Below are 45906 nucleotides of genomic sequence, written 5' to 3' on the forward strand. Positions count from 1 at the left end.
TAGCTCCTTCAGCAACTGCTCCAGTACAAGTAGATGTTGATCCGAATCGTCGTATCGTTGCAATGCCATCTGTACGTAAATTTGCACGTGAGCAAAATGTTGATATTCGCCTGGTTGCAGGAACGGGTAAAAACAATCGTATTGTCAAGGCAGATATTCTAGCATTCCAAAACGGTGGACAAGCACAAGTTGAAGCACCAGTTGTTGCTGATGAAATCGAGCAAACAGACAATGCTACACAAGCAACAGCGGCTCCAGCTCCGGTCTATCTTGAAGGCGATTTCCCAGAAACGCGTGAAAAGATGTCAGGAATTAGAAAAGCGATTGCTAAAGCAATGGTCCATTCAAAACAAACTGCGCCACACGTTACGTTAATTGACGAAGTGGATGTGACAGAACTTGTTGCACACCGCAAAAAGTTTAAGGACATTGCGGCTGAAAGAGATATCAAGCTGACATATTTACCATATGTTGTGAAAGCTCTAGTCTCTACATTACGTGAATTCCCAGCGTTGAACACGTCGCTAGATGATGCAACGCAGGAAATTATTCAAAAACATTATTACAATATCGGAATTGCGGCAGATACAGACCGTGGACTTCTCGTTCCTGTTGTTAAGCACGCAGACCGTAAATCAATCTTTGCGATTTCCGACGAAATTAATAGCCTTGCAGTGAAAGCGCGTGACGGTAAATTGTCAGCTACGGAAATGAAAGGCGCATCATGCTCTATTACGAATATCGGCTCTGCAGGAGGCCAATGGTTTACGCCAATTATCAACCATCCTGAGGTAGCAATTTTGGGTATCGGTCGCATTGCAGAAAAACCTGTCGTAAAAAATGGTGAAATTGTAGCGGCACCTATGTTAGCATTGTCATTGGTGTTTGATCACCGAGTGATTGATGGTGCAACAGGTCAACAAGCGTTGAATCATCTGAAGAAATTGCTTAGCAATCCAGAATTATTATTAATGGAGGCGTAAACAAATGGTAGTAGGAGATTTTCCAATCGAAGTTGACACACTTGTCGTAGGATCGGGCCCTGGAGGCTATGTCGCTGCAATTCGCGCTGCGCAATTGGGTCAAAAAGTAACAATCGTTGAAAAAGAAACAATTGGTGGCGTGTGCTTGAACGTTGGGTGTATCCCTTCAAAAGCATTGATTTCTGTTGGACACCGTTATGTCAGTGCAAAAGGTTCCGATTCAATGGGAATCACAGTATCTGACGTGAAACTTGACTTCACAAAAGCTCAGGCTTTCAAAGATAGCGTTGTTAAAAAGTTGACTGGCGGAGTCGAAGGACTTCTAAAAGGCAACAAAGTTGATACAGTTTATGGTGAAGCATATTTCGTAGATAGTAATACAGTTCGTGTTATTACTGAAGATGCAGCACAAACATACAAATTTAAAAATGCAATTATCGCAACAGGTGCACGTCCAGTTGAAATTCCAACGTTTAAATATACAAAACGTGTTATTAACTCAACAGGTGCTTTAAACTTGCAGGAGGTACCGGGTAAACTTGTCGTTATCGGCGGTGGTTATATCGGAACTGAGCTTGGATCTTCCTATGCTAACCTTGGTTCTGAAGTAACGATTATCGAAGGTGGCAATGATATTCTTGCAGGCTTTGAAAAACAAATGACGCAAATTGTTAAAAAAGGCTTGAAAAACAAAGGTGTAAACATCGTTGTTAAAGCTTCAGCAAAAGGCGTTGAAGAGACAGAAACAGGTGTAACAGTTACTTACGAGGTTGGCGGAGAAGAGAAGAAAGTCGAAGCTGACTATGTACTAGTAACAGTAGGTCGTCGTCCAAATACGGATGAAATCGGTCTTGAAGAAATGGGTATTAAATTCCATGACCGTGGTATTATCGAAGTGGATAATCAATGCCGTACAAATATTCCAAACATCTATGCAATCGGTGATATCGTACCAGGACCACAATTAGCGCACAAAGCTTCTTATGAGGCAAAAGTTGCTGCTGAGGCAATCTCTGGTGAAAAATCACAAGTAGATTATTTGGCAATTCCAGCTGTATGCTTCACGGATCCTGAATTGGCAACTGTAGGCTTGAATGAGCAACAGGCAAAAGACGAAGGATATGAAGTTGTAGCAGGAAAATTCCCGTTTGCAGCGAATGGTCGTGCACTTGCGCTTGATGCAACTGAAGGCTTCGTTAAGCTTGTATCACGTAAAGAAGATGGACTACTTCTTGGTGCACAAATTGTTGGGGAAAATGCTTCAGATATGATTTCTGAGCTTGGCCTTGCAATTGAAGCAGGTATGACACTTGAAGATGTCGCAATGACAATTCACGCACACCCAACATTGGGAGAAATCTCAATGGAAGCGGCAGAAGTCGCATTGGGCAGACCTGTTCATATGCTTGTGAAATAAGTTATTTTTAGACCGTCTACAGGGTAGCAAGATTGCCTTGTGGGCGGTTTTTTGTAATGGATTTGGCTACTTTAGTGGGTATAATGGTTATTATGGGGGTGTTTGATACATGGAATGGCAAACGAGAGTGACGGAGCTGCTTGGTATTCAGTATCCCATCATTCAAGGGGGGCTCGCTTACTTAGCGTATGCGGAACTAGCTACTGCTGTATCAGAGGCGGGTGGACTTGGGCAGATTACGGCGATGAGTTTGGACTCGCCAGATGCATTACGGGCTGAAATTCGTAAAGTGCAGGCAATGACTAATAAGCCGTTTGGTGTGAATTTTGCAATTGGGCAGCAAGGCCGTCCATACGCGCATATGGTGGAGGCTGCACTTGAAGAAGGTGTTAAAGTGATGTCTGTGACAGGCGGTAATCCTGCGCCGTTTTTTGATCAGCTTGCAAATACCGACGTACAGACACTTGTACTCGTTGCTGCAAAGCGGCAAGCGCAGAAAGCGGAAGAGTTAGGTGCGGATGCTGTCATGGTCGTTGGACAGGAAGGTGGCGGGCATCTAGGGCGTGATGATATCGGTACGATGGTACTTGTGCCGCAAGTGGTCGATACTGTTTCAATTCCGGTTATTGCTTCAGGAGGAATTGGAGATGGCCGCGGTTGGATGGCTGCGCATGCACTGGGCGCGGAGGGTATTGAGATGGGCACGCGCTTCATCGCGACTAAGGAGTGTGTACATGCTTCTCAAGCCTATAAGGATGCGTTGCTAGCTAGTAGTGAGGTGGATACGACAGTCATCAAGCGGACGCTTGGCGCTCCTGCACGTGCATTGACAGGTAATTGGACAGGAAAGATTCTTGAAATGGAAGCGCAACAAGTTAATTACGACGCGTTGAAAGATTTTATTAGTGGGGAAGCGAATCGGCGTTTTATTCATGAAGGGGATGTCGAGAATGGTTTTGGATGGGCGGGGCAAGTGACGGGATTGATTGATGATGTTCCGTCTGTGGCACAATTATTTGAACGGATGGTAAAAGAAGCGAAGATGATTCGGTCTAGCTGGAATTTCGGAAGATGAAAGGTGGAAATATAAATGGATTATAATTATCCGATTAGGCATGAGTGGTCAACTGCGGAAATGATTACAGTTGTGGCGTTTTATGAGGCAGTAGAAAAAGCTTATGAATCAGGTATTTTGAAAGAACAGCTGATGGATGCTTATCGTGGATTTAAAAAAGTAGTCCCTTCTATGGCGGAAGAAAAAACGCTTGATAAGGAGTTTGAAGAGGTGAGTGGCTATGTTAGTTACCGTGTCGTGAAAGCAGCTAAAGATGCTGCGAATGGCGATATGATAAGAGGAGCGCGGCGTTAAGCTGCACTCCTTTTATTTTTGGCACTGGATGCCTCCCTATTTTCTCCCGATCACAACATCGTAAACAGGAAGAAGGTGATCGAAAGTTTCTTCCGCAAATCCCATAAATTCATCTGTCGACATGCTTGACGCATCTTCGCGCGATAGATGACATCCGACGAGGAACTCCGCTTTTTTGACGGTTTGCAATCGGTCCAGTAGTGCTAGTACGCCCTCTGAACCTGTTACATCAATGCTGATAGCGTCAGGCCTCATATGATCACCGGATACAATATAGTTTGCTGGCAATGAAGTAAGGACGTCTAGTTGGTCACCAAGACGTTCTGCAATCCCTTTTTTGTCGGGATTTTCATAAATGACAGCCAAAATAATGAAAAGATGCGTGCCCCATAAACCGATTTGAAAATGTGGCAATGCTTTGTATCCACGTTTTGCAGGTGCAAATGCTACCCAACTGTCTCTTGGTGGATTAACCGTTCTCCTTGCGTGTTTCGCAACATGCGAGAAAAATTCATCTGTTCCATATGCAGAAAGGCGATCTGCAAAATGTCTGCCAAGCGTTGTAAACTTTGGTTGGATTTTATTTTGAAGGGCTTCCATTCTTTTCTCCAGCCCGTCGATTGAAAATACATCAAAATCATCTTTTACCCAAAAATGGTTGCTCATTGTCATTCCCCCAAATCAATTACGCCCCGGCGTAATTGCGTAGGGATTTTGAATTGTGCATGAGGTCAGCGCGGGGGAAGGATTGAACTACATCCTTCCTTGTTGCGAATCGAACTGCAAATGGTTCGATGTGCCTTAATTTCTGTTCTTTTTACAGAAATTAAGGCACATTATTTGGCGTCGCGCACTAATACAGCCATCTCTGGCTCCTTTCAAAATCCCTGACATCCGCCGGAGGCTTAACTTGAATCGACGTGGAGTTAAAAACTCCCTGCCGATTCAAGTTGCATATTCACGTTTATCTTAACAGAAAACGGGGAACAATCTTATATAACAAGGCTTATAACTATTGCAAAACCAAACTGCGGCATATTGTAATTATAACTAACGGAAAATTTGGACTATATTCAGAAAAAGGGGTGTTGATTATGAAACAAGTCGTCCACGTCATTCGAAAAGCGGATATAGAGAAAGAATATGTCAAGCTACTTAACCTTGAACTGGATTATGAGCTGGCAACGTTATTTGATGCTCTAGAACAAAATGATGCTAAACAGAAAATGAAAAGTAAGCATAGACTCATGGAGCTTCATCATGAGTTGGAAATCCTAAATGGCTTTTTATAATTGTCATTGGTTGACCAGAAAGGCATCCTATCACATCCTTCAGAAACGAAGAATGTGTAATGGGATGTCTTTTTCGTTATACTAGATATAAAAGAAACTGATAATGGGGAGAGATGGTACCATGAACTGGGGACAAATTGATCGTTATGCTAAATCGTTGATTAAGGAAGCGGGTCATAAAATACGCATTTCTTTTGCCAAACATATTGAAATTGATTCAAAAGCCGATGTCAATGATCTTGTTACAAATATTGATCGAGAGGTAGAACAATTTTTCATCAGTAGGATTAAGAGTGATTTTCCAGACCATAAAATTTTAGGGGAAGAAGGGTTTGGTGACGACATTCAATCGTTGGAGGGCGTTATTTGGATGCTAGATCCAATTGATGGGACGATGAATTTTGTACATCAAAAACGCAACTTCGCGATTTCCCTTGGTATATATACAGATGGAATCGGTATGCTGGGCTACATATACGATGTCATGAGGGATGACTTGTATAGTGCGGCAAAAGGAGAGGGGGCTTATTTGAATGATGAGCGGCTGCCACAGCTAGAAATAACGCCTCTTGAGCAAGCTATCATTGGCATTAGCGCAAGTTGGGTAGCTCCTAATCGTCATGTTGAAAATGAAAAAATCATTGAGCTTGTCCAACGATGTAGGGGAACAAGATCGTATGGGTCGGCAGCGATTGAACTGGCTTATGTTTCAGCAGGTCGAATTGATGCTTATATATCGATGCGCTTATCGCCTTGGGATATTGCAGGGGGCATGGTAATTGCACAGGAGGTTGGCGCAGTTACAACCAATATGGCAGGGCAAGCACCCCACTTACTTGGGCAAGAACCCTTCATCGTCGCAAGACCAGGACTGCATCATGATATCCTTACCAACTATATTCAGCTGAAGGTATAGAAAAAGAACCATCCAAGTCGAGAAACTGGAGAGTCCTTTTTCAAATACAAATTAGAGAACGCCTTGCTCGCGCATTCTTTTTTTTGTTTTAAATCCATTGCCCATAATCATGATTAGTGCAAGGATAGCAAGTAGTGCGAAGGGTATGCTACGCATAGCAACTGCGATACCGATTGAACACATGGAAGCGATTGCGGCGATGGAATAAAAGACGAAAATCCATTTGATGTTCTTCAAAAAAATCCCTCTATCCGTATAAAATGTTTTTCTATTGTGTCATCATGTGTTATGATAACACAGTTAATCAGCCGAAAAAAGAATAATGGAGTGAAATCATGACTAAAACACGCAATGATTTACGTAACATAGCAATTATCGCCCACGTCGATCACGGAAAAACGACATTGGTCGACCAACTTTTGAAGCAATCGGGTATCTTCCGTTCAAACGAACAAGTAGATGACCGTGCCATGGACTCAAATGAAATTGAACGCGAACGTGGGATTACAATCCTTGCCAAAAATACAGCAATTGAATACAAAGATACAAAAATTAATATTTTGGATACACCAGGTCACGCTGACTTCGGCGGTGAAGTGGAACGGATTCTAAAAATGGTTGACGGCGTTATTCTTGTTGTCGATTCATATGAAGGCTGTATGCCACAAACGCGTTTTGTTCTTAAAAAAGCGCTTGAAGAAAACATTAAGCCAATCGTCGTTGTTAACAAAATCGACCGCGAATTCGCACGTCCAGAAGAAGTTGTAGATGAAGTGCTTGAGTTATTTATTGAGCTTGATGCTAATGATGAGCAACTGGACTTCCCGGTTGTTTATGCATCTGGTTTCAACGGAACAGCAAGCTTAGATCCAAACCCAGCTTCACAAGAAGATACGCTACGTGTGCTGTATGATGCAATCATCGAGCATATCCCAGCGCCAATTGACAATAGTGAAGAACCATTACAATTCCAAGTATCGCTTTTAGACTACAGTGACTATGTTGGACGTATTGGTATTGGACGCATTTTCCGCGGTACGATGAAAGTGGGTCAACAAGTTTCTGTATTGAAACGTGATGGTTCAGTGAAAAACTTCCGTGTAACAAAAATGTCTGGGTTCCTTGGTTTGAAACGAATAGATATTGAAGAAGCCAAAGCAGGCGATTTGATCGCGGTATCTGGTATGGAAAATATCGACGTTGGTGAAACGATTTGTCCGGTAGATCATCCAGAGGCCCTGCCTGAACTATTTATTGACGAGCCAACGCTCCAAATGACATTCCTAGTCAACAACAGTCCATTTGCAGGAAAAGAAGGTAAATGGGTAACATCAAGAAAAATTGAAGAACGCCTTGAAGCACAATTACAAACAGATGTATCTCTTCGTGTAGATCCAACTGATTCACCAGATGCGTGGACAGTTTCAGGACGCGGTGAGCTTCACTTGTCTATTCTGATTGAAAATATGCGCCGTGAAGGATTCGAGCTACAAGTTTCGAAACCATCTGTTATCGTAAAAGAGATCGACGGTATTCGTTCAGAACCAGTTGAACGTGTGCAAATCGATATTCCAGAAGAGCATACGGGTTCAATCATCGAATCGATGGGTGAGCGTAAAGGTGAAATGATCGACATGGTTAACAACGGAAACGGACAAGTTCGTCTTACTTTCAATGTACCTGCCCGTGGATTGATTGGTTATTCAACTGAATTCTTGACATTGACTAGAGGGTACGGAATTTTGAATCACACATTCGATTCTTACCAACCGATGACAAAAGGAAAAGTTGGAGGACGTAGAAATGGTGTTCTTGTCTCTATGGAGAACGGAACAGCTACGCCGTACAGTATCATGCAGCTAGAAGACCGTGGTACGATGTTCGTTGCTGCTGGAACTGATATCTATGCAGGAATGGTCGTGGGTGAAAATACACGCGAAAACGATTTGACAATCAACTTAACAAAAGCTAAACAAGCGACAAACGTCCGTTCGGCTACGAAAGATCAAACTGTTACGGTGAAAAAACCGCGTATTATGTCACTTGAAGAAGCATTACAATACTTGGATGATGATGAGTATTGCGAAATCACACCCGTTTCAATCCGACTTCGTAAGAAGATTCTTGATAAAAACGAGCGTGAGCGTGTTCAGAAGAAGAAAAGTAATTAAAGAAGTGTATAGAAAGGACTGTGTTGAATGAGTGTTGGGGAAACTGAACTCGTAATGGGGCGGATGTCGGGTATTGCAAGGTTTATTTATGAAGTGATGCCATCTGACAAGGCAGCTGGTTACGTGCTTTTAGCCCTCGTCTTCATCATGTCGGCAATTGTTTATAAACTTGGATTCGCTAAGAAACTACCGCTATTAAAAAATATAATGATCTATATATTTTTGTTCATTGGTTGTTTAGTGTTGACGTTTCTTGCATTATTCCTTCCAATCGTGGAAGGACTTATCGTGGCGGGTCTTATTTTGATTATCTACCGAGTTCGCAGAATGAATGAACATAAAAAAGAAGACTCAGTCGCTTAGGCGATTGAGTCTTCTTTTTTATCGATTACGCCTTGGTATGATTTAGAAATTCTTTTCAATAGGGTGCGAACTGCGTCGGAAAACAAAGCTTCCAGTCGCAATCCGGGCGATTGTTTTATCCGTAATTCGATTATTACATTGTTCGCACATATACGTATGAATGGGACGGTTTCTCAGTGTTTTTGCAAGAGGCGCATCGTCTGGGAGTTGTCCAACTTCATCGCAAATGACACATTTAACACGCATTGGAAGTCCTCCTTTAGTCGATTCTAATCGCGATAATATCACGAATCGGCGCGTCGGTATTTGAACCATCTTTTAACAGTACGTGCACGAGGCCATCATTGATGAGTGGCTTGCCATCCTCGCTAAATTTGAAAATGAATTGTTCTGCTTGTTCGATTGGGAATGAATGTACCGAGCCATCTTTGATTTCAAAAGAAATCGTAGTAGCATCGGCAGCGGGCTCGGCAATTTTTAAAAAATGACTGAAGAGAATGCCATAAGTGCCCGTTAACACTTTTGTTTTTTCGAATTTTTTTTCAGTTTTCAAGGTAGGGGGGAAAGTAGCACCCTCCATAATTTCGCGAGACCAGTGCTTGCCCATTTCTTTTTTATATTCTTCGAGGTCATCTTTTTCAACATGACTTTCAGTAAAAAACGTTTTCAAGTCAATCCGACGATCATCAAAAATCCAAACGCCTGGATCGAGTGTTATAGAATACCTCACATTACCTTTAATCGGAATTATTGCTTCCAAGTTCATATCCTCCTAATATTCAATTGCGCTCTGGCGTAATTGCATCCGGATTTTGAATCGAGCGAACTCTAGTAATACTTTCAAAATCCATGACATCCGCAGGCCGACAGGAAGTCGGTCATGTAGTGGGGAAGGATTGAACTGCATCCTTCCTTGTTGCCACAGGACGTGGCGTACTTAGCATGCCTTCCACTTTATCTGCATTCAGATAAACAATCTTTTCCCTTTAGTATAACGCTTTACAGTCCATTGGAAAAGGATTTCCCACTTGATGTGTAACAATAAAGGGGAAACACTTGCATTTTATCGTTCCAAAAGATACAATTTATTCATAATAACCATTAAGAAATAAAAGGTTGATGGGGGAGTCCTCATGGAAATAGACTTACAAGAAACTTATCAAGAAAAGGCATTGAAGCAACTTCAAGCCGATGCTGATAAGATTGCACAGCTGATAAAAGTGCAAATGGACCACTTGACTATGCCGCAATGCCCGCTTTACGAAGAAGTGTTGGATACACAAATGTATGGCTTAGCCCGTGAAATTGATTTTGCTGTAAAATTGGGTCTGATTGATCGTCAGGGCGGGAATGAAATCCTTTCTTTACTAGAGAAGGAAATGACAATCTTGCACGAACTATATACGAGAAAATAAGCCAAAAACTCAAACTGACAAAAAGGTTTGAGTTTTTTGTTTAATGATAATGAGGTTTTTCTGATGAAAACATATGCGAAACGAATTTTAAAAAACTTTGATTTCCCACTTTTTTTTGCCTATCTAGTGCTGTGTCTGTTTGGTTTAGTTGCCATATACAGCGCTAGTATGGTGTGGGCAGTGAATAAATATGACTATGAGCCGGATCACTTTTATGTTGGGCAGAAGCGAAATCTAGCCATTGCTATACCGGCGTTTTTACTGGCCTCCTTTTTTCCATATAAAAATTACAAGAGAAAAGGATTAATGGCTTTAGCTTTGATTGTCATGTTTATGCTTCTCGTCCTTGTTCATTTTATTGGATTTGGAGGAGATGTAGGTGCACAAAGTTGGATTAATTTGCCAGTCGGAAATATCCAACCGTCTGAAGTGGCGAAACTAGTTATCATTGTCTATTTTGCAAGTGTTTTTGCTAAAAAATATGAAGCTGGGACAATTGACAACCTCAACCAAGCAATTGTGCCACCTGTTATTATTCTGGCCTTAGCAGTGGGATCAATAATGATGGAGACAGATATTGGGGCATCACTTATCATCATAGCGGCTGCCTTGTCTGTACTAGCAGCCAGTGGGATTAAAATTCGTACCTTTTTAAAAATGATTGGAATCGTTTCTGTAGCCCTTATTCCGGTAGCCATCGGTTTGTATTTCGCATGGGATAGTATTATGACGGCTAGTCGAAAAGGCCGTTTACTTGCATATTTGAACCCATTTGATTATGCCTTAGGTTCAGGGTTTCAGGTTTCCAATGGTTATATAGCCATCGGGACAGGGGGCCTCAAAGGGCTAGGACTTGGGAATTCCATTCAAAAGATGGGGTATTTACCTGAACCCCATACCGATGTCATCATGGCGGTCATTTCTGAGGAATGGGGATTGTTTGGTGCTGTGATTGTTATTGGGGGACTGGGTTTCATTGTAATGAGAGCTTTATCGATTGCGTTAAGGGCTAAAGACCCGCATGCTAGGATGCTAGCTGCCGGAATGGGTAGTATTATTGGAATTCAAACATTTGTGAATTTGGGCGGTCTGACGGGCTTGATACCGCTTACAGGGGTTACCTTGCCGTTTATTAGCTATGGCGGAACTTCAATTATTCTGTTATCTTTAGCTTTAGGAATATTGATGAATGTCTCAATGTTCGTTAAATATGAAAATACAAATAGAAAAGGAAGTGCCTTGTGATGGAAAAGATTAAGAAAATCCTAGTTGCCAACCGCGGAGAAATTGCTATCCGTATTTTCCGTGCTTGTACCGAGTTGAAAATACCGACAGTAGGGATTTATTCAACAGAAGACAGTGGGTCATTCCATCGATACAAGGCAGATGAGTCTTATCTTGTAGGAAAAGGGAAAAAGCCGATAGATGCATACCTCGACATAGAGGGAATTATTGCGCTAGCTAAAGACTCCGGCGCAAATGCTGTACATCCTGGTTATGGATTCCTCGCTGAAAATGTAGAGTTTGCAAGACGTCTTGAAGAAGAAGGAATTATCTTTATCGGACCAACGTCCAAGCATCTTGATATGTTTGGTGACAAAGTGAAGGCAAGGGAGCAGGCTATTGAAGCCGGAATACCAGTTATTCCAGGTACAGACGGCCCCGTAACTTCTGTCGAAGAGGTTGTAGCTTTTGGGGAGACGAATGGCTATCCAATTATTATCAAGGCATCTCTTGGCGGCGGCGGACGTGGCATGCGTATTGTCAATGCGGCTGAAGAAGTGGTTGAAGCTTATGAACGCGCCAGATCAGAGGCGAAATCAGCATTTGGTTCTGACGAAGTATACGTTGAGAAATACGTTTTTCAACCAAAACATATCGAAGTACAAATACTTGGAGATACATACGGCAATGTCGTCCATCTGTACGAACGAGACTGTTCGATTCAACGTCGTCATCAGAAAGTCGTGGAAATTGCACCATCCATTTCACTTGAAGATGGCTTGCGGGAACAGATTTGCGATGCTGCCGTAAAATTAGCGAAGAATGTAGGGTATATTAATGCGGGAACTATAGAATTCCTCGTAGCTGATGGCCGCTTTTATTTCATCGAAGTAAATCCTCGTATTCAAGTTGAACATACGATTACGGAAATGGTTACAGGTATTGACATTGTCCACGCACAAATTCATATTGCGGATGGAAAAAATCTTCACGAAGGTGAAACGAGTATTCCGGAACAAGACAAGATTCCTTTGTTCGGCTATGCCATCCAATCTCGTGTCACGACAGAAGACCCATTGAACGACTTTATGCCTGATACTGGTAAGTTAATGGTCTATCGTTCTGGTGGAGGGTTTGGCGTTCGACTGGATGCTGGTAATGGATTCCAAGGAGCTGTAATTACGCCATATTATGATTCATTGTTAGTGAAAGTATCTACATGGGGTATGACTTTCCGTGAGGCTGCCGCTAAAATGGACAGAAATTTGCAGGAATTCAGGATTCGAGGCATTAAGACGAATATTCCATTCCTTGAAAATGTAGTGAAACATAATAACTTCTTAACAGGGAATTATAATACGAGTTTTATTGATTCAACGCCTGAACTGTTCTTGTTCCCGAACCGCAAAGACCGTGGAACAAAAATGCTGAATTATATTGGGAATGTAACGATTAACGGTTTTCCTGGAATTGGTAAAACATCGAAGCCAGTATTCCATCCGGTTAGAAAACCATCCGTCGACTTGTTAACTGCGCCAACGCCAGGAACAAAACAAATCTTGGACGAACACGGGGCAGAAGGACTTGTCAAATGGATCAAAGAACAAGATGATGTCTTATTGACAGATACAACATTCCGAGATGCACACCAATCGTTATTGGCGACTCGTGTACGAACGTCTGATATTACGGCCATTGCTTCGGAGTCGGCAAGATTAATGCCAGATCTGTTTTCGTATGAAATGTGGGGCGGCGCAACATTCGATGTTTCTTATCGTTTCTTGAAAGAGAGTCCGTGGGACAGGTTGTTGAAACTACGTGAACAAATTCCGAATGTGCTGTTCCAAATGCTATTCCGCGGTGCTAATGCTGTGGGTTACACGAACTACCCTGATAATGTTATCCGTGAGTTTGTTAAAAAGTCAGCGGAAGCAGGAATTGACGTATTCCGAATTTTCGATAGCTTGAACTGGATCAAAGGAATGGAAGTTGCCATTGATGCGACACGCGATGCGGGGAAAGTTGCGGAAGCAGCAATCTGTTACGCGGGAGATATTTTAGATGATTCACGGGCGAAATACACGGTTAATTATTATAAAGAGATGGCTAAACAACTAGAATCAGCTGGTGCGCATATTTTGGCGATTAAAGATATGGCAGGCCTGTTGAAACCAGAAGCTGCTTACCGACTTATTTCTGAACTGAAAGATACAGTCGATTTGCCGATCCACCTGCATTCACATGATACAAGTGGCAATGGTATTTATATGTATGCGAAAGCGATTGAGGCGGGTGTGGATATCGTCGATACGGCACTTGGTTCAATGGCGGGTCTAACTTCCCAGCCATCAGCAAGCTCCTTGCATTATGCGCTACAAGGCAGTAAGCGTAGTGTACGTGCTAATGTGAAGTCGCTGGAAGGTCTATCTTATTATTGGGAAGATGTACGGAAGTATTACCAACACTTTGAAAGTGGCATGATGAGCCCGCATTCGGAAATTTATGTACATGAAATGCCGGGTGGTCAGTATTCAAACCTACAACAACAGGCGAAAGCGGTAGGCTTGGGCGAACGTTGGGAAGAAGTCAAGGACATGTATTCTCGTGTTAATCTATTATTTGGGGATGTTGTGAAAGTAACGCCTTCGTCCAAAGTAGTTGGCGATATGGCCTTGTTTATGGTTCAGAATGATCTGGATGAACATACAGTCCTCGTTCGTGGGAAAACAATTGATTTCCCAGAATCAGTTATTGAATTTTTTGAAGGGTATATTGGACAACCTTATGGTGGATTCCCAGAAGAACTTCAAAAAGTCATCTTGAAAGAGCGTGAAGCGATTACTGTACGCCCTGGCGAACTACTGGAAGATGTTGATTTTGTGCAATTAAGGGATGAACTGAATGGCAAGTTAGGACGTCCAGTGACGAGCCACGAAGTACTTTCTTATGCACTGTATCCAAAAGTATTCGAGGAGTATAGCCAAACGAATAATCAGTTTGGTGATGTATCTGTAATCGATACACCTGAATTCCTGTATGGAATGCGACTTGGTGAAGAAATTGAAGTAGAGATTGAAAAAGGTAAAACATTGATGGTTAAGCTGGTGTCAATCGGTGAGCCACAATCGGATGCTACAAGGGTACTGTATTTTGAGATGAATGGCCAGCCGCGTGAAGTCATTATTGAAGACCTAAGCGTGGAGTCTGTTTCTATTCGCAAACAGAAGGCAGATCCTGCAAATGAGGCACATATTTCTGCGACGATGCCAGGAACAGTTCTAAAAGTAGCCGTTTCCAAAGGAGCCAAAGTGAAGAAGGGTGAGCACCTTCTCATCACTGAAGCTATGAAAATGGAAACAACGATTCAAGCGCCATTCGATGGCACGGTCAAAGATATTTATGTATCGGCCGGTGAATCAATTGCGACGGGCGATTTGCTAATTGAGTTGGAACATTAATAAATAACGAAAACCCTTGGAGCAAAAATTCCAAGGGCTTTTTGTTTATGGAGAGAGATAAGAAGGGTAGACAATAAAAAAGACTGCCTCTGAAAAGAAGGCAGCCCCATAAAATTATTTGCGTATTCTACTTCTTGAAACAAGTAGAATCATATACGTTAGCAAGCCAAATAATAATGTGATGAACAGTGAATGTAGCAAAGCAATATAAAGATTTAGCTTTGTTAGAACTACAAGCATACCTGTTGTTGCTTGAGTAGCAACAAGGATGAATGCAATGATCCAACCCCAATAGATAACACGCTGGTCTTTATAATTTCGGATAGCATGTATCATGATGATGGCGAGCCAGATAACGATAATTGCTGCAGCTACGCGGTGACCCATCTGTACCCACTCATACATGTTGCTTGGGAGTTCAAAAGAACCGTTGCGGCAAAGCGGCCAGTCCATACAAACAAGTCCGGAATCAGTATGGCGAACGAGTGCACCTGTATAGACGACAATGTAGGAATAAACTGAAACACCGATTGTATGCCATTTCAATCTCTTGCCTATGCGTAACTGATCTGCATCAAATTTCTGATCTACTTCAAAGATAAGAAGTGTTAATAACAGGACTGAGGCAAAAGAAATTAGTGAAATACCAAAGTGCAGCGCAAGGATGAAATCACCTTGTCCCCATAATACTTGGGCAGCTCCAATTAATGCTTGTAATACAAGAAAGAACACGGCCATAGAGGCTAAAAATTTTGTTTCACGAATATGTCCCATTGCCTTCCAAGACCAGACGGCTAATATGACAATAAATATACCGACGGACCCAGTGACGAGCCGATGTGAAAATTCAATGAGCACTTCAGCAGTAATTTCATCAGGAATCAGTTGTCCATTACAACCGGGCCAATGTCTACCGCACCCCATACCGCTATCGGTTTTTGTTACAAGAGCTCCACCAAGAAGGATTAATAACATACCAATTGTTGAAGCGACTGCAAACCATTTCAAATACTTATGATATCGCAAAAATAAGACACCTTCTTTATAATTGTTGGCCATCGTGTAAAAGGCACCTGCTTTTCTGATGATAACGAAAAGAGAGAGGAAAGACAATGACAAGCAATTAAAAATAGGTCGGTAGTCACCGTTTTCACAAATTGTTCATAAATAAGACGTTTTTACTTCACAAAAGGTATGTAGAAATGATTTACTATATATAGAGTATAGGAATACTTATGTAGATATTTGTGGAAGTAAGGTGAGAATCGGTTTTTGCTATGGAAAATGTACCTTAGTTTCGATATAGTTAGTTTTAGCAGTATTCACTAACACCTTTGAAAGGAGGGGAATTATGTCGAACGAACGAACAATTTCTACAGCCACTGATTCGACAATTGGAACGACATCAGTACTGAAAGATTTTCTAGCACTCATTAAAATCGGAATTGTCAATTCCAATATGATAACGACATTTACTGGGTTATTTTTAGCTTTCCAATTCACGGGTAGAAACTTTCTTCATCATATAGATTTACTGGTATTTGCCCTTGGAGGATCGGGATTGATTATTGCCGGTTCTGCCGCACTCAACAACTTGATTGATCGTGATATTGATCCAATCATGTCCAGAACGAAGGCTAGACCGACAGTTACTGGACGATTTAAGGCGCCTGCTGTGTGGACACTTGCCTTCACATTTATCGTTGCAGGTGAAATATTGTTGTATGCCGCATCACCAGCAGCTGCTTTTTGGGGGCTTGCAGGTATCTTCAGTTATGTTGTACTCTATTCGATGTGGTCGAAGCGTAGATACGTCAGTAACACCATTGTAGGAAGTATTTCAGGAGCTATTCCACCGCTAATCGGTTGGGCTGCTGTTGAACCAGCTCTAGGTGCAGGTGCATGGGCGTTATTTCTCATTATGTTCATTTGGCAACCGCCGCATTTTTATGCACTTGCGATGCGTCGGACAGAAGAGTACCGTGCAGCGAACATTCCGATGTTGCCTGTTGTAAAAGGTTTTGCAAGAACTAAAAAATCGATGTTGGTTTGGGTACTATTATTATTTCCGCTACCGTTTCTTCTTACGGAGCTTGGGATTGGTTTCCTAATACTTGCAACTGTATTGAACATCGGATGGCTCTATCTAGCACTAAGAGGGTTTAAAGCGAAAGAAGATTTAAAATGGGCGACGGCTATGTTCATCTATTCGCTAAATTACATGACCATCCTTTTTGTTGCGATGATTATTTTCTCGATTTTTGTCTAATACATTCGGAATTCTTTCTTTTGACAGGAATTCATATAGAGAGGTCAATAGTCCTCAAAGCAGAAAAACATTTTTTAGAAAGAGAGGTATCATTAAGCTATGATGAAAGGACTCAAAAAGTGGCGTCTCTTTTCTCTATTGGCAGCTCTTACCGTGTTCCTGGCAGGGTGTGGTCAAGAAGAGCTATCTACGCTTCTTCCGGCTGGTCAAGTCGGACAGGATCAATTTAATTTGTTGATGTTATCATCGGCAATCATGTTATTGGTAATCATTGTAGTTGTAATCATCTATGTCATTGCAATAGTCCGTTTTAGACGTTCAAAACTAGGTGAAGAACATATTCCTGAACAAGTTGAAGGGAGTCATACATTAGAATTAGTTTGGACGATTATTCCAATTCTTCTTATCCTACTTCTTGCTGTCCCAACAGTTTATTACACATATAAACTAGGTGATGTAGCAGCAATGGGGTCTGTAGATGAAGATGGGAATGCAGAAAATCTAGTTGTTGATGTAACGGCAAAACTTTACTGGTGGGAATTTGAATACCCAGATCTAGGAATCGTCACTGCACAGGAGCTTGTTGTGCCAATGGACGAAAAAGTATACTTTAACCTACTTGCTGCAGACGTGAAGCACTCATTCTGGATTCCGGCAGTTGGTGGAAAACTTGATACGAACGTTGAAAACGTTAATAAATTTTATTTAACATTTGAAAAAGATTCACAGAACCTAAAAGATGGCGTGTTCTACGGTAAATGTGCTGAGCTTTGTGGCCCTTCACATGCGCTGATGGACTTCAAAGTAAAAACAATGCCACGCGCCGACTTTGACAAGTGGGTAATTGCTATGCAAGCAACTGATAAACGTGTTGCGGATGCAGCTACTAGTCAAGGAGAACAACTATTCCAACAAAGCAGCTGTATTGGCTGTCACGCAACATCAGCTGTTGGTGAAACGGGAGCACAGGGACCTAACTTAGCGTCATTTGGTGACCGTAACCGCGTTGCTGGATTTATGGATCATGACAAAGAAAGCTTGAAAGAGTGGATTGTTGATCCACAGAAATACAAGCCTGGTAATAAGATGCCAGCATCTACTCACTTTACTGATCAAGAACTTGATGCTCTTGCTGAGTACTTGATGGGACTTTCAGTTGAAAAATAATTGCTAACATGATTTTGAAGGGGAGGTAAATAAATTGAGTTCAGTTGCTCAAAAAAGAGGTTTTGGCGCAACGTTGTGGGACTGGATGACGACAGTCGACCATAAGAAGATTGGTATCCTTTATCTCCTAGGTGGAGGATTCTTCTTCGTAATGGGCGGTATAGAAGCGATGATCATTCGGATCCAGCTTTTAAAGCCAAACAACGATTTTGTCAGTGCTGGTCTTTTTAACGAAATTATAACCATGCACGGAACGACAATGATTTTCCTTGCGGCCATGCCGATATTATTCGGATTTATGAATGCCATCATGCCACTCCAAATCGGAGCGCGTGACGTAGCTTTCCCATTCCTAAACTCATTAGGGTTTTGGATGTTCTTCTTCGGGGGCGTGTTCTTAAACGTATCTTGGTTATTCGGCCAAGTGCCTGATGCAGGTTGGACTTCTTATGCTTCACTGTCTATCGCATCTGAAGGACATGGTATCGATTTTTATGCAATAGGTCTTCAAATTGCCGGTGGAGGTACGTTAATGGGGGGAATTAACTTCCTTGTTACCATCATTAACATGCGTGCTCCGGGGATGACGTACATGCGTATGCCACTCTTTACATGGACTACGTTCGTAGCATCAGCGATGATTCTTTTCGCTTTCCCACCTCTTACAATCGGACTTTTCTTCCTGACATTCGATAGAATGTTTGGAGGTAACTTCTTTGATCATACGATGGGCGGAAACACGATTATCTGGGAGCATATTTTCTGGATATTCGGACACCCTGAAGTATATATTCTGATTTTACCGGCTTTCGGTATTTTCTCGGAGATCTTCTCGATCTTCTCACGTAAGCGTTTATTCGGTTATTCATCGATGGTATTCGCGACGGTGTTAATCGGATTCCTAGGGTTCATGGTTTGGGCTCACCATATGTTTACAGTGGGTCTTGGGCCAACAGCAAACGCAATTTTCGCAGTAGCAACAATGGCAATCGCTGTTCCGACTGGGGTTAAAATCTTTAACTGGTTACTGACAATTTGGGGCGGTAGTATTACTGTTACAACGCCAATGCTCTATGCACTTGGTTTTATACCATCATTCGTAATGGGTGGGGTAACAGGTGTTATGCAAGGTGCTGCGCCACTTGACTACCAATTACATGACTCGTACTTCATCGTAGCCCACTTCCACTACGTTATTGTTGGTGGGGTTGTGCTAGCTATTTTAGCGGCTGTACATCTATGGTGGCCAAAAATGTTCGGTACGATGTTGGATGAAAAATTAGGTAAAGTAACATTCTGGTTCTTCTTCATTGGCTTCCATATGACTTTCTTAATTCAACACTGGTTAGGATTCTGGGGAATGCCACGTCGTGTGTGGACATACATGGACGGTCAAGGCTGGAACTCAGCTAACTTGATCAGTTCTGTGGGTGCATTATTCATGGCGATTGGTGTCATCGTTCTTGTGCTTAACATTATTAAGACATCTGTTAAAAATGAGCGTGTTGGAAATGACCCATGGGGTGACGGTCGTACACTTGAATGGGCAATTTCATCACCACCACCTTTCTATAACTTTGCACAAACGCCGCTTGTACGTGGGCTTGATACGTTCTGGATTGAAAAACAAGAAGGAAATGCATCTGGACTTACACCAGCTGAACCTGTAATGGATATTCATATGCCACACGGTTCAATCATTCCATTCTTTATGACTGTGGGGATGTTCATCGCAGGATTTGGTGCGATGTTCCGTCTAGATTACTCATGGGGTCTACCACTTCTAATCTTCGGTCTTCTATGGACGTTCATAGCAATGTCACTTCGTTCTGTGAAGGACGACTTGGGTTACTATGTGAAGAAGGAAGACATTCTTAAGGATTTAAAACGTAAAGGGGGTCAAAACTAATGGATTTGAACAAAAAATTCACCCCTGAGACGTGGCCGGAAAATCCGGAAAAAGCAACTTTGGAAGCGAAGAATAAGTTTGTTGGTTTCTGGCTCTTCCTTGGTGGAGAGACTGTTCTATTCGCTACACTCTTTGCAACATATCTTGCATTGAAAAACAAAGGACCAAGTGGTTTTGAATTTACGACGCAAGGACTTTTTGAATTACCACTTGTATTAGTCATGACGATGCTTCTTCTTACATCTTCTTTGACAAGTGTTTATGCAATGTATCACTTGAAAAACTATGACTTCAAGAAAATGCAGCTATGGCTTGCCATTACCGCATTACTTGGACTTGGTTTCCTAATGCTTGAAGTGTATGAGTTTGTGCATTATGTTAGTCTTGGATTCACTTACGACAACAGTGCATTCAGTTCCTCGTTCTATACGCTTGTCGGGACTCACGGTTTCCACGTAGCCATCGGACTTGTCTGGATAACGCTACTTATTTTCCGTAACGCGAAGCGTGGTTTGAACTTGTATAACGCGCCGAAGTATTATACTTTTTCGCTGTACTGGCACTTTATTGACGTTGTTTGGGTATTCATCTTCACTGTAGTCTATTTGATGGGAGTGATAGGTTAATATGGCAGACATTCAAGTTTACAAAAAATCACCAGCTGAATTTGAGTTAGGACAGAGACGTGCAAAAAGCGCGATGCGTAATCAAATAATGATGTTCTCGCTTATGATTTTCTTGACGCTTATCTCGTTCACAATGGTTACTGCATACCAAGCAGATGTTGCAGGATTCTCGAAATTCTTCGTTATTCCAGCACTTCTACTGTTTGCGGTTGTCCAAATCGCTTTACAATTGTATTACTTCATGCATATGAATGAAAAAGGACATGGCATTCCTCAAATGTTTTTATACACGGGGCTAATGCTTGGACTTCTCATTCCGTTGACTTTTGTCACAATCGTATGGTGGTAAGCAACAGACGCAAGAGCCTGTAGAGATTTTATCTTCTACAGGCTTTTCCTGTTTTTTTAAAATTTTTTTAGCTGAAGCCATAAGATCAATTGAGAAGGCGTCCCTTAGTACTTTTCTAATAAAATGTCATAGTTCATTCATTGAGTTACGGTGTTATTCGTTTTATAATGAAGATAGACTTTATTGAAGGAGCGATGGCAATGATGCCTTTGAGCATATTTGGATTCCAAGCATTATGGAGTCCGTTATTTTTACTATTCATCGTACTTGGTATTGCATTATATTTATTACTTACGATAAAGATGCGTCATCGATTTGAAGGCTCAGAGCAGCTTACTCGGAATCAGCTAGTATTATTTTTAATTTCAATGGTATTACTTTATATTGTGAAAGGCTCACCTGTCGATTTAATGGGACATATCCTATTTACAATGCATATGGTGCAAATGGCACTACTATTACTGTTAGTTGCTCCATTATTCATTATGGGAATTCCTAACTGGATGTGGAAGAAAGTTTTTGATATTAAAAAACTGGCTCGTGTTCTTGATGTTTTTACAAAACCAGTAATTAGTATTATGTTATTTGTAGGTATGTTTTCGGTTTATCACATTCCTATTATTTTGGATAATGTAAAATTAAGTGCGCCATTACACACTATTTTTACCATTACGTTATTTATCGCGGCAATGTTATTTTGGTGGCCAGTTGTTAATACATTGAAGGGGCAACCACAACTTCATGGATTGAAAAAAATTGGCTATATTATTTTAAGTGCAATTTTAATCACTCCAGCCTGTTCACTAATCATCTTTGTGGACGTACCTGTTTATGAAACGTATCAAAGTGGAGAAGCATGGCTGAAAGCAATGGCACTTTGTGTGCCTGCTGGTACGCTAGCAGGGCTTTCTGGATTAGGTATTTCAGGTCCAGAGATGTTTACGAATATGTCTACATTGGCTGACCAACAACTAGGTGGAATTCTTATGAAGGTGATACAAGAAATCATTTATGTTGGTGTCCTCGGTAAAATTTTTATAAAGTGGTATAGAGATGAGCAAGAAAATGCAGATGAAATTACACAGAATGCTCTACTAGAGCGACAAAGATTGACGATGCATGAACACTAAGTACGTGTAAGAAAAGGGGAACGTAGCGAATGACTGTGCCATTATTGCCTACAATTAGTACATTATTGATTGTTCTATCTGCTATTTTTGTAGCAATTGGATGGAATCTTATCCGAAAAAAGAACATAGAAGCGCATAAGAAAATGATGTTTGCCGCGGCAGCTTCGGCCATTCTTTTTTTGATTATCTATTTGTCAAGAAGCATTTTTGTCGGTAATACGGCATTCGGTGGTCCGGATCATTTGAAAGTGTATTATATGACTTTTCTTATTTTCCATATCTGTCTTGCGACGACAGGTGCAGTACTAGGAGGAATAACAATCCACTCGGGGTTGAAGAATAACTTGGCTAAACACCGAAAAATCGGTCCCGTAGCAAGTGTTATTTGGTTTTTTACAGCGATTACGGGCGTTGCCGTCTATTTGCTTCTTTATGTTTTCTACAAGGGTGGAGAGACGACGTCGGTCTTCAGAGCAATCTTTGGGATTTAAAAAAACACGCAGTCACGTCTGTCGATTAACCATTTACTTGCATAAACTATAGGCAGTTAAGGTTTGAAACCATTATCTTCACTGTGATATTTCCGGTTCGCTTTCGGCAAAATTTTCGCGACATAATTACCAATGAGGAATTGCAGTTCATTCCTCCCTCAAGGAGCTAGTGTGGCTAGAAATGACTTCGTCATCTCTAGCCACACTTTTTCGGTAATCTTGTTATGAATAATTCCCAGTCGCGTAACTACAACATTCAAGTGAAAAATGCGGTTGCTTTGAAAGTAAAGAATAGCTGACTTTTTATTAAGAGATAAGTGCCCGAAGATGCAATTTCGGGCACTCTTGTACTTTGTGGAAAGTCACACTTCCAAAAATAAAAAAAGAAAAGACTATGGTGATAGCTTCAGCCAATCGAACAGCGTAGGGTTCGATTTGCCGTATTTCTGCGTTCTTTGCGGAAATTAAGGCATCTTTTCCACTGCTCTCAACGCTTCGCTTTTGTTCGAGCCGTTCTTTTTGGCGGCTTTTATCCAGTTAAGAGGCCCTCTATTCCCTCTTCCCAAAAAGTATTAGCACTTCGTGTGTCTATGTCTTTGGAGAGTGACGGATGAACAACCACCATACGATTAGAGAAAACATATATAGGGATGCGGCGAAGTCGCATCCCTATATATAAAATAGCACGGTAATGGTATAGAAATTGTTTTATCCAAAGCGAACCAAAGAAACTATACATGGAGTGCCTAGTATTTAATTAGATTCTAAAGTTCATTTTGATTATCCCTGCTTCACGGGCGGTTGTGAAGAGGATGACAATAAATGGACCGATGAATAATCCAAAAAATCCTAATAGCTTCAATCCGATAAACATCGTAACCAATGTTGGAAGTGGGGAAAGTCCGATTTGAGAGCCCATTACTTTTGGTTCAACAGTTCGTCGTATAATGAGCAGGATGATTGCGAGAATCGCCAGTTTCGTTGCAGTGGCTACATCTCCGCTAATGAATAGATAGCATGCCCAAGGTGCAAGAATGATGATGGAGCCAAGAATAGGAATAATGTCGATAATCCAAATGACAATTGACATGACAATCGCATATTTAGGGGTAATCAAAAGAAGTCCGACGAAAGTAACAGCTAGGACGATGAGGCTAACTAACAGTTGTGCTTTCAAGAAACCAAAGATGACAGAGTTGATTTTACTAATCATATAACGAACTTTTTCTGCGGTTGAAGTCGTTAAGTGTCTAAACAGCATTTTTTTTAGTTCGGGTAATTCGAGCATCAGCAAAAACAAAGCGACTAAAAAAACGATAAAGCTGACGAGAAAGTTTGGAATTTCTGTCATCAACGCAAGGACCCTGTCATAATTGAGTAAACTTAGAATGGATTCTCGCATGGATTCAAATATGTCTTTGAATTCTTTTCGGATAGGTTTAATAACTTCGTCAGGCAAAATGGAGGTATATTGAAATAGTTTACTTTGGCTATCTATCCAGAGGCCTGCTAGTGAATTTAAATAATCAGGTACGGCTTGCGTAACCTTCATAATCTTGCCAACTAATTGGGTAACGGTATAATAAAGGATGACAATGATACCTGTAAGAATAAAAATAAAAATAGAAGTGACCGCTATTTTCCGGTGCCATTTCCATTTATTTTCTACGAATCTAACAAGTGGCTCGATGAGTATGGCCATAAGAAGTGAGAAAATGAGGGGAATTGAAACAGGAATAATAAAGATTGAAGTGAAAATAGTGATAACCACGATTAATGTTAGGATAAAGTTTCGTTTAGTAAGCCATTTTGTCAAAGTTTATTCCCCCAAAGTATTCACTGCGTATTTAATTCAATTATACCCAATTTATAGATGTTTCATTAGCAGAGGGGAAAAAATAGAAAAAACCGGAGAACTATATGGTTTCCGGTTTTTCATCACACTATTATTTTTTTAGGTTATGAGGTAGTAGTTCAGCATATACAGCTTTTAAAGTTGCAACGCAGTCTTTGACAAGGCTTTCAGGGAAGTGTTCGCCTTCGCCGTATTCTACACCATGTGGATAGTAATGTTTACCGATGACAGGTTTTTTTAGGATCATATCTGCATGGCGTGAGTCAACGTTACCATCAATTGTGTAACTGAAGACACGTAAATAATATGTACCTTCTTTAATTACATATTTTTTATCGAATGTAGCTCTTTCGTAGTCCCACTGACCTCCGCGGATCAGATTGTGTTTCAGCATAATTTCATCAACAATTGCCAAATCGGCAACAATATTTTCGATGCCTGTATCTTCAATATACATAGTTCGTGTCCTCCTTATATATCGTTCAGCCAATTCCCTATACCTATTTATAATAGAACAAATCACCATTAGTTGCAATGACAACATTGTGTCATCATTTTTATATTGTAATGAATAAGACAATCCTCAACATTTTTGTCTACTTGACGAAGTATAATAATAAGGGATAATCATTTGTAGTATATGGTATAAGTGAATTGACTAAACTACCTATTTTTGAAAGCGGTGCAAAAATGAAAGTACTTTGGAAAATAGCGCTATTACTCGTTATTGTTCTTGCGTTTTTTTATATCACAGATGACCGGGTGAAGGAAAATAAACCGCTTGAATCACCAGTTAAGCATGGCACAGCTATACCAGTGCCTGGAAAAGGGGAAGGTTTGCCGATAGCACAAGCGAGACCCGAAGTTGGGATATCATTATTTGTTGGTCAATCAGTAGATAAGCTAATTGCCGAAATAGGCAAGCCAGACCGGATTGAGCCTTCGGATTATGGGTATGATTGGTGGATTTATACTGCTAATGCGCAATTTATGGTGGGTGTAAAGGATGATGTAGTAAATCAAATCTACACAGCAGATGTATCCGCTGATGTTGCTCCTTTTACAATTGGGCAGCTGGCACAAGATATTTATCGCTTTACGATTGTGGAAACAGAAGTGGCGGCACAGGTAGATGACAGCATCTACACGTTTACGTTGAATGGGGATGATGCGAAAACACGATTGCTGATCGAATATGAGGGGGTCTATGCGCAGTTGTATATTGACAGTGTTGATGAAGTACTGGAAGCGGTGCGTTTTATCAATCCTGTCACACTTGTTCTGCATCAACCTTATGATATGTCTTATATGGGGGAAATCGTTAGTCCGCATCACCCTTCATCCACGATGCAAATCGAGGTGGACCGGGCGGTGGAGCGTCAAATTTTCGAATTAACGAATGTCTATCGCAAGAAACATGGAGTGGACGAAGTGTTTAGCGATTATCACTTGGGCGAGGTAGCGCGTAAACATAGTGAAGATATGGTGCGGGAAAATTATTTTTCACATGAATCGCCTGTGACTGGTAATCTAGCGGATCGTTTAAAAGAGGCGAAAATTGAACATCGAAAAGCCGGAGAAAATATTGCCTCTAATTATGTAGATGCGATAGAGGCCGTCCACGGGTGGCTTAATTCCCCCGCACACCGCAATGTTCTACTCGATAAGGATTTTACACATCTTGGTACAGGCGCATATGGCAAGTTTTATACACAAAATTTTGTGCGTTTATTGGTAGAAGAACAAGGGCAGCGATAATATCGCTGCCTAAGGCAAAATCCATGTACCGGACTCTGAACTGGCGATACCTCGTATATAAAGAGGTGTCGCTGTTTTTATAGCATGAAGTGCTGCGCGTTTCTGGATAATCGGTCTGTCGCAGTCGAGCAGAACGAGGAATTCGTCCAATTTTAACACATCCAGCTTGCTATAATTTTCGGCTTCATGCGGATCATGTGTCATGACGCCAGGTACATCTTTGAAAAACTCGACATGTGATGCCTGAAGTGCACCTGCTAACGCGATGGCTGTTAAGTCACTACCACCCCTTCCAAGCGTCATCACATGACCGTCTTTATCTATTCCTTGAAAACCTGGAATGATGACACAGTGTGTCAGTTTAAGACTTTCAATAATCGATGTAGTATCAATATGACTAATGGACCCGTCACCGAAATCTCCAGTCGTCCAAATCCCGGCTTTGACGCCGTGGAGGATGGTATTTGAAACACCCTCACGTGCTAATTCTGCAGATAATACAGCTGCTGCAATTAATTCTCCACAAGAGGCCACTAGGTCACTCGCCGCCGTAGAGGATGAGAAGGCATCTGTGAGTTGGAGAAGGCTGTCCGTTGAATAAGGATCACCGTAGCGCCCGATTGCGGAAACAACAACGACAACCTTGTCGAATTCATGTATTCCTTCCTTTATATGGTTAATGCAAATCATTCTCATTGCTTCATTTTTCATCGCAACTCCACCGAATTTCTGGATAATCATCAAGGCTCCCAACTTTCTTCGTGTCGTTCATTGCGCTTTCTTCATACGATAAAGTATGTTCGCTCTCAATATATTCGCTGTCGCAGAAAATGTTCGGGAAGGGGAGAGTGGTGCTGCTTTTAACGGAGCTTTTAAAAGACTGGCCTTGCACAGTTAGTGGAGGCGGAATTAGAACTTCAGTCACGGGGATTACTGAGAATTCTTCAAGGGTACAGAAAGGGTTTGTCTTTGTAGCAAGGAAGGGCGGGCGGAATGACGGAACGATTTATATTCAACAAGCGATTGATCAAGGGGCAGTTGCAATTGTTGTGGATCGAACAGATTTGATTTCGCTTCCGGACGATATAACTGTTGTTATTGTACCGGATTGCAAATTATTCATAGCCCATGCGTGTGCTCGGTTTGCCGGATACCCTGCTAGGCGAATGAAAGTGATTGCGGTGACTGGAACGAATGGCAAGACAACGGTGACCCATTTTATCGGTCAATTATTGCAGAGTTTAGGCAATCGACCAGTTGTCATCGGCACAACAGGAATTTTTATCGATGGTGTTAAAATAGATTATGACAGCCCGCAAATGACAACATTACCCGCTGAATATCTTCATCCTTTATTGCAAAAATGTGAGGGGATGGGGGTTACGCATGTTGTCCTTGAAGCTTCCTCTCTTGGATTGGCTTCAAGACGTTTAGATTACTGTGAAATTGATATCGGTATCTTGTTAAATATTGGAACAGACCATTATGAAGAGCATGGTGGGAAGCTTGCTTATATTCTAGCGAAAAAGCGATTAAGTCAGATGGTGACAATGATGGTTGTCAACGGGGAAGATGAACAATGTGTGCAAATGGTTCAAGATACAACTACCCCGGTTGTTTATTTTGGTATGAATCCGTTAGCGGGTGTCCCTGTGTCAGACCTGGAAAAGAACTTTGTGATTCCAGGCCACTACAATCGTATGAATGCATTAGCGGCAATGAGTGCGCTTGTTGTCCTTGGGTATAGTTTGGATGATGTCATGCAATACTGCGGTCAATTGCAGCTTCCAGAGGGAAGATTGCAGCAATTGGAGCGGGACGGTGTGAAGGTGTATATCGATTATGCACACACACCTGATGCACTTCAAGCGGTGTTGTGCACGCTTTCCACTTGCTGTTATGGTAAATTGATAACGGTCTTTGGATGCGGCGGTAATCGGGATAAAGGGAAAAGGGCGGAGATGGGAGAACTGGCAGTCCTCTATTCGTCCAATGTGATTGTGACATCAGATAATCCAAGAAACGAGGATCCTCTGGCGATTATTGGGGATATCTTGGAAGGGTTTGGTGGAGACTGTTCGGCCGTCGAAGTAATACTGGATCGAAAAAATGCGATACGTAAGGCGGTTTTCAGTGCAGCTCCGGGAGACAGTGTGCTCATTGCTGGAAAAGGTCACGAAAAAACACAACAAACAGCAGACGGTATACTGCCATTCTCTGATTTTGAAGTGGCGAAGCGAGCACTTTTCGAGAAAACATTTTTAGATTTCAAGTGAAATAAATCATCAGTAGGTGCATGTAGACACTCTCATCTGGTATGATAAGTGATGATGGGAGAGGATCATTATATGATGATGACCGGCGAGTGGATGACCATCATCGAGCAGGCTGAAGAACTGGCAGATATGTTGCTGACTTCAGAAGTGGTCGCAGAGTACCGCAAGGCTTATGATGCTGTCTATACAGACGCTGTACTAGTTGCAGAGATTAAGGCGTTTACAGCTATGAAAGAACGATATGAGGAAGTTCAACGATTCGGAAGATATCATCCGGATTATAATATAGTCATGAAAAGCATTCGCGTTCAAAAACGTGATCTCGATATGAATGAGCAGGTTGCTGCACTCCGATTAGCTGAAAATGACGTTCAATATCTATTTGATCAAATTGGTTCAATTGTAGCCAAATCCGTATCAGATGCGGTGAAAGTACCAGCTGAAAGTATGTTCTCTACGGGGTCATCTTGCGGCGATGGTTGCGGTACAGGTGGAGGCTGTTCGTGTTCTGCTTAACAATAAACCACATTGTTTTTTGTGTTTTATTACTTTGGAACGCATTGAATTGAATGACTGCTGTACAATGACCGTGTTATAAGTAGGGAGGAAAGCGACTACGTCGCATTCCTCCCTACTTTTTTCGGTAATCGTTTGGCTGTCGTTCATCCGTCGCTCTCCAAAGGAAATGCGACACAAAGTGATAATGCTTTTTGGGAATAAGGGAATAGAGCAATTCTAACTACGTAAAAGTGGCCAAAGATACAATTTTGGCCGCTGTCGTTTTCATTAATGGTTTTTTCATTGTTATTTAAGGAAATGTTTATTACAGCCAATGAAATGTACAATTCTTGACATACATTTCATCACGGAATGATAAACCGTTTACAATTTTAAACCTTTTAGATGACCAATAGATAAAAGGTCAAACTTTTTTAAATAAAAAATGTTATAACTATTATATATTTCTGATTGATCTTAATAAATAAATTACCGCAAACGGGCCATTATGTGGCATAGAGCTATAATAATAAAGTGGTGCAATGCGACTATATGAATGACTATTATCAAGGAGAACGGATTCAAAATCAATTGGAGCATTAAGTTCTAGGATTTCCAGGATGTATTAAGATTTATTTGCTAATTCCACTTTTCAAAAGTTGAATTAATTACATTAAACATCCTTAACTATGTTTGAAGGTGGTATTTCTTTGGTGGAGTTAAGAAAAATTAATGGGGACAATTATGAAGAATGTTTAAACTTGCATACAACTGATACCAATGTGGACTTTGTAGACCCTGTAGCGTGGTCTTTAGCCGAAGCGTGGGTGCTTTATGATGATTCACGCCCCTTTGCAATTTATGCCGATAATGCGATGGTGGGCTTTGTTTTAATGTATATTGGCGAAAATAACCCTCAAATCATAAATTTTATGATAGATAGCCGTTTTCAAAAAAGAGGCTATGGATCAGCAGCGGCTAGGCTTTGTGTTGAATATTTGTGTAAAGAATACAATGCAAGTAGGATTTCCTTACCAGTTAATCTAGAAAATATAACCGCACAAAAATTTTGGAGCAACATAGGCTTTGAAATAACAGACGATATGGAGGATGGTTATCTTTATATGCGGTTGTACATACCAGAAAAATATGTCTGAACATATGAAAATGGAACCCATTTCCATAAACGGGCGCGATTGTTGTAGATTATAATCCAAATTGCTCTCTGGAAATACGGATAGATTAGGCTTTTCCCCCACTTCTAATCAAGTGTAACTTTTTATTAACTTTACGAGAATTTAAGAAGCAAATACTATGTTCAACGTGCTAAAGTTCCCGAAATTTCATCTTCGGGAACTTACTCACTATACACAAAGAAATCTGTTCCTTTCTTCCCAAGAAACAGTATTTATCACTTGGTCATTGTAGGTACGCGACAGGCAATGATGTACAACAAGATGACCGAAAAAGATGTGTCTAGAAATGACGAAGTCATTTCTAGACACATCTTTCCCACGTTTATTCTGTCGTCCATCAATTGCCGAAAGCGAACCGGAAATGATCCAGTGAAAAAGGTTGCCTGTATATCGACTAATTCGATACACAGGCAACCTTCTTTTATTTACTCACCGATATGCTCTTGAATAATTTCCATGACTACAGTGGGTCGATCTGTGATGAAACCGCTTGCTCCAATGGATAGCAGTTTGACGAATGAATCTTTGTCTGTAACATCTTCAAAGTAAACGGCAACGTTCAATTGTTTAAGGAACTGGATAAAACCTTCAGTACCAAGTGGGAATACACCTAGCTTTTCTGGAATTCTAAACAAATCGGCATGCGGACTATAAAGATGGCCCAATTTACTTGTGAAGGCGGCATAGGCTTTTTTCACTTCACCATCACCTGCACCAGTGGCAACGCGATTTTGAGAATACAAGTTGAACCTGTCTGTCTGTTCATCATAAGCGCTAGTCACGGCGACACGATTCTCAGCTTCGAGTTCATCTAGTAGTCTCCAAAGTTTTGAAGGCATTAAACTGCCTTCATACGTATCCGGCGAATCTTTCAGATTGATGGCAATGAACATATGAGGAAACGTTTGTAATAGTTCGCGTAGGGAAAGGATAACCTCACCTTGTCCGCGATAAGGAAAGTGCCCAGCATTATCTTCAAATCGATAGCCTGCATCCGCCTTTTTCAATTCACTTAGTGTGTAATCGGCAACTCTTCCAGAGAAATCCGTTGTTCGATCAGTAAATTCGTCATGAAAGACAATAATTTCTTCGTCTTTCGTTAATCGGATATCGACTGCAAATCCATGTACACCGAGTTCGGCCGATTGTGAAAATGCAGCTTGTGTGTTCTCGGGTGCTTCGGAATGACCACCTCGATGAGCTAGAATGACTGGTTTGTTGAAATCGAGTGCTTTTTTTATTTCACGCGGAATTGGTTTCGCAACGACTTTAGAAGCTGCCCATGCAGCAACCCCCGCTGCACCTACGGTAAGGGCCACTTTAGTTTTTCTACCCATGAAAGGATCCTCCTCGTTTGCATATGCTTTTTTTTATTATAAGGCAAAAGAATGGTGCTGTCAGCAAGTGTGACAGGATATGGTGAACTTATTGCCTAGCTTCGCATTCCTATGGTATTGTATGGGATAAGGAAAGAGGGGAAATCTATGGTTGAACGTCAAGGAATTATCGTCTATCTTCAACATTTGAAACAGGCAAAATCATTTCGGAAATATGGTCATGTTCATTATATATCACGTAAAATGAAGTACGTCATCCTTTATTGCAATAAGGAGGATGCCGATATGGTTATGAGTAAAATAGAACGTCTTCCTTCCGTGAAAAAAGTGTTGCCGTCCTATCGACCATACGTTAAAACAGAATATGAAAATGCAAAACCAGATAAGGCAAAAGAATATGACTATAAGGCTGGGTTATAAGATCTATTTTAGTGGTGGGAGCAGGTTGTTGAGACGAAGGATGCCTGTCACATACTGAAAGAATAGATTGCGTTCAGCGAATTCAGAGGAATGTTTCAATTCGATGTACACAGGTGTGCTACCGGCCTTGTCGGCAGCTTCTTCAAATAGCAGTCTGCGCTTCGATTTTTGGTCGCCTTGCTGGATAATCCCTTCTCTGCAAATATACACGGGCATGAAAAAACCAGTATTTGCAGGCTTGAAGGCTACTGCAAGTGATAGTGCGTAGCCCGATGGTGTTGGCGCGGCTAGAATGAATGACTGATGCAAACGGCTGCTATTTGTCTGGATGAGCTCACATAATTCGTAAACATCTCCAAAGCCTTCACCGAGTTCTATAAATTGTTGGTTTAATATCATACATAACACTACCTTTCTACATTACGTCAATTATAACACGCATTGAGGTGTATATCTTGAAATTTATCGGACGGACGGTTGTCCTGCTACTTATTGTCAACATACTGCTTGTGTACATGCACTATAAACAGGCAGGGGATGTTGTTGCCAAAGAGCCTAAAAAACTAACCTATCAACAGGAAATTGAAGTGATGAACCGTGCGGATGCCTTGTATGTCCGTCATCATTTTAGTGGTTTGTCCGAAGGGCGTCATGAAATTGTATGGCCGGAAGCAAGCATTGAACGTTCATGTTATCCTGCAGATACGAGTTCGTGCGAACGATTGGATGATAATTTGACTGCTTTTTTAGATGGTAGCCATGAACAACAATCTATTTCATATAAAATACCTAAAAATGGGCCTATGGGACAAGCAATGTTATTCAAAGAACCGTTTGCTAAGCTACATGGCACTTCAGCAACGTCGACATTATTCCATTTGACTGACGAAATAGGTAGCGGTGGGATGTGGGTAAACGGATTGAAGCAAGTCGGTACTAAAAAAATGGATTTGATTGATTATACGTTTTTCCGAGGTTCAGGAGAGATTAAGGATCTTTATTGGCAGGAAAATCGTTTACCACTCCTTTATGAAGGAAAGCAGCTTGCTGTTTATGGAGCAAAGGGGAATGCCGAGCAGTTTGATGCCGTGAATGAAGCCCTTGGAGTGATTGGAGCTGATCATTCGGCAATCGTCATTGATCATACAAATCTGGCTGTCCATTCACAGCGATTTATCGTTTCAGAAAATGAAGATGTCGAGAAAGTGTCCAATCAATTTTTAACGTCCGCTATGTCTGCCCGCTTTTCAATTCCACCACAGCAACGTCTACTTGCTGAAATAATGGCTTCCATTTTAGGGGATAAAGCCACGGGTCCAAAGCAATCACGGCTGGCCTATGACAAACTTACGACGGCTCTTACGCCTGAAGAACTTGAAAGTCTGAAAGAATTGGTGACGAGTAAGTCAGGACAGGAAATAAGTGCCGCTATTTTGGATGATATGATTCGGGAAGTCACGGGTTTTAAGACTGCTTATTTCAAAACAGTGATGCAAAAAGAAACAGCACACCATCCATTTCTTTTTGGAGATACCAGGGAAGTCACGGTAGATGGTGTGAGTCAAGCGCATATCGATGTCATTTGGAAAGATGGAAAAACGCTTTATCCTGCAAAGGCTATTTTAAGTCTAACGGGCTATTCTGTCACAACAAACGAACGATCGATTTATATTGAAAGTGCGAATAGACAGTTTAGATTTCCGAGAAAAGAGCTGTTTTATGTGTATAATGAACGGAAATTTGATGTGATGACAACGCCGTTTGAGGTGTTAGCAGGCGATATTTACTTTGAAGAAAATCGGTTTAAGCGACTATTCCTATTAACAATCGATAAGACGGTAGATACGATTGATATCGCCAATTTGTCGACGGTACTAGAGGGGGTTGAGCAGTGAGAGTTGTTGCAGGATCAAGGAAAGGTATTCCATTGAAATCGTTAGCGGGCACGGATACGCGTCCAACATCTGACAAAGTGAAAGAATCAATCTTCAATCGGATTGGGCCTTATTTTGATGGAGGAGTGTCGGTTGAATTGTTTGGCGGTAGTGGCTCATTGTCTTTGGAGGCGTTATCGCGTGGAGTCGATGAGGCATTTATTTTCGAGAAAAATGTTAAGGCATGTGCCGTCATTCAGGCCAATGCAGAAAAATGCAACTTTACGGAACAACTACACATTCAGCGGGCAGATGCCCGGAATGCGGTTAGGGTTTTACAAGCAGCCGCAAAACAAGCCAAACTGTTGTTCATCGATCCTCCTTATGCTGAAACGGCATTTTATGAACTAGCAGGAGATTTCGTTGAAGCAGATTTACTGACGGACAATGCGGCTATTATTTGTGAGCATGACAAGAAATTGGTATTACCAGAGTCATATGGCTCGTATCACAAAATTAAAAGTTCAGTGTATGGGAATAGCGCTGTATCTATTTATGAGAAATGAGGTTTCACTATTGTCTAAAATTGCGGTTGTGCCAGGAAGTTTCGATCCATTAACAAATGGACACCTTGATATTATCAAGCGGGCGGCACGAGTTTTTGACGAAGTTAATGTTGTCGTGATGAATAATTCGGCGAAAAATTCACTGTTCACTGCTGAAGAACGCATTGAATTGATTCGTGTTGTCACTGCTAATATCCCGAATGTGCATGTCGATGCTTCTGCTGGGTTGATGATTGATTATGCGAAAAGTGTTGGAGCAACCGCAGTTGTTCGCGGTTTGCGGGCGGTTACAGACTTTGAATACGAAATGCAAATTACGTCGATGAACCGCGTGTTAGATGAAAGCATCGAAACGTTTTTTATCATGACGAACAATCAATATTCATTTCTTAGCTCAAGCATTGTTAAGGAAGTGGCAAAGTATGGCGGTGCCATTTCTGAACTTGTGCCGAAGCAAGTGGAAGAAGCATTGAAAATGAAATTTGAAGTGTGAGAAATGGTTATGGTGAAAATTGTTTTTCGCCATAACCCTTTTTTTATCTTTATTCAGCAGAAGACTCCCACACTATGGGTAGAGGTTGATTGTGGTTTTATTCCCTGCTCAATAGGTGTTCAAAGGCTTGCTGAACAAAGATAAAGCCTCCGGCGGATGTCACAGATTTTGAAAGGAGTTAAGGGAAGGCAGTCTAAGTTCGCGACGTCCTGTCGCAACGACTGCATAACCTGCTTCGTGCAGGCCTCAAGCTCGATTCAAAATCTGGACGCAATTACGCCGAGGCGTAATTGATTTATAAAATTAAAAAAAAGATGATGGGAACCAAAATGACGCTCCATATTCGCCCGATTACATACGGGAGCATGGGGATGTTACAGGTTTTTGCGATGATAAAAACTTGCATATGGATACTGAGCCCGTTGAGGGAAATAATTGCGGCGATTAGAAAAGGAAATATGGCTAGACCATAGAAATGGTCAGTTGCCGATTTAACGCCTGATGTCATCTCCAAAAAAGATAAGGCAAACGTTTTTGCGATGCCTGTATCAACTGAAAACGCGGCTGTTCCAATTGTCGACAGCACCGTTCCGAGTGAGGAAAAGAAAATAACAGTTGTTGCGACAAGAATGATGATAGTTGAACTTTCTTTAATCGCGTCAAGCAGCGGTATTCCACCATCTTTTTTTAGCGGTTGTATGGGCTGGATAGCGGTGTCATTTGTGCGGAGAAGCAATAACAAGGCGACCAAAAAAAATAATATATTGGCGATATGGATGGCTGTAAGTAATTTCCAACCTGCACTGACGTTACCAAAAAGTTCAGTGCCGACGAAACCGATAATGAACATAGGTCCGGGTGCATGACATGCGGCGAGCAGTAAGCTACTTTGATGCCGTGATAATTCACCGTTTTTCATCATTTCCGTCACGGTGACGGCTCCGACAGGGAATCCACCGAATGATCCAAGTACGTAGGCTTTTATGTAGCGACGCCATTTAGAAACTTTCTGCGTACGAACGGGCATTTTTAACAGCCATTGTGTCAAAATGATATAAGGAAGTAGATAGGGGAGTAATGCATGCACAAACAGTTGTGCACCAGCTACTGCACCGTCGTGCGCGGTGCCAGGTTGCCAAATGAATAGAATGATTAGCCCCCAAATGACGGCAATATTTACGGTATTCGTAAGATGTGCATGCATTCCTTTTTCCACGCACCTCGCTCCTTTCGATTTCAGATAGAACTGGTAGTATATTTTTGTCAGCCTTTTTATTCGATGCTACACTTATATATATGTCAAGAATGTACAGGCTATTAACGGAGGTGCACTAAAAATGAGAAAGAAAAGACTTGGCTTGATAGGTGTAGTGCTTGTCATTTTGGCGATTATACTTGTTTACCCACTAGATACTTATGTATCGCAACCAGGTGGAGCGTATAGCTTGGAGCCACTTGTTGAAGTGGAGAATGGGGATCGCGATGATCGCGGGACGTTCAGCCTCCTAACGATTTCTGTTGCCAAGGCCACACCATTTTCTTATACTTGGGCAAAGTTTTCGGATAAAAAGAAAATCCTGCCTGCTAATAAAGTAAGAAGAGACGGGGAAGATGATAAGGAATACAATATTCGCCAGAAGAAAATGATGACCGGTTCACAATACAATGCAATTACTGTCGCTTTTAATAAGGCGGGATTGCCAGTTGACGTTAAGTTTGATGGCATTTTCGTCATGTTAGTTGTTGAAGGAGGAGCGTCTCAAGGTATATTGGAAGCGGGAGATAAAATTCGGGCGATTGACGGTGTTCATCTTGAACAATCTGGGCAGTTCTATTCGCTTATCGGTGCAAAGAAACTGGGCGACGAAGTGCAGTTATCAGTAGAAAGAGACGATAAGCTACGGGACGTCACTATTGTTTTGAAAGAAATTCCAGATAGTGAAGGGCGTGTGGGGCTTGGCGTCCAATTTCAAGAGGATCTAGAATTGACAACTGATCCTAAAGTGGATTTCCAAACATCTAATATTGGAGGGCCATCCGCGGGACTGATGTTCACACTTGAGATTATGAACCAGCTACTCGATGAAGACCTGACAAAAGGCTATAACATCGCTGGAACGGGAGAAATGTTGGAGGATGGGACTGTGGGACGTATTGGTGGGGCTGATTTTAAAGTGATAGCCGCAGATCGAAAAGACGTAGAAATATTCTTTGCGCCTGCTGATGATTTGCCGGAAGAAGTGAAAGCTGCCAATCCAGGAATCCTAACAAATTATGAAGAGGCAGTAAAAATGGCAGAAAAAATTGGCACGAAGATGAAAATCGTGCCAGTGAAAACGATTGATGATGCACTAGATTATTTAGCATCATTGGAAGAAAAGTAAGGCATTTTCAAGTCATTATAATTGGACTTGTATTGTAATCTAGACCGATGCGGCAATGGGAAGTCACGTTGCCGATACCGAGTGCATACATGTCTGTTGCATGGATATCTAGGTTTAATGATGGATTTGATAAGGCGGCTGCTTTGCTAACAAGAGGCAGCTTTAGCCTTTTTTTATGTTCATTCAAATAAAGTCTTCCTGTTTGTGTCATCCCAAGTAACCGTAGGTAAGAAGGATCTGTCATCTCACTACGCATAGCGTATGTGAAGCCTGTAAAAATATGTGTTAGCATGCGTTGAATGCGTGTCCATGTATACCTTTTAGATTTTACCGCAGTCATGAAGCCTTCAAAAGTCCCGTGAGTGGCCGCTGCACGGTACAGCAAGTTCTCGATGCCTTCTGAGATGTCAGCAATCGTTCTGAGGCGTTCAGGCCCCTCTCGCAGGATTGTGAAGCGCAGCTGGGGGTAAAACGATGCCCAGTTGCCAAATGATTGCTGTGTGGACTGCCAGTCAATAAGGGCATCCCGTGTCGAGTCTGGGATGAAGTCTGTCACTGTCGACAGGGCATCGGATTCAAAAAATGCCTTTCTAATGCCAGTTGCACTAGCGATTTGATTGCCGGAAATGGCATCATCATGATACTGCGCCACAATACGTGGAATGGTTGTCGCAGTCATGGTTGACTGAATAGCGAGAGCTGATTCCATGTAATGAAAGCCTAATATATTATTGGGTTTTGATAAATCTGCAAGCGTGCCTTTCATCGCAGAACATTGAGCAGCCTCTATATAGGCTGCGTTTAAAGCTTTTGGATAACTGATTCCCTGGCTGACGGCCTCTTGTACAGTTTGTTCGTAACGAGTACCGGCTCGCTGGATGAGCTGGAGGCTTCTTTCAAGCGGCTCAATTTCACCATCTTCACTGCCGAAGCAAAAAGCACTGCACTGTGCGGCGTCTAATAGCCGGATAGCGCCTTTGGCGAAGATTGGAGCAGTAGCGGTGGCAAATGCGTAAGGAAGCTCAAAAACGATGTCAACGCCATTAGACAGCGCCATTTTAGTTCGTGACCATTTATCAACAAATGCGGGTTCACCCCGTTGCAGAAAATTCCCGCTCATGACGGCAATGACAACGTCTGCTCCAGTTAACTCTTTTGCTTGTGCGGCATGGTAGGCATGTCCGTTATGGAACGGATTATATTCAACAACAATCCCTGTGGCTTTCAAAGTTGTCACTCCTTTGCTACAATGTATTGTAATTATACCTATGCGGTTGATGAAGTGACAAGAAAATATCTTGACATCCCTTTTCACCCATTATATAATCAACATTGTTGTCTTGAGGTGATAGACATGAAATGGTCAATCCATCAATTACAGAAATACAGGCAAGGTGCGATGCCGCTTGACGAAGCTGTCGACCTTGAATCCGTTAAAATACGGAATCCGGAAATCCGGAATATTACGCCTGTCCGCGTGACCGGAAGTTGTACAATCGGTTCTAAGAAATTGACCTGCCGATTCCGGCTTGAAGGTACAATGACATTGCCTTGTTCCCGTACATGGGAAGACGTCGAAATGCCATTTTTAATCGAAGCTGATGAACAGTTTAGCTGGGATGAAGAAGTGCTGGCGACAGACGATGAAATCCATCCTGTTGTGGGAGAAGTCATCGATCCGACCCCTGTCTTTGAGGAGCTCGTCCTCCTTGAAGTGCCGTTACAAATATTCAGCGATAACGCCGATGACATGCAACAGGCTAAAGGACAAGGCTGGTCATATACTACCGACGAGGCGTACGACGCCAAACTCCGTGAGGATATGGCAACGAAAGTGGATCCGAGACTTGCCGGTTTGGCAAAATTCTTTGAATCCAAGGACGAATAAGGCGAACGTAAGGAGGTGCCCCAGATGGCTGTACCAAAAAGAAGAACATCCAAAACAGTTAAAAACAAGCGCCGTACGCATTATAAATTGCAAGTACCGGGAATGACTACTTGTACTAACTGTGGCGAAATCAAATTGGCTCACCGCATTTGTAAATCATGCGGTCAATACAAAGGAAAAGAAGTAATAGGTGAATAAGTAAGATTTGCCTATGAAGGCTACCGTGAGACCATGGCTCACGGTAGCCTTTTTCTGTACATAAAAAGGCTGGATTGCAATTAGAATCGTGGAGTTGCAATTAGAAATGCCGAGTTGCAATTAAAACTGGAAAGTTGCAATTAGGATCTCAGAGTTGAAATTACGGGTTATTATTGGGCAATTAGAGCTGTGTTTGTTCGTTTCGTTGTATAATATCTGCATATTCAACTATTCTTAATAGAAATATGGGGGAATGGACAATGTCTTACACTATTCATATTGACAATGGTATCGCTACGTTTACGATTGATCGACCGGAAATGCGCAACGCGGTCAATCATGCTGTCATTGAAGGACTAGAACAATTTCTAAATCAAATTGAGGACAATTTAGACGTCTCTTTTGCTGTTATAACGGGCGCGGGTGACCGAGCATTTTGTTCGGGAGGGGACTTAGCTGAATTTCATGGTTTTCGCACGGCTGATGAAGCATTTCCGATGTTAAGCAAAATGGCTGGTTTGTTGTATCGAGTGGCCACACTACCAATGCCTGTGATCGCTGTTGTCAATGGCGCAGCTGTCGGTGGGGGCTGTGAAATCGCCACGGCATGTGACTACCGGCTTGTTTCATCCAATACGAAAGCGGGGTTCATCCAGGGGACATTAGCAATTACAACGGGATGGGGCGGCGCAACGCTGCTATTTGAAAAAGACGGTAAGCATGATCGAGTATTCCGCTTGCTATCAGAAGCCGAAATACATACCGCAGATCAGTTGTTGGCTATGGGTTGGGCGACGGAACTCTACGAAGGTAGCGCAGAACAGGGCTTGAAGAATTTCCTGGCAAAAATGACTAAGGTTCATTCATCCGTTCACCGTGCTTATAAGACGGTAGCCATTCGGAAATGGACGGCTGATTTCATGCGCGATCGTATGCTTGAAGAAGCGCGTCAATGTTCTCTCCTTTGGGAAAGTGAAGCGCACCATGAGGTGGTAGACCGATTTTTATCGAAAAAATAATTAGACGACCGTTTTGCAAAGTGGGGATTAACTTGCGAGACGGTTTTTTCTATTGGGGAGTCAGGCGAAGTCGTCGGTAAATCTGAAAAGTCGTTCGTAAATCATTAAAGTCATGTTTTCGAAGTCCTTCGAAAACATGTTTTTTTCGGACAAAGGCTTGAAAACGGTTTCATTTATCGTTTACACTAAAGAAGGAAGGGAAGTTCACGTTCATAAGGGGGATGATTATGCATAAAGTATTGATTGCGAATCGTGGGGAGATCGCTCTTAGAATCATCAAAACTTGTCAGCGTCTTGGCATTCGAACGGTCGCCATCTATTCGGAAGTGGATGTCGATATGCCATTCGTGAAGGAAGCAGATGAGGCATTTTTGCTAGGACCTGCACAAGTTCAACAATCCTATTTAAAAGCGGACGATATAATCGATATTGCGATTCGAGCAGGGGTGGATGCGATTCATCCTGGCTACGGGCTGCTGTCGGAAAATGCGGACTTTGTACGTAAAGTCCAGCAGGTAGGTATGACATTCATCGGACCTGATGCAGATACCATCGACAAAATGGGGGATAAAATCGGTTCGCGTGTGACGATGCAAGCGGCTGGGGTGCCGGTCGTTCCGGGAACTGATGAAGGAATTAGCTCTTTGGAGGAAGCTATACAAGCGGCGGTGGATATAGGCTATCCAGTCATGTTGAAAGCAAGTGCAGGTGGCGGAGGGATTGGCATGATTCGTTGTGATGATGAGCAAGCGCTCAGTCAACATTTCCAGTCCGTCAAAACCCGTGCCAAAGCGTACTTTGGTGATGATGTTGTGTTCCTTGAAAAGTTCATCGCCAACGCTCGTCATATTGAAGTGCAAATATTTGGCGACCATCATGGAAATGTTGTCCACTTATTCGAGCGCAATTGTTCTGTGCAGCGTCGCAACCAGAAAGTGATAGAGGAATCCCCTTCGCCGCGCTTGCCAGAGGAAACAAGAATTCGTCTATTTCAAGCGGCAGTCGATGCAGCGACTGCGGTTGGCTATAAAAATGCCGGGACAGTCGAATTCATTGTCGATGACAACAATCACATATACTTTCTTGAAATGAATACAAGGCTTCAAGTTGAACATCCGGTGACAGAGCAAGTAACGGGCTACGACCTTGTTGAGTGGCAAATTGAAGTCGCCAGAGGCAATGAGTTACCAGTGAAAGTGCAAGAGAGTATCCAGTCAAATGGCCATGCGATTGAATTTCGCATCTATGCGGAAGATCCCGTCAGATTCCTACCTTCACCAGGAACTATCACAAAACTCGACTGGGGAGATACAGCGGGCATCCGTATTGATGCTGGATACGTCGAAGGTGGTAAAGTCACGCCGTTTTATGATCCGCTGATTTCAAAAGTAATTGTGCACGCGACGACCCGTGAGGAAGCCATTCAGCAATCACGAGCGTTTCTTGCGCAAGTAGACATTCAAGGTTTGAAAACGAATATCCCATTATTTAATGGATTCCTAACATCAAAGGAATTCCAGGCAGGTGATTATTCAACAGCAGGTTTACCGGCTTGGCTAGAAAGACAAAAGGAGGAACAATAAATGACTCAAGTGAAAGCAACGATGGCGGGAACCGTATTTACAGTCAATGTAGCGGTGGGAGAAGAAGTAGCAGCGGGGCAAGTTGTGATTGTGTTGGAATCTATGAAAATGGAGATTCCGGTTGAAGCAGAAACCGCTGGAAAAGTGAAGGCTATTAACGTACAAGTAGGCGATTTCGTCAATGAAGAAGACGTTTTGGTGATGATGGAAGGCTAAAGGGGGTGTTGGAATGTCCGCGTACAATGACAAGTTGGAAGCGAAGCTAAAGGGGATTTTTGAAGGAGGCCATCCAAAATATCATGACAAATTGAAGGAGCAGCATAAGCTTTTTGTCCGTGATCGGCTGGAACTGCTCTTTGATGACGGGGAGTATACAGAAGATGGGCGATTTGCTAACTGTGAGGCAGGCGATTTGCCGGCTGATGGTGTGGTCACCGCAATGGGGAAAGTGGATGGTCAAACAGTTTGTGTCATGGCGAATGATTCGACGGTAAAAGCGGGTTCTTGGGGAGCGCGCACGGTTGAGAAAATTATTCGTATCCAGGAAATTGCAGAAAAAAATCGTGTGCCGATGCTTTATCTTGTGGATTCAGCGGGTGCGCGTATTACGGACCAGCTAGATATGTTTCCGAACCGCCGGGGGGCCGGTAAGATATTCCATAACCAAGTGAGGTTATCCGGGTTTATCCCACAGATTTGTCTATTGTTTGGACCTTCAGCTGCAGGTGGTGCATATATTCCTGCGTTTTGCGATGTCGTCATTATGGTGGATGGTAATGCATCGATGTATTTAGGTTCGCCGCGTATGGCTGAGAAAGTCATTGGGGAAAAGGTGACGCTTGAGGAAATGGGCGGCGCGCGTATGCATTGTACGGTCAGTGGTTGTGGGGATGTGTTAGTAGCCAATGAGCAAGAAGCAATTGCAGAAGCGCGCCGTTACCTCACCTATTTCCCAGTGAACTTTACGGAGAAGCCTACACTTCGAGGTGTCGTGGAAGCGAAAGCTGGTAGAACGCTTGAAGCGATCATTCCGGAAAATCAAAATGCACCGTTTGATATGTATGAAGCGATTGATGCATTGATTGACGAGGGAAGTTTTTTTGATGTGAAAAAATTATTTGCGCCTGAATTAATTACGGGTTTTGCGCGTATTGAAGGGCAGTCTGTTGGGATTATTGCCAATCAACCAAAGGTCAAAGGCGGCGTGTTGTTTGTCGATTCAGCAGATAAGGCGACGAAATTCATTACATTATGTGATGCGTTTTCAATTCCATTGCTATTCCTAGCCGATGTGCCAGGCTTCATGATTGGTACGAAAGTCGAGCGTGCGGGTATTATCCGTCATGGTGCCAAGCTGATTATGGCTATGAGTTCCGCAACGGTACCGAAAATTTCTGTCATTGTCCGTAAGGCGTATGGGGCGGGCCTTTACGCGATGGCGGGACCGGCATTTGAGCCAGATGTGTGCATTGCTCTACCGACCGCTCAAATCGCTGTGATGGGACCTGAAGCAGCTGTCAATGCCGTTTATTCGAATAAAATAGAAGCGATTGAAGATCCGAAAGAACGGATTGCGTTTGTTCAAGAGAAACACCGGGAATACAAAGAGGAAATTGATATTTATAAATTAGCATCTGAACTGATCATTGATGAAATTGTAGCTCCTTCAAGTTTAAGGGGCGTGTTGGCAGAACGATTCCGTTTGTATAGCACAAAAGATATTGCACACCCCCCGAGAAAACACCCGGTATATCCTGTATAATCAACTAAAGAAATAAAGGTCCACCCTGTGAGTAGGTGGACCTTTTTGATTAGGAGGGGTATGGATGAATGTGGTCATTGCAGGTGCGGGTTCAATCGGTCTGTTACTCGGATCGTTTTTAGCTGAAGCGGGAATGGCTGTGACTTTCTACGTCCAAAGGGAAGAACAGGCGCGACTAATTCGGAATGAAGGGATACAGCGTATTAACCAAGATGGGACAGCGAGTAGATACGATGTAGGGGTTACGACGGACATCAGCAAGGTATCACCGTCAGCATTGTGGATTGTAGCGGTCAAATATGCGGGTCTTCGAAGTCTCCTTTCTGAGATGCAGCAGGCAAGGATAGAGAATCCGGTGTTATTCGTTCAAAATGGGGTTGGGCATATGGAGTTAGTAGCGGATGTACCTCTACCACATGTTGCTTTCGCTACGGTGGAACACGGAGCGCGCAGAGCAGACGATCGAACAGTTAGTCATAATGGGGTAGGGATGTTGACCATTGCAGTAGCGCAAGGGGATAGGCATTTATTTGACGAGCTAGGACAAGCGCATTCTGATAGTTTTCCGATTAGTTATCATACAAATGCTGAACAAATTTTGATGCGCAAAGTACTTATCAATTGTATGATTAATCCATTGACAGCAATTTTAAAAGTGAAAAATGGTGAACTGTTAACAAATCAGCATTGTCGTATGCTTTTCGATCAATTGTATGATGAACTGATGACTACTTTTCCGGAGGTGCAGTCGACTCTGTCGTACGAGGATGTGGCAAGTGTCTGTCAAAAAACAGCACGTAACCAATCATCTATGCTGACAGATTGTCTGGTAGGTCGCCCGATGGAGATTGAAACGATTGTCACGGCTGTTATTCGCAAAGCGAACAAACGTAAAAAATCATTACCACTTTTGACAATGCTTGAAACAATGCTCTATGCCGTCAATCAGGAAGGTGAGGCACTTGAACAGCATATAAAAAACTATTAAACATAGTTGAAAGTCTATTGATAGCATGCATATTTTTCCGTGCAAGGGGTAAAGGATTTGTACAGAGGTGATTTTGATGATTCTAGGGAAGAAGGTCAGGTTGAAACCGACAGGAGCGCAAGAATTAAAAATGTGGAAGTCAGTTGGTACCGCAAGATGGGTCTATAATTGGACGCTTGCTCGGCAACAGGAAAACTATAAACAAGGTAACAAATTTATAACGGATAACGACTTAAGAAAAGAAATTACTGAAATGAAAAAGCTAGAGGAATTCAACTGGTTGTTTGGTGTATCGAACAATGTTGCGAAACAAGCGGTCAAAGACGCATGTGAAGCCTATAAAAAATTCTTTCGGGGAGAATCTAAATTTCCACGTTTTAAAAGTAGAAAGCGGTCCAGATTGTCTTTTTATAACGATACCGAGAAGTTAAAAGTAAAGCCAAACAAACTGGTTTTGATTGAAAAAGTGGGCTGGATGCAGACTTCCGAACAGATTCCGGTCGATGTGAAATATTGCAATCCTCGTGTCTCATTTGACGGGAAGTATTGGTATTTGTCCGTTGGTATTGAGCAGGCGTTTACAGAGGAAAAGGTAACAGATGAAATTGTTGGCATTGATTTGGGTATTACAACATTAGCAGTTTGTTCAAATAGCAACAAAGTCAAAAATATTAATAAAACAAATGCAGTCCGCAAAATCGAGAAACGCCTTCGTAGGTTGCAGAGAAGAGTTTCTCGTAAATACGAAATGAATAAGGAGGGAAACCGTTTCGCCAAAACGAGCAACTGTATAAAAATCGAAAAGCAAATACGGCACCTACACAGACGATTGGCCAACATCCGCACCAATCACATTCACCAAGCAACGAACGCAATCGCGAAAAACAAGCCTTGTAAAGTTGTGATGGAGGATTTGAATGTGAAAGGGATGATGAAAAATCGTCACCTGTCCAAAGCAATTCAGCAGCAGAAGTTCAGCGAATTCTCTCGCCAAATGGCATACAAATGTGAGAAGTATGGCATTGAATACATGAAAGTCGATCGTTTCTTTCCATCGTCCAAAAAGTGTTCATCCTGTGATGAAATTAAGAAGGATTTGAAGCTGAAGGACCGTGTCTATACATGTACATGTGGATTACGGATCAATCGGGACTTGAATGCGGCATTGAATTTGCGAAAGGCAGGGCAATTAGCAGCGTAATCACCAACTAGAACCTGCTAATGTGTAGGATTCGTTGCATCCGAATTTACGCCTGTGGAGT

General features: G+C 42.1%; 47 protein-coding genes (1 of these 47 cut by a window edge). 35 read left to right on the forward strand and 12 right to left on the reverse strand.

The window, feature by feature from the left end:
- The 4 genes from R2B72_RS08360 to R2B72_RS08375 form a co-directional block, all read left to right on the forward strand.
- Positions 1–983: the 3' portion of a dihydrolipoamide acetyltransferase family protein gene (locus tag R2B72_RS08360; RefSeq protein ID WP_318616008.1), read on the forward strand. The gene continues 334 nt to the left of window position 1, outside the view; only the last 983 of its 1317 coding nucleotides appear in the window; its start codon lies beyond the left edge, outside the window; its stop codon occupies positions 981–983.
- A 4-nt stretch (positions 984–987) separates the two neighbouring features.
- The gene (lpdA, locus tag R2B72_RS08365) at positions 988–2400 is read left to right on the forward strand and encodes a dihydrolipoyl dehydrogenase (protein ID WP_318616009.1); all 1413 of its coding nucleotides are present in this window, start codon (positions 988–990) and stop codon (positions 2398–2400) included.
- Between the two features lie 109 nt (positions 2401–2509).
- The gene (locus tag R2B72_RS08370) at positions 2510–3475 is read left to right on the forward strand and encodes a nitronate monooxygenase family protein (protein ID WP_318616010.1); all 966 of its coding nucleotides are present in this window, start codon (positions 2510–2512) and stop codon (positions 3473–3475) included.
- 15 nt (positions 3476–3490) lie between these two features.
- The gene (locus tag R2B72_RS08375) at positions 3491–3769 is read left to right on the forward strand and encodes a UPF0223 family protein (RefSeq protein ID WP_318616011.1); all 279 of its coding nucleotides are present in this window, start codon (positions 3491–3493) and stop codon (positions 3767–3769) included.
- Positions 3770–3805: 36 nt separating this feature from the next.
- On the opposite strand, the gene R2B72_RS08380 is transcribed toward R2B72_RS08375, so the two are convergent.
- On the reverse strand, positions 3806–4435 hold the full coding sequence (locus R2B72_RS08380) for a DUF1054 domain-containing protein (RefSeq protein ID WP_318616012.1): 630 nt from the start codon (positions 4433–4435) through the stop codon (positions 3806–3808).
- A gap of 428 nt (positions 4436–4863) precedes the next feature.
- Here R2B72_RS08380 and R2B72_RS08385 point away from each other — a divergent pair, with 428 nt between their 5' ends.
- Together R2B72_RS08385 and R2B72_RS08390 are read left to right on the forward strand one after the other, a co-directional pair.
- The gene (locus R2B72_RS08385) at positions 4864–5061 is read left to right on the forward strand and encodes a hypothetical protein (RefSeq protein WP_318616013.1); all 198 of its coding nucleotides are present in this window, start codon (positions 4864–4866) and stop codon (positions 5059–5061) included.
- Positions 5062–5182: 121 nt separating this feature from the next.
- Positions 5183–5977: an inositol monophosphatase family protein gene (locus R2B72_RS08390; RefSeq protein ID WP_318616014.1), complete on the forward strand. Its 795-nt coding sequence runs from the start codon at positions 5183–5185 to the stop codon at positions 5975–5977.
- 51 nt (positions 5978–6028) lie between these two features.
- Here R2B72_RS08390 and R2B72_RS08395 read toward each other — a convergent pair whose 3' ends face one another.
- A complete protein-coding gene (locus tag R2B72_RS08395) occupies positions 6029–6214 on the reverse strand; it encodes a YlaF family protein (protein ID WP_318616015.1) in 186 nt (61 codons plus the stop codon).
- 98 nt (positions 6215–6312) lie between these two features.
- Here R2B72_RS08395 and typA point away from each other — a divergent pair, with 98 nt between their 5' ends.
- On the forward strand, positions 6313–8148 hold the full coding sequence (typA, locus tag R2B72_RS08400; RefSeq protein ID WP_318616016.1) for a translational GTPase TypA: 1836 nt from the start codon (positions 6313–6315) through the stop codon (positions 8146–8148).
- Positions 8149–8175: 27 nt separating this feature from the next.
- The gene (locus tag R2B72_RS08405; protein ID WP_318616017.1) at positions 8176–8511 is read left to right on the forward strand and encodes a YlaH-like family protein; all 336 of its coding nucleotides are present in this window, start codon (positions 8176–8178) and stop codon (positions 8509–8511) included.
- Between the two features lie 42 nt (positions 8512–8553).
- Here the strand turns inward: R2B72_RS08405 and R2B72_RS08410 are convergent, their stop codons facing one another.
- Both R2B72_RS08410 and R2B72_RS08415 read right to left on the reverse strand, forming a co-directional pair.
- Entirely contained in the window at positions 8554–8757 is a 204-nt protein-coding gene (locus R2B72_RS08410) for a YlaI family protein (RefSeq protein WP_318616018.1), read from the reverse strand.
- 13 nt (positions 8758–8770) lie between these two features.
- Positions 8771–9271: a peptidyl-prolyl cis-trans isomerase gene (locus R2B72_RS08415; RefSeq protein WP_318616019.1), complete on the reverse strand. Its 501-nt coding sequence runs from the start codon at positions 9269–9271 to the stop codon at positions 8771–8773.
- Positions 9272–9644: 373 nt separating this feature from the next.
- Between R2B72_RS08415 and R2B72_RS08420 the strand changes: the two genes are divergently transcribed.
- From R2B72_RS08420 to pyc, 3 genes are all read left to right on the forward strand, one after another.
- Complete coding sequence (locus R2B72_RS08420; protein ID WP_318616020.1) at positions 9645–9926, forward strand: YlaN family protein; 282 nt, start codon at positions 9645–9647, stop codon at positions 9924–9926.
- 63 nt (positions 9927–9989) lie between these two features.
- Entirely contained in the window at positions 9990–11171 is a 1182-nt protein-coding gene (locus tag R2B72_RS08425) for an FtsW/RodA/SpoVE family cell cycle protein (protein ID WP_318616021.1), read from the forward strand.
- Positions 11171–14608, forward strand: a complete 3438-nt coding sequence (pyc, locus tag R2B72_RS08430; protein WP_318616022.1) for a pyruvate carboxylase — start codon at positions 11171–11173, stop codon at positions 14606–14608. Before R2B72_RS08425 ends, pyc begins: the two co-directional genes overlap by 1 nt.
- A 114-nt stretch (positions 14609–14722) precedes the next feature.
- Here the strand turns inward: pyc and R2B72_RS08435 are convergent, their stop codons facing one another.
- Complete coding sequence (locus R2B72_RS08435) at positions 14723–15667, reverse strand: COX15/CtaA family protein (RefSeq protein WP_412177812.1); 945 nt, start codon at positions 15665–15667, stop codon at positions 14723–14725.
- A 292-nt stretch (positions 15668–15959) separates the two neighbouring features.
- On the opposite strand from R2B72_RS08435, the gene cyoE reads away from it, so the two are divergent.
- From cyoE to R2B72_RS08470, 7 genes are all read left to right on the forward strand, one after another.
- The gene (cyoE, locus tag R2B72_RS08440) at positions 15960–16877 is read left to right on the forward strand and encodes a heme o synthase (RefSeq protein ID WP_318616023.1); all 918 of its coding nucleotides are present in this window, start codon (positions 15960–15962) and stop codon (positions 16875–16877) included.
- Between the two features lie 99 nt (positions 16878–16976).
- Positions 16977–18044, forward strand: a complete 1068-nt coding sequence (coxB, locus tag R2B72_RS08445; RefSeq protein ID WP_318616024.1) for a cytochrome c oxidase subunit II — start codon at positions 16977–16979, stop codon at positions 18042–18044.
- Positions 18045–18078: 34 nt separating this feature from the next.
- A complete protein-coding gene (ctaD, locus tag R2B72_RS08450; RefSeq protein ID WP_318616026.1) occupies positions 18079–19953 on the forward strand; it encodes a cytochrome c oxidase subunit I in 1875 nt (624 codons plus the stop codon).
- Entirely contained in the window at positions 19953–20579 is a 627-nt protein-coding gene (locus R2B72_RS08455; RefSeq protein WP_318616027.1) for a cytochrome c oxidase subunit 3, read from the forward strand. The genes ctaD and R2B72_RS08455 overlap by 1 nt, the downstream gene beginning before the upstream one ends.
- 1 nt (position 20580) lies before the next feature.
- Positions 20581–20928 (forward strand): cytochrome C oxidase subunit IV family protein, encoded by a 348-nt coding sequence (locus R2B72_RS08460; protein WP_318616028.1) that lies wholly within the window; start codon positions 20581–20583, stop codon positions 20926–20928.
- A gap of 203 nt (positions 20929–21131) precedes the next feature.
- Complete coding sequence (gene ctaG / locus R2B72_RS08465) at positions 21132–22058, forward strand: cytochrome c oxidase assembly factor CtaG (RefSeq protein WP_318616065.1); 927 nt, start codon at positions 21132–21134, stop codon at positions 22056–22058.
- Between the two features lie 29 nt (positions 22059–22087).
- Positions 22088–22549, forward strand: coding sequence for a DUF420 domain-containing protein (locus R2B72_RS08470; protein WP_318616029.1), 462 nt, complete (start codon positions 22088–22090; stop codon positions 22547–22549).
- Positions 22550–23306: 757 nt separating this feature from the next.
- On the opposite strand, the gene ytvI is transcribed toward R2B72_RS08470, so the two are convergent.
- Positions 23307–24365 carry a sporulation integral membrane protein YtvI gene (gene ytvI, locus R2B72_RS08475; protein WP_318616030.1) on the reverse strand — a complete coding sequence of 353 codons (1059 nt, stop codon included), beginning with the start codon at positions 24363–24365 and terminating at the stop codon, positions 23307–23309.
- A gap of 130 nt (positions 24366–24495) precedes the next feature.
- Positions 24496–24861, reverse strand: a complete 366-nt coding sequence (locus R2B72_RS08480) for a YugN family protein (protein WP_318616031.1) — start codon at positions 24859–24861, stop codon at positions 24496–24498.
- Positions 24862–25094: 233 nt separating this feature from the next.
- Between R2B72_RS08480 and R2B72_RS08485 the strand changes: the two genes are divergently transcribed.
- Entirely contained in the window at positions 25095–26162 is a 1068-nt protein-coding gene (locus R2B72_RS08485) for a CAP domain-containing protein (RefSeq protein WP_318616033.1), read from the forward strand.
- A 9-nt stretch (positions 26163–26171) separates the two neighbouring features.
- On the opposite strand, the gene R2B72_RS08490 is transcribed toward R2B72_RS08485, so the two are convergent.
- A complete protein-coding gene (locus R2B72_RS08490; RefSeq protein WP_318616034.1) occupies positions 26172–26903 on the reverse strand; it encodes an aspartate kinase in 732 nt (243 codons plus the stop codon).
- A 110-nt stretch (positions 26904–27013) separates the two neighbouring features.
- On the opposite strand from R2B72_RS08490, the gene R2B72_RS08495 reads away from it, so the two are divergent.
- From R2B72_RS08495 to R2B72_RS08505, 3 genes are all read left to right on the forward strand, one after another.
- Positions 27014–28438 (forward strand): UDP-N-acetylmuramoyl-L-alanyl-D-glutamate--2,6-diaminopimelate ligase, encoded by a 1425-nt coding sequence (locus R2B72_RS08495; RefSeq protein ID WP_318616035.1) that lies wholly within the window; start codon positions 27014–27016, stop codon positions 28436–28438.
- A 72-nt stretch (positions 28439–28510) separates the two neighbouring features.
- Positions 28511–28954 (forward strand): YlbF family regulator, encoded by a 444-nt coding sequence (locus R2B72_RS08500; RefSeq protein ID WP_318616036.1) that lies wholly within the window; start codon positions 28511–28513, stop codon positions 28952–28954.
- Between the two features lie 695 nt (positions 28955–29649).
- Positions 29650–30093, forward strand: coding sequence for a GNAT family N-acetyltransferase (locus R2B72_RS08505; protein ID WP_318616066.1), 444 nt, complete (start codon positions 29650–29652; stop codon positions 30091–30093).
- Positions 30094–30557: 464 nt separating this feature from the next.
- Here R2B72_RS08505 and R2B72_RS08510 read toward each other — a convergent pair whose 3' ends face one another.
- A complete protein-coding gene (locus R2B72_RS08510; RefSeq protein WP_318616037.1) occupies positions 30558–31469 on the reverse strand; it encodes a glycerophosphodiester phosphodiesterase family protein in 912 nt (303 codons plus the stop codon).
- Positions 31470–31616: 147 nt separating this feature from the next.
- Between R2B72_RS08510 and R2B72_RS08515 the strand changes: the two genes are divergently transcribed.
- Positions 31617–31889 carry a YlbG family protein gene (locus R2B72_RS08515; RefSeq protein ID WP_318616038.1) on the forward strand — a complete coding sequence of 91 codons (273 nt, stop codon included), beginning with the start codon at positions 31617–31619 and terminating at the stop codon, positions 31887–31889.
- Between the two features lie 3 nt (positions 31890–31892).
- Here the strand turns inward: R2B72_RS08515 and R2B72_RS08520 are convergent, their stop codons facing one another.
- Positions 31893–32288 (reverse strand): methylthioribose kinase, encoded by a 396-nt coding sequence (locus tag R2B72_RS08520; RefSeq protein WP_318616040.1) that lies wholly within the window; start codon positions 32286–32288, stop codon positions 31893–31895.
- A 56-nt stretch (positions 32289–32344) separates the two neighbouring features.
- Here R2B72_RS08520 and R2B72_RS08525 point away from each other — a divergent pair, with 56 nt between their 5' ends.
- The 3 genes from R2B72_RS08525 to coaD are packed head-to-tail and all read left to right on the forward strand — an operon-like array spanning position 32345 to position 34822.
- Positions 32345–33784, forward strand: coding sequence for a hypothetical protein (locus R2B72_RS08525; protein ID WP_318616042.1), 1440 nt, complete (start codon positions 32345–32347; stop codon positions 33782–33784).
- On the forward strand, positions 33781–34329 hold the full coding sequence (gene rsmD, locus R2B72_RS08530) for a 16S rRNA (guanine(966)-N(2))-methyltransferase RsmD (protein WP_318616043.1): 549 nt from the start codon (positions 33781–33783) through the stop codon (positions 34327–34329). Before R2B72_RS08525 ends, rsmD begins: the two co-directional genes overlap by 4 nt.
- 10 nt (positions 34330–34339) lie before the next feature.
- Positions 34340–34822: a pantetheine-phosphate adenylyltransferase gene (coaD, locus tag R2B72_RS08535; RefSeq protein WP_318616044.1), complete on the forward strand. Its 483-nt coding sequence runs from the start codon at positions 34340–34342 to the stop codon at positions 34820–34822.
- Positions 34823–35117: 295 nt separating this feature from the next.
- On the opposite strand, the gene R2B72_RS08540 is transcribed toward coaD, so the two are convergent.
- Complete coding sequence (locus tag R2B72_RS08540; RefSeq protein ID WP_318616045.1) at positions 35118–36038, reverse strand: hypothetical protein; 921 nt, start codon at positions 36036–36038, stop codon at positions 35118–35120.
- 121 nt (positions 36039–36159) lie between these two features.
- Between R2B72_RS08540 and R2B72_RS08545 the strand changes: the two genes are divergently transcribed.
- The gene (locus R2B72_RS08545; RefSeq protein WP_318616046.1) at positions 36160–37206 is read left to right on the forward strand and encodes a SepM family pheromone-processing serine protease; all 1047 of its coding nucleotides are present in this window, start codon (positions 36160–36162) and stop codon (positions 37204–37206) included.
- Between the two features lie 7 nt (positions 37207–37213).
- Here the strand turns inward: R2B72_RS08545 and R2B72_RS08550 are convergent, their stop codons facing one another.
- Positions 37214–38443, reverse strand: coding sequence for a nucleotidyltransferase (locus tag R2B72_RS08550; protein ID WP_318616047.1), 1230 nt, complete (start codon positions 38441–38443; stop codon positions 37214–37216).
- A 117-nt stretch (positions 38444–38560) separates the two neighbouring features.
- Between R2B72_RS08550 and R2B72_RS08555 the strand changes: the two genes are divergently transcribed.
- The 8 genes from R2B72_RS08555 (at position 38561) to R2B72_RS08590 (ending at position 45845) form a co-directional block, all read left to right on the forward strand.
- Positions 38561–39094, forward strand: coding sequence for a YceD family protein (locus R2B72_RS08555; protein WP_318616048.1), 534 nt, complete (start codon positions 38561–38563; stop codon positions 39092–39094).
- A 24-nt stretch (positions 39095–39118) separates the two neighbouring features.
- On the forward strand, positions 39119–39292 hold the full coding sequence (gene rpmF, locus R2B72_RS08560; RefSeq protein ID WP_179391303.1) for a 50S ribosomal protein L32: 174 nt from the start codon (positions 39119–39121) through the stop codon (positions 39290–39292).
- A gap of 260 nt (positions 39293–39552) precedes the next feature.
- Positions 39553–40311 (forward strand): enoyl-CoA hydratase/isomerase family protein, encoded by a 759-nt coding sequence (locus tag R2B72_RS08565; RefSeq protein ID WP_318616049.1) that lies wholly within the window; start codon positions 39553–39555, stop codon positions 40309–40311.
- 227 nt (positions 40312–40538) lie between these two features.
- On the forward strand, positions 40539–41894 hold the full coding sequence (locus R2B72_RS08570; RefSeq protein ID WP_318616050.1) for an acetyl/propionyl/methylcrotonyl-CoA carboxylase subunit alpha: 1356 nt from the start codon (positions 40539–40541) through the stop codon (positions 41892–41894).
- Complete coding sequence (locus tag R2B72_RS08575) at positions 41895–42110, forward strand: biotin/lipoyl-containing protein (RefSeq protein WP_318616051.1); 216 nt, start codon at positions 41895–41897, stop codon at positions 42108–42110. It abuts the gene before it with no gap.
- A 13-nt stretch (positions 42111–42123) separates the two neighbouring features.
- Positions 42124–43656, forward strand: a complete 1533-nt coding sequence (locus tag R2B72_RS08580; RefSeq protein WP_318616052.1) for an acyl-CoA carboxylase subunit beta — start codon at positions 42124–42126, stop codon at positions 43654–43656.
- A 64-nt stretch (positions 43657–43720) separates the two neighbouring features.
- Positions 43721–44644 (forward strand): 2-dehydropantoate 2-reductase, encoded by a 924-nt coding sequence (locus R2B72_RS08585; protein ID WP_318616053.1) that lies wholly within the window; start codon positions 43721–43723, stop codon positions 44642–44644.
- 76 nt (positions 44645–44720) lie between these two features.
- Entirely contained in the window at positions 44721–45845 is a 1125-nt protein-coding gene (locus tag R2B72_RS08590) for a transposase (protein ID WP_318616054.1), read from the forward strand.
- Positions 45846–45906 lie beyond the last annotated feature (61 nt).

It is taken from the genome of Sporosarcina sp. YIM B06819 (assembly GCF_033485175.1).
Taxonomy (GTDB): Bacteria; Bacillota; Bacilli; order Bacillales_A; family Planococcaceae; genus Sporosarcina.

What these genes read in the sequence shown, in the direction of transcription:
- lpdA (WP_318616009.1), top strand. Translation starts at nt 988, where the DNA reads ATGGTAGTAGGAGATTTTCCAATCGAAGTTGACACACTTGTCGTAGGA.
- R2B72_RS08370 (WP_318616010.1), top strand. Translation starts at nt 2,510, where the DNA reads ATGGAATGGCAAACGAGAGTGACGGAGCTGCTTGGTATTCAGTATCCC.
- R2B72_RS08375 (WP_318616011.1), top strand. Translation starts at nt 3,491, where the DNA reads ATGGATTATAATTATCCGATTAGGCATGAGTGGTCAACTGCGGAAATG.
- R2B72_RS08380 (WP_318616012.1), bottom strand. Translation starts at nt 4,435, where the DNA reads ATGAGCAACCATTTTTGGGTAAAAGATGATTTTGATGTATTTTCAATC.
- R2B72_RS08385 (WP_318616013.1), top strand. Translation starts at nt 4,864, where the DNA reads ATGAAACAAGTCGTCCACGTCATTCGAAAAGCGGATATAGAGAAAGAA.
- R2B72_RS08390 (WP_318616014.1), top strand. Translation starts at nt 5,183, where the DNA reads ATGAACTGGGGACAAATTGATCGTTATGCTAAATCGTTGATTAAGGAA.
- typA (WP_318616016.1), top strand. Translation starts at nt 6,313, where the DNA reads ATGACTAAAACACGCAATGATTTACGTAACATAGCAATTATCGCCCAC.
- R2B72_RS08405 (WP_318616017.1), top strand. Translation starts at nt 8,176, where the DNA reads ATGAGTGTTGGGGAAACTGAACTCGTAATGGGGCGGATGTCGGGTATT.
- R2B72_RS08410 (WP_318616018.1), bottom strand. Translation starts at nt 8,757, where the DNA reads ATGCGTGTTAAATGTGTCATTTGCGATGAAGTTGGACAACTCCCAGAC.
- R2B72_RS08420 (WP_318616020.1), top strand. Translation starts at nt 9,645, where the DNA reads ATGGAAATAGACTTACAAGAAACTTATCAAGAAAAGGCATTGAAGCAA.
- R2B72_RS08425 (WP_318616021.1), top strand. Translation starts at nt 9,990, where the DNA reads ATGAAAACATATGCGAAACGAATTTTAAAAAACTTTGATTTCCCACTT.
- pyc (WP_318616022.1), top strand. Translation starts at nt 11,171, where the DNA reads ATGGAAAAGATTAAGAAAATCCTAGTTGCCAACCGCGGAGAAATTGCT.
- R2B72_RS08435 (WP_412177812.1), bottom strand. Translation starts at nt 15,667, where the DNA reads ATGGCCAACAATTATAAAGAAGGTGTCTTATTTTTGCGATATCATAAG.
- cyoE (WP_318616023.1), top strand. Translation starts at nt 15,960, where the DNA reads ATGTCGAACGAACGAACAATTTCTACAGCCACTGATTCGACAATTGGA.
- coxB (WP_318616024.1), top strand. Translation starts at nt 16,977, where the DNA reads ATGATGAAAGGACTCAAAAAGTGGCGTCTCTTTTCTCTATTGGCAGCT.
- R2B72_RS08455 (WP_318616027.1), top strand. Translation starts at nt 19,953, where the DNA reads ATGGATTTGAACAAAAAATTCACCCCTGAGACGTGGCCGGAAAATCCG.
- R2B72_RS08460 (WP_318616028.1), top strand. Translation starts at nt 20,581, where the DNA reads ATGGCAGACATTCAAGTTTACAAAAAATCACCAGCTGAATTTGAGTTA.
- ctaG (WP_318616065.1), top strand. Translation starts at nt 21,132, where the DNA reads ATGCCTTTGAGCATATTTGGATTCCAAGCATTATGGAGTCCGTTATTT.
- R2B72_RS08470 (WP_318616029.1), top strand. Translation starts at nt 22,088, where the DNA reads ATGACTGTGCCATTATTGCCTACAATTAGTACATTATTGATTGTTCTA.
- R2B72_RS08480 (WP_318616031.1), bottom strand. Translation starts at nt 24,861, where the DNA reads ATGTATATTGAAGATACAGGCATCGAAAATATTGTTGCCGATTTGGCA.
- R2B72_RS08485 (WP_318616033.1), top strand. Translation starts at nt 25,095, where the DNA reads ATGAAAGTACTTTGGAAAATAGCGCTATTACTCGTTATTGTTCTTGCG.
- R2B72_RS08490 (WP_318616034.1), bottom strand. Translation starts at nt 26,903, where the DNA reads ATGATTATCCAGAAATTCGGTGGAGTTGCGATGAAAAATGAAGCAATG.
- R2B72_RS08500 (WP_318616036.1), top strand. Translation starts at nt 28,511, where the DNA reads ATGATGATGACCGGCGAGTGGATGACCATCATCGAGCAGGCTGAAGAA.
- R2B72_RS08510 (WP_318616037.1), bottom strand. Translation starts at nt 31,469, where the DNA reads ATGGGTAGAAAAACTAAAGTGGCCCTTACCGTAGGTGCAGCGGGGGTT.
- R2B72_RS08515 (WP_318616038.1), top strand. Translation starts at nt 31,617, where the DNA reads ATGGTTGAACGTCAAGGAATTATCGTCTATCTTCAACATTTGAAACAG.
- R2B72_RS08520 (WP_318616040.1), bottom strand. Translation starts at nt 32,288, where the DNA reads ATGATATTAAACCAACAATTTATAGAACTCGGTGAAGGCTTTGGAGAT.
- R2B72_RS08545 (WP_318616046.1), top strand. Translation starts at nt 36,160, where the DNA reads ATGAGAAAGAAAAGACTTGGCTTGATAGGTGTAGTGCTTGTCATTTTG.
- R2B72_RS08555 (WP_318616048.1), top strand. Translation starts at nt 38,561, where the DNA reads ATGAAATGGTCAATCCATCAATTACAGAAATACAGGCAAGGTGCGATG.
- rpmF (WP_179391303.1), top strand. Translation starts at nt 39,119, where the DNA reads ATGGCTGTACCAAAAAGAAGAACATCCAAAACAGTTAAAAACAAGCGC.
- R2B72_RS08565 (WP_318616049.1), top strand. Translation starts at nt 39,553, where the DNA reads ATGTCTTACACTATTCATATTGACAATGGTATCGCTACGTTTACGATT.
- R2B72_RS08570 (WP_318616050.1), top strand. Translation starts at nt 40,539, where the DNA reads ATGCATAAAGTATTGATTGCGAATCGTGGGGAGATCGCTCTTAGAATC.
- R2B72_RS08575 (WP_318616051.1), top strand. Translation starts at nt 41,895, where the DNA reads ATGACTCAAGTGAAAGCAACGATGGCGGGAACCGTATTTACAGTCAAT.
- R2B72_RS08580 (WP_318616052.1), top strand. Translation starts at nt 42,124, where the DNA reads ATGTCCGCGTACAATGACAAGTTGGAAGCGAAGCTAAAGGGGATTTTT.
- R2B72_RS08585 (WP_318616053.1), top strand. Translation starts at nt 43,721, where the DNA reads ATGAATGTGGTCATTGCAGGTGCGGGTTCAATCGGTCTGTTACTCGGA.
- R2B72_RS08590 (WP_318616054.1), top strand. Translation starts at nt 44,721, where the DNA reads ATGATTCTAGGGAAGAAGGTCAGGTTGAAACCGACAGGAGCGCAAGAA.